The sequence below is a fragment of the Nocardia wallacei genome (genome assembly GCF_029868745.1).
Lineage (GTDB): Bacteria > Actinomycetota > Actinomycetes > Mycobacteriales > Mycobacteriaceae > Nocardia > Nocardia wallacei_B.
Map to the genome: position 1 here is coordinate 56,314 of NZ_JARWOP010000385.1, position 56,239 is coordinate 112,552.

A 56,239-nucleotide genomic window follows, 5' to 3' on the forward strand; every position below is an offset into this window, starting at 1 on the left:
CGTCGCGCACGGGCACGGCGCGATCGTGGTCGTGCGCGGCACCGACGAAGAGGACCCGGACATGTCCGCGCGGCCGGTGGTGGTCGGCGTGGACGGGAATCCGGCCGGGCAGGCGGCGACACGTGTCGCCTTCGCCGAGGCCGCCGCCCTGGGCGTGCCGCTGGTGGCCGTGCACACCTGGAGCGATCTTCCCGTCGGCGGGCTGCCGGGCGCCCCGCCGGAACTCGACCCGATGACCGAGGCCGAGGCGCAACGCACCCTCCAGGAGCAGTTGGGCCGGTGTCAGGAGCAGTATCCGGACGTCGTGATCGTCCGCAAGGTCTATCTGTCCGGCCCGCGAGATCGCCTGATCGGCTGGTCGCGCTCGGCGCAGTTGCTGGTGGTCGGCAGTCGCGGGCGCGGCGGATTCCGCGGCCTGCTGCTCGGCTCGACCAGCCAGACGCTGGTCCAGCAGTCGCACTGCCCGGTCATGGTCGTGCACCAACGCTGAGGCCGGGCTACCAGGTACCCGTCAGGTCGTAGGTGGTCAGGATCGCCTCCAAGGGCGGATTGACAGCGGGCGGCAGTACCTCGACGCCGGGATCGGCGGCGGGAATGAGTCCCTTGGTCGCGCGGCCACTTCTGGTGCGGCGCAACCAGATCGCCCAGCAGCTCCATTCGCTGCCGTGCCGGGAGCCGTACATGATGCCGTGCGCCAGGCTGTCGTCGTCGAGGGTAATCGGCCACAGCCGGGTGGCTATCGCCGTGGTGAGAGCGCGGTCGCTGCCGCGCAATTCGGCGACGGTGATCTCCGTGATGCCGCGTTCGATCAGGCTCGGCGGCGGATACTTGGCGATCGCGGACAGGCTCGACGCGGCCTCGACATCGATGAACCATCCCATGGTGGGCAACGTGATTCGGTACAGCCGGTATTCGGTCAGCCACGTCAGATCGATCTCGCGCGGCGCGCGGAAACCGGCGTTCTCCCATTCCTCCCTGATCAGGGAGTCCAATTCGGCGTCGGGGCCGACATCGTCGAAGTAGGTCGACGCGGCGACGGGCAGCCGCGGCTTGAGCGGTGCGAGCAGTTCGCCGTAGGCGCCCTCCTCGGTATCGGCGGCATAGACCGTCTGCTGCCCCGCCACGTCGTACCGATTCCAGGCCGCCGGGGAACTCTCACCGGCCAGCCCGCGCAGCAGCGGATTGAGCGGGCCGTAGGACGGTTTCGCCAGCCGGTACACCTCGCGGCTGGCCGACGGGACGAGCACCAGGCCGGTTTTCGAACAGGTCCGCCGGGCACTGGAGCGCCTGACATCCCTGATAGACACGAAGAATTCCCCTCACACCGCCGGCTCGGATCCGCATGCGAGAGTAGAGCTTAGTGGAGGGGAGGACCTCGGGGCTATTCAGTTGTCGCCGGAGCCATCGACGAAAGCGACTGCGGCAGCGATCACTTCGGGAAAACGACCCTCACGGATGGCCACCGCCGGCGACTCCTCGCCCAGCCGTGGATTGGCGCCGATGAACCAGGACCGGGCCACATCCTCACTCTCGGAGGTGGCGAGCAGGATCCAACAGCGGTGCGCGACCTGCAGCCGCGCCAGCGCCGCGTCACGCGGGCGGGGTCCGTCGGCATGAGCCCACTTGTGCGGCAGCTTGCGGTCGCGCACGCCGGCGACCAGCGCCACCATGGTGGGACCGAGGTGCTGCACCAACTGCCGGGCCAGCTCGGACGGCCGCAGCCGGGCCGTCTCCACGTGGCTGGTGATCGCTCCGTTGAGGACTGCCATGACTGTCACCACTTCCGCTGCACCGAAGAACGGATCCGTTGGAGCCGACCCGGTCAGCCTAACCAGAATGCCACCTCAATGCAACCACTGTGCTACCGTAACGCCCGCTGAATTCCGCACATCCCTCGTCGAACGGCTGTTTCCATGTGGCGATGGCTCCGCAGCGAGCAGACACCGGCGCACTCCACCGGCCTGCACAGCCCCCAGTCACCCCCGGCGGACGCCGATCCGCTCGGCGTCAGCCTGCATTACCTGCACCTTTTCCGCGACGAGTACGAACGATCGCGGTTCGTGGTGAAGACCCGCGCCAAGCACGTCGTGGTGTGGACGGCCGTGGCCAACGGCCTCATCGCCGTGCTCGGCACCGCCATCGCCGTGTCCGACGCGCCGTGGCTCGGCCTGTTCAGCACCGGCCTGGCCGCCTCGATCGGCGTCATCACCGCGTGGGACGGCCTGTACCGGCATCGCGAGATGTGGGTGCAGCGCAGCGTGATCCTGGGCCAGCTGCAAACCCTGCTCCGCACCACCGAACTGCGGCAGGCGTCCGGCGAGGACCGCGACCTGCTGGCCCGCGAGACCATGCGGGAACTGAACGAGATCCTCGAGGAGGACCTCGAGGCGTGGACATCGCTGCGCCGCACGCAATCATCTGTTCGCGAACGGGGCGAGGACCCCGGGGACGCGTCGTAACGGGCGGCGCTCGGGTCGATGTCAGTCGGGCGGGCCACTGCGGCCGGAACCGCCGTGACCATGCTGGGTTCGCAACGCGCGCAACCGATCGGCGATCGGCGGATGACCGCCGTACCAGCGCAACCGCACGGCGAGCAGGCCGGTCGGCGGCGAGTAGTCCCGTTGCCATCGGCGCAGGGCCACCGCGAGGTCGCGACCGTACCCGAGATCCGCGGCGAATCGGTCGGCGGCGAATTCCGCGCGGCGGGACCGCGCCGCGGCGGTGAGCGGCTCGACGGCGAACAGCGCGCACAGCGAGACGGCGACCGGCCTGCCCGTGGTATCGGCCAGGACGAAATATAGCGTCGTCAGTAATCCCAGGGCGAGCACGAATCTGATCACGATCGCGGCGCGCCCCAGCGCACCGAACGGTCGACCCGCCGCGGCCGCAAGACGTTTCACCACAGTGCCCGGAATCGCGCTCCAGGCGGCGAGCAATCGCAGACGCTGGTCGCCGGCGACATGATGGCCGAGTTCATGGGCGAGAACGGCTTCCAGCCGGCGCGGGCGCAGCGTCACGATCGCCCAGCTGGTCACGGCGACGATCCGGGTCGGTGCGGCGTAGGCGTTCAGCGACGCGGACTGCTGCACCCACAGCGAATACGGCCAGCCGTCCAGGCCCGGTGCGCGGGTCACGTTTTCCCAAGCGGCAGTGAGGATTTCCGACTCCCGCCCGATCGCCTTGCGGAATCCGTAGAAGGCGGCCCACGACTGCCGGTTCGGGGTGAACCACGCCGCGTCGAACAGTACGACGCCCGCGAACACCCAGATTCCGCCGAGCACGACCGCCACCCACGGCCCGGCGCACCGCTCGACGACGAACACCAGCAGCGCACTCAACGCCACCGTCGGGACCGCGAGCACGGCGGTTACCCACCGCGACAGCGCATTTCGGAAGCGGTCATCGGATGTCGCGGACATCTCTCCCCCTGATCCGTGCCCTCGGCCGCGCGCCCTGGTGTGAGCGGCGACCGGAACCGACGGCGCGGGGCGCCGCCGGTCGTCGGTCACGGTAACCGAACAGGACGCTGTCGCCATGGGCGATAAGCGTCGGGGCCGAGACTTACGGCACGAAGACCTCGGCGGAGGCCGGGATATTCGGCTTGTCGGTCCGGAGGGTGAGCTGAACTCGGCCCGGACCGGTGTCCGCCACCAGGATGGCCGCGGTCAGGCGCTGCCCGGCCGGGACGAAACGGCTCACGCTGCCCGCCGCACCGGAGTCGAGATTGCGCCAGTCGAGAATCGCCGTCACGTCGCAGGCCAGCAACTGCGGACCCCATTCCCCCACCGGCGAGAAGCCCTGGGTAATACGCAGTACCACCGAATGCTCGGCGCCCGGCGCCTCGGAATACTGGTAGAGCGGGCCGTCGAAGGCGGTGCCGCCGGCGTTCATCAGACCCGCGCACACGCCGTTTCCGAGGGTGAACACCGGGCTGAGCTGGAAGTCGGTTTTCGCGCAGGTACGCGGCCCGACATTCGACCATCCGAGCTGACACGGCTCGCCGCCATCGGCCATGGCGGGCGCGGCGACGGCGACTCCCGCACCGAGAAATGCGGCGACCGCGGCGGCCGAAACCATACGTTTCATCGTCGAAACTCCCTAGTCTGGAAAAACTCCCGTTCGGAAAGTATTGCGATCCTAGCCATATCGACGGGTTGCGCGTGGTTGTCTCGCCGGCGAATGCAGTAGAGTCCGGCAACGCCGTTTCGCGACATACGCGACAAACACGGCAGCAGTGGAACGGAGTTCGGTCATCGTGTCGCGAGTGGCGAAAATCGTCGGACTAACCACCGCGGGGCTGATCGGCCTACTTCCCGCGGCCGCACCGGCGACGGCACAGCAACCCGACTACGCGCCGACCATGCTGGTGCTCGACGCGTCCGGATCGATGCTGGCCGCAGACCCCGGCGGCGGCACGAAGATGGATGCCGCCAAGGACGCGGTGCGCGGCTTCGTCACCGCGGCGCCCGCGGCGTCGAAGGTCGGGCTGTCGGTGTACGGCACGGCGACCGGTTCCTCGGCGGCCGAGCAGGCCGCGGGCTGCCGCGATGTGCGGGTGCTGCGCGCGCCGGAGACCATCGACAAACCGGCGCTGATCGAGGCGGTCGATCGGATCGTCCCGAGCGGGTACACCCCCATCGGCGCCTCGCTCCGCGCGGCCGCGCAGGCCTTGCCCGCCTCGGGACCGCGGTCGATCGTGCTGGTCTCCGACGGCATCGACACCTGCGCGCCGCCGGATCCGTGCGAGGTCGCCCGCGAGCTGAGCCGCCAGGGCACGCGAATCGTCGTGCACGCCATCGGTTTCGGTGTCGACGAGGCCGCGCGGGCGCAGCTCGCCTGTATTGCGCAGACCACCGGCGGCACCTACACCGACGCGGCCGACGGCAAGATCCTCGAACAGGTGCTGCCTCGCGTCAGCGCCGCGGCCCTGCGCAACTACGCACCGGCGGGCGCGCGCATCACGGGCACGCCCACCTATCGCAACGCACCGGCGGCCGTGCCCGGGCAGTATCTCGACACCATCGGCCGGAAGACGCCGCGCTACTACGCGGTCGACGTGCCGCAGGGCGCCACCGCCTATTTCAGCGGCACCGTGTCGTTCCCGCGCGGGGGCGAGGGGGCGTTGTCCAACAACCGGCTCGATCTGCGCGTCTACGGCGCCGAAGGGCAGGACTGCCACGTCTACGAGAACGAGTTGGCCACCCGCTCCTCCGACGGCGTGACGCTGACCGTGGCCGAGGTGTGGAAAGGCGCGACCGACACCGCGGCGGCGGGCGGCAAGCGCAATTGCACGGGCGGCGGCCGCTACTACTTCAGCCTGGAATGGGCGCACGTCGCGGACAACGCGCCCGAAACGCTGCCACTGGAGATGAATGTCGGTGTGGAGCCGCCGGTTTCGGACGCCGGGCCCGCGGCCGCGGCGACGGAGACCGAATTCCACGACCCGGGCGGGGCGGCCGTCCCGGTGACGGGTGGCGGCTCGTTCAACGTGGCGGCCCCGCTGGCGGGTTCCGGCAGCTATTCCGATACCTTGCAGCGCGGCGAATTCGTTTTCTACCGCGTGAAATTGGAGTGGGGTCAAGGCCTGGCCTACCGCGTGCGCTACGCCGCCACGCAGGGGCACGGCGTCGAATACATCTCGAATATCAATACCACCCTGTATGCCCCGTACCGCAAGGAAATCGCCTCGGACACCACCTCCTACGGCGGCGCGGAGAATGTCCTGCCGACCGGTAGACCGGCGCTCGCGACGGCGCCGGTGCGCTATGCCAATCGCACGGCGAACGACAACAAGCTCCGGGATCAGGCCCTCGCCGGCTGGTATTACATCGCGGTCGCCGTGGGCCCGCCGATCCACGACGAGGGCAAGGCCGGTCCGGTCCCGATCCGGCTGGAGCTGAACGTCACCGGCGAGCGGGAGCCGGGACCGTCCTACGGCGGCGCCGCGCAGCAGGAGACCTTCGGCTCCGAGGACCGCGCGCCCGGCGACAGCGCCGCGCCGCTCACGGCATCCGACGACGCAATGCCGCTGGTGTGGATCCTGGCCGCGGCGCTCGGCGGCGTCGTCGTCGCGGGCGTGCTCGTCGCGGTGCTGCTGCGGAGGCGCACCCGCCGGTCCTGAGCGCAGCCCGCCGATCAGGGGTTGTGCCAGTGCGGAATTCGGCCCTCGCGCAGCGCCGCGAGTCCTTCGACCGGGTCGCGGTGGGCGATGAGCTTGTCCAGCAGCGGGGCGGGCTCCCCGATGGCGGCGAGCGGGTCGGCGGTCCGGTCGGCGTGCGCCATGAACGCCAGCGCGGCGCGGATGGCGACCGGTGAGCGGGCGGCGATATCGGCGGCGAGCTGGCGGGCCACGGTCCGGGCCTTGCCGGTCGGGGCCGTGCGCGCCACCAGTCCGGCGGCGACGGCCTCGGCCGCGTCGATGCGGCGGCCGGTGACGATCATGTCGTGCGCCAGCGCCCGGCCGACGATCCGGGGCAGACGCACCAGCACGCCGGGTCCCGGCGCCTGCCCGATCCCGGTGTCGGGCAACGCGAACGAGGCCGACTCGTCGGCGACGACGAGGTGACAGGCGAGCACGAGTTCCAGCCCGCCGCTGTCCGCGCGGCCGTTCACCGCCGCGATCACCGGCTTCGCCGACTCCCGCGCCGACAGTCCGCCGAACCCGCTGCGCGGCTGCGCCAGCAGTTGCAGCGGCGACATGAGGTCGCTCAGATCGGTTCCGGTGCAGAAGGTTTCGTCACCCGCGCCGCTGAGAACCGCGACCCACAGCTCGTCGTCGTGCTGGAACGCGGTGAAGATCTCGTCGAGTTCGCGCTGCGCCTGGGCGTTCAGCGCGTTACCCGCCTCGGGACGGTCGATCATCACCTCGAGCACATGCTCCGATCGCGTGACGACGACGTGCGTGTAGGACTCCCGCAGCACCGGCACCCGCGGCCCCAGGTGTGCGTCGAGCAGTTCGCGGGTGGACGCGACCCGGTTGCCGTCGGGGGTCGATCGGACGAAAACGTGTCTCCCGATCGGCTCGGTATCTCCGGCCAGCGCGTCGACCAGCTCCGTATCCTGTTCGAGCACATTGGCGATGAACCGGCTGCCGTCGTCGAGCCTGCCCACCACGATGGCGACGGCCGAACCCTCGCGTTCGAACCGCACGGCGCAGCTCTCCACGGTCGCCCGGCCGTCGGCGTGGTACACCGATCGCACACCCGGCACCGCGTCCAGTTCGGCCCGCGCCGCGGCGATACGCGCGGGACGCCAGGCGCTCGGTGTCGTCGTGTAGACGCCCACCGAATGCTTGCTGAGCACTCCCCCGTTGGCGGCCACCATCCCGTAGCTGCCGGGCCGATCGCGCACGCGCGCAACGATTTCCGCGATGGCATGGGTGGTGTAGTTGTTGCCGGGACCACCGAAGTACGGCAGGCCGCCGGTGACCGTGAGACCACGCGGATCGTCGGGCGCCAGGCCCAGACCGTCGCAGAGATTGAACACCGCGATCGGGAAGCAGCTGTACAGATCCAGCGCCGACACCTGGTCGAGTTCGACCCCGGCCAACTCCAGCGCGCAGCGGACGGCGGCGACGGCCGCGGGGCTGCTGCTCAGATCCGGCCGCGCGAGCAACGGCCGCTCGGTCAGGTCGGCGTGCCCCGGCATGAACACCATGCGCGACTGGGGAATACCGAGCCGCCGCGCCGCCGCCAGCGACACGATCAGGACCGCCGCGGCCTGATTCACCTGTTCGCGAGCGACCAGCAGCCGGGTGTAGGCGTCGGTGATGCGGCGATTGCGGTCGTCCACCGCGATCAGCTCCGCGGTGTCGCGCGCGCTGGGCGCCGCCGCGTGCGGGTTACCGGCGGCGACCGCGCTGAACCGGCTGAACAGCTCGCCCATGGCCCGCGCGTACTCCCGCGGCAAGAGGCCCGAGCGCGCCCGGCGGGCATTCTCCAGCACCGTGTACGACACCGCCGGCTCCACCATCCGATGCAGCACGCCCTGCGAGGGCGTCATCCCCTCGATGCCGTAACCGCGATCCTCCAGCGAACCGTCCACTCGCTCGGCGAAATCGGGGCGCTCCGCGCGCGGCCGGGTCGCGAGGTCGCGGACCGTGGAGATCGCCTCGGCGCCGAAGACCACCGCGACCTCCGAGTTGCCCGCGGCTATCTCGCCGCACAACTCGGTGACCACTTGCTGCGGCGTCTGCCCGCCGGTCGGTGCGAGGATCGCCCGGCGCGGCCGGGCGCCGATCCGACCTGCCACGGCGCGCGGCACATTGTCCGGCGCGCCCAGAGCGGCGCGGGCGAACGCGCTCGAATCGTCGAACGCGCGGATCGCGGCGACCGTATCCAGTTCCGCGACAATCCTTTCGGCCTCGCCTTCGGAATCGGCCACGGCGGCGCGCACCGCCGCGGCCGCCAGCTCGGCGGCGGACAAGCCGCGATAACCCGGCTCACCGATGCGCTCGGAGATCTGGCCGACGCCGACGATCACCGGTGTGTGCGGCGGCAAGCCCGCGTCCGACCCCATGGAAGACACCTCACTGGACACTCGTCCGAACCTAACAGGATCACTTCGCGCCGTCGACGTGCACCGGCAGGTCGTCCGCCCACGGCTGCCGGGTCACCATGTCGGCCACCCGCACCACGCCGCGCTCGAATTCGCCGGTGGCCGCGTCGACCAAGCGGTACGCCTGCTCTTGCCGATGGATCGGCTGCGCGTCGAGCAGGATGACCCGCACCTCGCCGGGCTCGAATCGGCACCGGCGCTGCAGGGCCGCGATGAGCTGCTCGTTGTGCATGTGGCCGTCGCCGAAGTTCCAGCCGACAGCCGTGCTGCAGATGCGTTCGCCGTCGGTGATCGTGTACTCGTCCTCGCGGCCCTCCGGCAGGGCGCGGTGCACCAGGGTGAACAACGCGCGGCCGTGTGTGTTCATGGCGCGGAACGCGTAGCCGAGATAGAGCGGGATCTGCGCGCGGTCCTTGCCGTAGTACCGCTCCAGCTGAGCCTGCGGCATGCTGGCGATCGCGACGACGCCGGTCCCGATCTTCGCCGCGGCCGACGGTTTCACGCACCACAGGGTGGTGTCCCAGTTGCCGGCGTAGTACCGCATGCCCGGCAGGAAGGAAACCTTGCGCGGGAACAGGTTTCCGGCGACGACGGTCCCCGCGAGCACCACGAACAACACCGCCACCGGCACCGGATTGCCCAGATCGCCGAGCCCGATATCGGCGTGCGCGACGAACAGCGATCCCATGCCGAAGATCATGAAGACGTTCCACTCCAGCGGGACGCCCATCGGGATGGCGGTCAGGATTCCCAGGTGGAACAGCAGCATGACCGCCGCGGCCACCGTCGTGGGCCAGCCGCCGCCGGAGCAGAACAGCACCAGCGGCACCAGCATCTCCACCGCCGTGCTGGTGTGCGCCACGATTCGCGACCACCGCCCCGGTCGCAGGTCGTCGGGGAAGTTCTCGAAGAACTTCCGCTTGATCCACCGCGGCCGCATCACCGGACTGTTGGACATCATCGTGGACACCACGAACGGGAAGTGGTGGTTGAGCTTCGAGGTCGCCGCACCCATCCAGATGACCAGGAACACGACCTTGGACCCGACGAGCACATCGGCCCCGGCGAACAGGAAGGTAACCGCCAGCGTGGCGTACACCTCGCCGCGCGCCGCCAGGAAGATGACCTTGTCGCGCAGCCCGAGCACGGCCAGCACACCGAGGATCGCCACGATATGCCAGACCGGCAGCAGGCCGACGGTGGTGTCCAGCTCCGGTACCGGCCCGGTGCCGTCGGCCAGCAGCGCCCACACCAGCAGCGCCAGCAGCGCCGCGTAGAGGGCGACGTCCACCGGTGTCCGGGTGTCGCCCTCGGTCAACGGGATTCGGCCCGGCCAGGGCGGTAGCCGAATCGTCTTGGGGCGCAACCAATACAGGACCGACCCCATGGGCGGGAAGAACCGGTTGTTCAGCGGTCCGAAGCCGCAGCCGAGCCCGACCACCTCGAACAGCAGCGTGTACAGCACGACCTTCTCGAAGACGATCGGCTCCGACCACCACGAGCCCACCCGGGTGAATCCGTCGATGCCGCTGGTGGTCAGCGCGAACAACCACCCGCCGAGGATGTAGAGGCAGATCTTGCCGACATAGGACAGGTGCAGCACGACCGGAGTGCCGAAGCCCACCTCGGCCCAGTGCCGGGCCATCGGCCTGATTCGTTCGCTGCGACTGCCCCGGCTCCACTGCGCCATGTCGACCACGGGCAGATCGGGCTCGACAAACCCCATCGGACCCTCCGTTCCATCCTGCGGACGGGCGGTCACGCTATCACAGCAAACTAGAACTTGTTATAGAAATGCCTCGCGCTGCTGACCGGAACCGTGCACCGCCGCCGCGCCGTCGGCCGCCCCGGTCAATTCGACCGACCGCACGCGGTCGTCGATCCCGGTGGCGCCGTGGGCCAGGATGAGTTCGTCGGCCTGGATGGACGCGGCGAACTCGCCCAGGAACTCGTGCACCTCGGCGGGCGTGCCGACGGCGGTGTACCGGGTCATCGACGCGAGCGACTGCCCGTTGGGAGAGGCGAGGAACGCATCGATCTCGGCGTCGCTGAAATCGGGGCCGGCCGCGCCGCGCCGGATCATCATGCGGGCGCGGGCACGGTAGGCGATCGTCTTCTGCTCGACGGCCGCGTCGTGGTCCTCGGCGGCGAACACGTTGGCGCCGGCCATCACGTAGGGCTCGGCCAGTTGCCGCGACGGCCGGAAGGTGTCCCGGTAGACCTCGACCGCCTGGTGCAGCGCGTCCGGGGCGAAGTGGGAGGCGAAGGCGTAGGGCAGGCCCAGATGCGCCGCGAGCTGGGCGCCGAACAGCGACGATCCCAGAATGTAGAGCGGCACAACGCCTTCGGCGCGCGGCACCGCCTGCACGCCCGGCACCCGTGTCTCGCCCGTCAGGTAGCCCTGCAGTTCCAGCACGTCCTGGGGGAATGAATCCGCCGAGGAGGGATTGCGGCGCAGCGCCAGCATCGTCTTCTGGTCGCTGCCCGGCGCCCGGCCGAGGCCCAGATCTATCCGGCCGGGGAACAGGGTCTCCAAGGTCCCGAACTGTTCCGCGATCACCAGCGGCGAATGGTTGGGCAGCATGATGCCGCCCGCGCCGAGCCGGATGGTGTCGGTATGCGCCGCGACGTAGCCGATGAGCACGCTGGTGGCACTGGACGCGATCGAGCCCATGTTGTGGTGCTCGGCGTACCAGACCCGCCGGTACCCGCTGCGCTCACCGGCGCGCGCCAGCGCCACGCTGTTGGCGAAGCTGTCGCGAGCGGTGCGGCCGGGTTCTATCGATGCCAGGTCGAGAAGGGACAGGGCGGTGGCCATCGGACGCTGCCTTTCCTGTGGTCGGGGCACGCGCGGTTCAGAGCGCGTGGTGGAGTTGCTCGGTGAAGGCCCGGATGCGGGCCTCGTCGCGGCGGTAGTAGGTCCACTGCCCACGCCGGGTGGCGGACAGGAATCCGGCGCGCTGCAGGATCGCCAGGTGCGCCGACATGGTCGACGCCGAGGTCCCCGCCTTCTGCTGGAGGAGCCCGACGCACACGCCGAGACCCGCCGTATCCGCGCCGCGCTCCGGGAAGTTCGCGTCCGGGTCCTTGAGCCACTCCAGGATGCGCAGCCGAGTCTCGTTCGACAGGGCCTTGCACTCGTCGAGCATCGTCACCACCGTTCGCTATTTCGCTAATAAACGAAATTACGCCCCCGGCGGCCATCGAGCACCATGACGATGCTCACTGCCCGACAGCTTTACCTGATGCGAAGGTCGAGGCCTGTCGACCCGGGGGGTGGCGGACTATGGTGAGGGTGTGGTACCGGAGCCAGGCGAGCGTTTCGCGGGATTTCTGCTGCGAACCCGGCTCGGCCGAGGCGGCAGCAGCGAGGTGTTCCTTGCCGAGGACATCGAACGGTCGCGCCCGGTGTCACTGAAGATTCTGGGGCCCGAGGCCAGCCGTTCCGCGGCGGCGCGGGCGCGGTTCGTGCACGAGTTCGACATCCTGTCGGCCTTGCGCCATCCCCATATCGTGCGCATGTACGACCACGGCGAAACCGCCGGGCGGCTCTGGTCGGCACACGAATACGTCGCGGGCACAACGGGTTTGGAACTCGTGCGGATGCCGCACCAGAATCCGCACCTGGCCCGGGTGCTGCCGCTGCTGACCCGGGTGGCGGCGGGTCTGGACTTCGCGCACGCCAACGGCGTGGTTCATCTCGACGTCAAACCGGCGAACGTGCTCGTCGGCACGAATCGTCGTGCGACGGTGAAGATTTCCGACTTCGACCAGTCCCGCTGGCTGGATCGGCCCGAGCCGCCGCTGGCCACCGACGGCCTCGTCGTCGTCTCGGTGCCGTATGCCGCACCGGAACTGCTGAAAGCGGGCACGATCTCGCCCGCAACCGATCAGTACGCCCTGGCCTGTTCCGCGATCGAACTGCTCACCGGGAGACCGCCGTTCCCGCGCGGGGACCTGATGACCACCGCGCAGGCCCAGCTCCACGACGCGCCGCCCGACCTGTCCGAGCGCAAGCACTGGATTCCGCCCGAGGCCGACGCCGTTCTGCACCGCGCACTCGCCAAGGACCCCGCCGACCGCTATCCCACGTGCGCCGAACCGATCCGGCTGCTCACCGAGGCCCTCCGCGACATCGACCCGCGCCCCCTCGCTCCGCTGCGAAACCGCGTGACGGCCGCGTTCAGCCGAGTGGGCTAGGAGTATTTCGAAGACTCAGCGGCGGACGCGATAGCGAATATGAGTAGCCGCAGGCGTATTGATCACCTCGACAACTTCGAGTTCGATCTCCGACGGCAACACATCGAACAAGCGATGCCCACGACCGAGCAACACCGGAATCAAATGGATCTGCACTTCATCCAGCACCCCGGCGGCCAACGCCTCCCGCACGGTGTACGCGCCGCCACGTATCTGCACATCCCGCTGCCCCGCAGCGGCTTTCGCCTGTGCCATCGCGCTTTCGATCCCGTCCCGCACGTAGGTCACCAGCGGATAGCCCCAGCGAGCCGCCGGCGAAGGCGGCCGGTGGCTGGGCACAAAGATCGGGCTACCGTTGTGATCACCACCCCAGTGGTCCATCAGTTCGGCAGTCCGCCGGCCCGACAGCACCGCACCCGCAGCGTTCCACTCCTCCTGAAAACGCCCGACCGGCCCGGACACATCGGTCTCATCGGCCCACCGGTGCAACCGCTCACCGTCCTCGCCGCCGAGGAAGTCATCGGAATCTGCGATATACCCGTCGAGCGACATCGACATATCCAGCACTGATACAGACATAGTTGGCTCTTTCGTGTTCGGACTCGCACAGTCCACGCGGACGTATTCGATATGACGACGTCGCGCAGTCGAATTCATCGCCGCGCCTGGTACTCCAGCCGTCCGGGACCGCCACGCCGGCAAGATCACGGCCTACGGCTGGAGTGCTAGGAACGGACCCGGTCCGCGGGCGTGGTCCAGCCGGTGGAGCGGATCCACTCGGGCAGGTCCCGGGTGGTTGGCTCGATCGCCTTCACTGCTGCCAGGTCCGACGGGTGTTCGGGCGCCTCGGCGAACTGACGGAACATCGCCTTGTCGAGGTCGTTGCCGAGGACGCTCAGCGGCAGGGTCTCGTAGCGTGCCGGTAGCCCGGCGCGCGCGCCGAACGCGGCGGCGATCTGGGGGCCCGTCGGCTGGTCGCCGATGAGCTCGATGGCTCCGCCGGGCACGTCCGCGGTGTCGAGCAGGATCGCGGCGGCGACCTGGCCGATGTCCTTGATCGAGATCATCTTCAGGGGGATGTCGTTCGGCAGCGGCATCCTCACCACGATCGTTCCGTTCTCCAGGCTCGGCGCCATCACGGTCGCGAAGTTCTCCATGAAGGCGGTCGGGCGAACCATCGTGGCCCTCAGGCCGGAAAGCTTCAGGTATTCCTCGATCCGGTGCTTCGAGTCGTGGTGCGGCACACCCGTTTCGCGATCCGCTCCGAAGACCGAGTTGAACACGACGTGAGGCACGCGCGCTGCGGCCGCCGCATCGACGAGGGCGGTGCCCACTCGGACCTCCTCCTCGATCTCCTCGAGGCTGTTCGCCTCCGGGGTCATGAAGTAGAACGCGTCGACCGCCTCCAGCGCGGCGACCGTTGACGCCGGATCGTCGATCCGGACGGTCGCCAGCTCGACGCCGCGGGCGGCCAGCGCCTGCGCTCGATCGGACCCGGGGGTGCGGACGAGGGCCCGCACCCGCGCTCCTCGGGCCAGGAGCGCGTCGACGACCGCCCCGCCCTGCTGTCCCGTCGCACCGAAGACCGCGATCGCACCGTTTTCCCGCGTGACCATGTCGTCACCTCTCGCTAGGGCATGGCATGAACCCAACTAGTTCATGCCATGAACAATACTTGTTCATGGCATGAACTTGTGCCAAGCATGAGGGTGCCCAGGAGGACTGCGCGGTATGTCAGGACGAGGTGGACGCCGAGACATCCGACCTGTCCACGATGGCCGTGGCCAGGCGTTCGAGGTCGCGCTGGTCGTCGGCGTCGAGGTTCTCCGCGACGTCGGGCAGGCGCTTGGCGGTCTCGGCGAACACCGCCTCGGCGAGCACCTTCCCCGCGGGCGTCACGCTGAGCATGATGACCCGCCGGTCGTGCTCCGAACTCGCTCGGCTGACCAGGTCGCGCCGCTCGGTGCGATCGACGAGCTGGCTCAGCGCGTTCTTGGTCATCCCGAGCGCGGCGGCGAGGTACGCCATCTGCCGCGGCTCGTCCTTGATCGCGCACAGCAGCGTGGCCTGTAAGGAAGTCAGGTCGTACTCGGCGCAGATCTGCGCGTACCTCCGCTGGATCAGGACCGAGAGCCAGAAGAGCTTGTCGCCGTAGTCCACTCCCGCCGCCCCTAGTCTGGTGCCGAATGGCCAGTATACCGAGGCCGACCGGCTTGCCCGACCGTCCAGCTGCCCGCGAGGCCTGGTCGATTCGGCGCCGACGCCACCAACTCCGAGCCCGCACCACCCGCTGTCGGCACCCCGCTCCCCGGCCCGGGCGGCGCGGTCGCCCGTGGATAGCTGTGCGCGCTCTGATCGCCGCCGCGGCGTCGGCTACCGTTCGCCACGCCGCCGAAATCGTAACTCTACCGGTACCTTTCGCAAGGAATTGGTCGTTGTTGTCCGGTATTCTCGATCCAGCAAAAGACACGCCGAACGACTCGCCAGAGATTTGCTGAAAGTGGTTGCGGTGGCTCTAGAGTGCGTATGCGCCGCCGTGCACGGGTGTCTCCGGGGTGGAGTCGGCGAACTGCCCACCCGGGGTCGGTGGCGCCGCGTGCGGTGGGGAGGCCCCCGAGGAAGGCGGCTTCCCCACCGGCACCGAAGCTTTCGCGAAAGTCGTTGTGCGAGGCGGTAAACAGCTGGAGGAGTGGTGGTATGGGGTCGCAATCGGGTGCATTGGATTTCGTGGAGGAGGTGACCGCCCGCTACGGGTCGGTGGAGGCATACTTCGCCCAGTTACGCGCCGAGGTAGACGAGCCGGACGAGGAGCCCACCGAACAACTCCCGGTAATCGAACGACTACCCCGATCATCGAACGCAGCGACGCAACAGCAACCCGACATCGCCGCGCAACCCACTCCCCGGCAAGCGACGCAACCCACGGACCGGACAGCGTATTCGCAGCTACAGAACGCACGAGTGCAGCAGGGGGCGCCTGCACAACAGGCAGTGGCGGATTCAGGCCGGAAACGCAACGCGGCCGCGGCGGTATGGCGGCGCTTGACCGGTCGCGGTTGAAACAACGCGCGGCCGCGCATGGGATCCGCCGCTCGCCGGCGGCCAATCGTGTGAGTCGACAGGGTGGGACGTTGGCCGGTGGAGAGTCATCGGCTCAGTCGCGGGTACGTTCTCGTTCACCGCGCTCTCGTTCCCGCCCTTCTCTGCCGCCGCGAGTCCTGCCCGCTTGCGGTGGTTCTCGGTGCGGCGATTCGATTCCGGGTGTCGGCTGACCGACCCGCATTATGTCTGCTACCTCACGGACCATCTCGCCAGGTTCTCTGTTGGTCGCCGCATCGCGTGCTCGCGTCGCGTGCTCCGCGAGCCGATCGGCCGCCTCACGCTGCTCCTGCCGCGCCTTCTCGTCGGCCCGGTCCCGTTCCCTCTGCTTCAATTTCTCGGCGGCGTCGGCTTCTTCGCGTGCCCTTGCCGGACTGTCTACGTTCGACTCCCGGCCGCGAGACAACAAAGCTCTGTACTTTTCCGCGAACTCCCGCGCCACTCGTTCGGCCACTTCCCCTTTGGACTCGTGCACGCTCCTCGCGGGCTTCTCGCTCACGCTCCGCCCTTTCCCTCTCTTCTCTCGCCTTGACTTCCCTCTGGCGTACGATCTCCCGGATATTCGCGAGTCGTTTCCGGGCGCGGTCCGCACGATCCAGCTCATAGGCTCGTACCAATTCGAGCTGCTTGGAGGCGAGCGACCGGCCTATTTCGATCGCTCGGAGTGCATCCGCGCGAGAAATTACTTCATGGCGGAATCTACCGGGGAAATCCCGCTGAATGGCGCGTAGATCCGCAAGTACCGTGGCGGGCATCCTCTCACCTGCCACAGTTTCCCAACCGCTGCGCGTAAGCTGACCAGTTTCGAGCGCTGTACGCTCTATACGGAGCTGCTTTCTGGTCTCAACTTCATTTATTCGTCCGGACTTTCGTTCGACGCTTCTCGTTCCCCGGCCCTCGGTGCGCGCCGAGTCGAGTCGTCGCCGTTCCTGGTCTGGACCGACTCGGATTTCAAACTGTCTGACCCAGCCTTTTTCGGCCGTCTCTCCGCGAATATGTGCGCGACCAAGCTCAAAATAAAGGCCGCGTTCATAATTTGATAGATCCCGTCGCGCGGCGTCGTACTCGTCCGACACAGTCCCCCCAGGCTGGGTTGAATCAGGCGGGCTTGCCGGCCGTTCGAATCTCATATTCGATCATTCGGATGCCGTCGTCATCGAATAGCCATTCGACAATGCGCTTCAATGACGCTCCGTTGTCGGTTTCGGGATAGTGCAGCGACGGGCCGAAACCGTTGTATATCGGCCAGTCGGACCCTGGCCTGTTCGTCCACGCCATACCTGCGTGGAGACGGATGCAACATTCGCCGATGAACCTGACGAACCCGTCGGCGCTCTCCCGGTTCTCCGGCGCGATAAAACCGGACCAGTCGCCGAACACCTGTTTCGATGCTTCAAGAAGACGAGTCAACAAGGGGCGTTTCCACCATTCATCCGAGTAATCCGCGATGCCCGGAACGGTCTGGGTCAGGAATGCCCGAATCTGCGACTCCATGAGCTCGGGCGTAGCCCACCCCAAGAACGCCTGTGTCTTGTCATCGAATTGGATATCGAAACCGATTTGTTCGTCGCTCATTGTTTCCCCTCGCGTCGGCTGTACCGGTGTGCGGAGCCTATCGGGTGCGGCCCGAGTCCGGTTTGATCCGTCCGGCGTCGGCCCCTTCCCTGATCAGGGTCCAGCGAGCGAAACCCATTCGCGGAGAGATAGTTTCGATCTCCGCGACGTACAGAATCCCATTCACCTCGAGCGGGCTCAGGTGCTGCGGTGACGGCGTGATCACCACGTCAGCGGCACGCACCTGGTCGGCAAGTGGGATGAACGACGCCTCGGGCCAGACGACCAGGTATCCGAGATGCCGCGCCAAACGCTGCACCTGAGCGCGGTCCCACATCAGCGCATCGGACACCTCCGTATCTACCCATCCCAGCGCGGTCGGCCGGAATCTCATGATCGGTACCCCCTCCCGTTGTCAGCGTTGGTTTGTCGGCTACAACCCTCTACGGCGCGTCTTCGAGACTCGTCGCAATCCGGCTGTAACGACAGCGTTTTCGCATCTACAAGCGTCTACAACTGACCTACGCTTGGGCTGTGGACGACATCGCCGGTAGCCGCCTACGCGCGGCGCGGGAAGCCGCAGGACTCAGCTTGTCCGCGCTTGCGGCGCGTACGCACTACTCCAGAGCGCTACTCGGCTTGCTGGAGGCCGGACAGCGACACATCACACCCGAACACGTCGCCGCGTACTCGAGGGCTCTCGGTGTCAGCGTCCGAACATTGGAATCACCCCCGGACGATCCCTTGCGCATCGCTCACGAATGGCTTGTGCTCGACACACCTTCGAAGGTTCACACCAGATCCGGACGACGGGTAGGCCACACCCTCGCAGCCGAGCTCGAGCGGCGCGTGATCGAACTTCGGCGACTGGATGATTCGATCGGCGGCCGTGACTTACACCCTGTCGTGTCCAAAGAACTGGGAGACGCGGAGGAAATAGTTCGGAACGGCAGTTACAGCACCGAGGTAGGCCGGAGGCTGCTGACTGTGGTCGGAGAGCTGGCACAACTTGCCGGGTGGGTCGCCTCCGATGCGGGTCGCTTCGAAGAAGCACGACGCATCTATCTGGACGGGCACCGGGCGGCGGCAGCGGCCGGTGCCCGCGCGCTTGCCGGACAACTGTTGTCGACGCTGGCCTATCAGGAGGCGAACGTCGGTAGCGCGGCCGACGCCGTTCTCATCGCCCGATCGGCGGTGGCAGGTGCCACGGATGCCACACCTACAGCTCGCGCTCTCCTACTGGAACGTGTGGCGTGGTCGAGTGCACGGGCACGAGACACAGACACCGTGCGGCGAACTCTGGACGCCGTGGACGACGCGTACGAAAACCGGTCGGACGGCGTTGTCGAGCCTGATTGGGTCTACTGGTTCAACCGCGACGAGATCGACGTGATGGCAGGCCGGTGCTTCGTGGAGCTCGGAGACGGCCGGAACGCACAACCGTTGTTGTCCCGCGCAATCGACGCATATCCATCCGACCATGCGCGGGAGGTAGCGCTCTACCGGACTTGGCTGGCGGAGGCGTACGCCAAAGGGGGACAGTTCGACGCCGCTGAACACACGCTAGCTCTGATAGACGGCGATGCAGGGTCCGATCGTGTCGACCGACGCGTGCGGGAAGTCACGCGCCTCATGAATCGTCGTTGATCCACCGCGAAGGTCGCCCGGTGCGGGTGGGATCGGTTCGGTCGCCGGGTACGGCTGCTGGTTGAGGTGTGGGCGGGCGGGTATTGCGGGGGTGGATATTGCGGCGATGGGGGTGATGGCATGGTTTTGGATCGGGTGGTGAGTGGTGCGTTCGGTGCTGCGGCGTGGGTGCGGCGGGGTCGGGTGTTTCATCCGGTCGGTATGCCGTTGACCGGGGCGTTGCATGCGGTGGATGCCGATTACGCCCGTCTGGTCGGGGCGGCGGAGCGGCCGGTGCTGGCTCGACTGTCCAAGGGGGTTGGTCTGCCGGGGCCGCTGCCCGATGTGCTCGGGTTGGCGGTGCGCGTGCTCGACCATCGCGAACGGCCCTGGGATCTGGCATTGGCTACGACCGGTGGCGGTCCGCTCGGTCGCCTGCTCGTCGTGCCCGCGCGCGGCTGGGCGCATGCCTGCTACGGCAGTCTCATGCCCTACCGTTTCCCGGGCCACGAAGCGGAATGGATTGTGGCCCAACCACTTCCGGGGCAGCCGGGCACCGCCTCCGTGGACGATCTGAACACCCACCTGGAACACCATCGGCTCGATTTCGTGCTACGAGCGGTTCCATGGCGGGGACCGGCTCGCACGCTGGCCGAGATCACCTTGTCGAGGTGCGAGATAGGCGAGCACGCCGGACCGGGTTTCTACGACCCGGTGACCAACCGGCCCGAGGGCGTGGAACTGCTCCCCCGCCAAGTGGCCGAGATCCGTGAGCGCGCCTACGCGGGCAGCCGCCACGGCCGCGGCGAGCCGGACGATATCGCCACGGCGGGCACCTCGGCCCTGCAAGGCGCTACCGAGCCGTAGCGGCCGCCCCGGACCGACATGCGGTGGGCCTTGCCCTACGACACGGGGATCACCCATGATTCACCAATGAGTAAGGTAACCCTAACCACCGAGCTGCCGATCGCGGCCGAGGCGGCGTGCAAGTTGGCGCGGACCCCGGAGCTGTTCGCCTATGTTGTGCGCCCGATCCTTTCGGTCCCCGGCCTGCTCGTCCCGGATCGTGTCGAGCCCGGAATGGAGACCTCCGCACGGCTCTGGTGGTTCGGCGTACTCCCCACCTGGCGCCATCACCTGCGCCTGATCCACCTCGCGCCGACGGAGATCTACACCAACGAGTGGGGCGGCCCGGTCCGCACCTGGAACCATCGACTCACCTTCACACCACTCACCGAGTCGAGCTGCCGCTACACCGACGAGGTCGAAATCGACGACGGCATAACCGGTTTCGGTACCCGCCTGTTCGTGCGCCTGATGTTCGCGCACCGTCAGCGCCGCTGGCGCGAACTCACGCGGCTGCTGGCGAGCAGCGAACTCCTCGGCCCCCGGCCGCGGTGAGCGGCGCGCCTACCCGTTGCCCGATGCCCGCCGCGGACCGATCAGCGCGATCGCCGTTTCCACTGCGACATCGACTATTTCACCGAGATCACCACCGTCCTCGAACGTCGAGGCGATCAGTTCGCGGTAGCCGCCGTAGAGGATGGTCGCCATCTGCCGTGAGGGTGGATGCAGCTCGCCGGACTGGAATTCCGGTGTCGCGGTGAGGTTCTGGATCAAGGTCACGAATGCCTCGCCGGTATCGCGATGCAACTGCCGTCCGCTGTCCCCGAGCGCCGGGGTGTCGCGAATCCAGGCGAGCGTGATCGAGCTGTCGCGCTGCGACGCCACGATCCAGGCCTCGATCGCCTGACGCACCTGCGTACGCCAGGGCGCCGCGGCATCGACCGCCGCGTAGATCTGCCGGATGGTGTCGGCGTTGCGCTCGGCCAGCAGCGCGATGAAACAGTCCTGCTTCCCGCTGAAGTGCTCGTAGAACGTCCGGCGCGAGGTGCGGGCGTGCCGCACCACGTCGGCGACGGTGAGGTCCCGATAACCCTGCCGGCGCACCGCTTCGGCCATGCCGTCGAGCAGGCGCCGCCGGAACCCCGACTCCGGCTCGGCCGTGTCGGGGCTGGATGCGGGCTCGGCACGGGTCACGAGCGTCAGCCTAGTTTCCCGTGCACACCCGGCCCACCACCGCGGGCAGGTCGTCGCGTAGCTCGCTCACCCGGGCATTTCCGCGGAACGGGCGGCACTGTCCGCGGCGGGTCGCGCGGTGCGGCGGTGCACCACGGCGCGGCCCTTACCGGCGGGCACCAAGGCGACGCCGCGAAAGTGCGTGCGCTCGTCCGGCGCGGCGGTGGGCTCCAACGTGAAATCCCTTAGCAGCGTGCGCAGCACGACGTTCATCTCCATGGTCGCGAACGCCGCACCGATGCAGCGCCGCGCCCCGCCGCCGAACGGGATCCACGTGAACGTGCCGGGCCGCGCGCCCAGGAACCGGTCCGGGTCGAACGCGCGCGCGTGGGGATACAGCTCCTCGCTGTCGTGCATCAGCCGGATATTGACCAGCACACTCTGCCCCTTCGGCAGCGTCCAGCGCCCCAGCGACAACGACTCGGCGTGCACCATGCGCCCGGTGATGTCGACGACCGGACGGACCCGCTGCACCTCCAGCAGCGTCGCCTCGCGCAGTGCGGAACCACCCGCGTCGACCTCGGAGACCAAGCGCCGCAACACCTCCGGATGCCGCCGCAACCGCTCGACGGTCCACGCGAGAGTCGCCGCGGTGGTCTCGTGCCCGGCGGTGAGCAGGGCCAGCAGTTCGTCGGCGATCTCGCCGCGCGTCATCGCCGACCCGTCGTCGTAGCGGGTCTGCAGCAGCATCGACAGCACGTCGTCCCGCTCGGCGAGGGCGTCGTCGGCCTGTGCGCGATCGATGAGCCGGCCGACGAGCGCGTCGTACTCACCGCGATAGCGCGCGAACCTGGCCCAGGGACCGAAGCGGCCCAAGAACTTTCGCGGCACCGGGACCGCGGCCAGGGCCGAGGCGACGAGTACCAGCTTGGGCAGCAGCTCGCGCAGCCGGTCGAATTCCACGCCCTCCGCGCCGAATACCGCCCGCAGGATCACGTTCAGGGTGATCCGCATCATCGAATCCATGGTCGCGAATTCCCGCCCGATCGGCCACGACGCCATCTCCCGGACGGTCTCCTCCTCGATCAGCGCCTCGTACACCGGCAGCCGCCGGCCGTGGAACGGCGGGGAGAGCAGCTTGCGGTGACGGCGGTGCGCCGAACCGGTCAGGGCGAACAGGGAATTCGGACCCAGGAAATCGCCGAGGTTCACATCTCCGTTGTCCGCCACGTCGGGCCCGGCGGTGAACAGCGCCTTCACCTCCGCCGGATCGGACAGCACCACCATCCGGCCGAATCTGGGCACGTAGACGGTGAACGCCGAACCGTAGCGGTCGTGCAGACGCCGCCACGCCCGGGTTCTCCCCGCGAGGATCTCCATGCCCTGAACGAGGACGGGCGACCTCGGCCCGTCCGGCAGCTTCACAGTGGTCATGCGCGCCTCCCGCTCGGTACGGCCATGTACCACCGTACGGTACGCCGCTGTACCGACTGTGGCAAGGGTCACTCCCGAGACCTGCCGAGAATGGCCCGGCGGTCGCGCGCGAGGGTTGAAATCATGCCGCGCACTATGGTTTTCGTGCCCGTTTCGCCCTGATTCAATGACGCCATGTTTCGCCTGCGCACGGTCAAGGTTCGGTTCGGCCGGACGACGGCGCTACTGCTCGCCGCGTCGGTTGTCGCGGGCGCGGCCCTGACCGGCTGCGCGAACAACGACACCACGGTGAGCCGCGCGCCCGACGGCCCGCTCCCCACCGAGATACCGCCGGGCACCAAACTCGTCGTCGCGGACCAGCAGGAACGCGTGCAGACCTGGCTGCGCGCCTCCGGTGAGCTGGACAAGCTGCCGTTCACCGTGGAGTTCGCCAATTTCGTCGGCGGCCCGGCCGTGCTCGAGGCGTTCCGCGCCGGTGCGGCCGACGTGGCACAGGTCGGTGACGTGCCGCCCATTCACGCCCTCGCCGCCAAGCAGGACGTGCCGATCGTCGCGGCCTATCAGAGCAATCCGCTGGCGATGAAACTCGCTGTCGCGCCGGGCCGTTCGATCACGCGGCTGGCGGATCTGAAGGGTAAGAAGATCGCGTACGCCGAGGGCACCGCGCAGCAGGCGGGGGTGTTGCGGGCGGTCGCCAAGGCCGGGCTGAAAACCTCCGATGTGCAACTGATCCGCCTGCAACTGAGCGATTTCCTCGACGCGGTACGCACCGGGCAGGTGGACGTCGCGCCCCTCATCGAACCGAATGTGACTCGGCTGCTGCGTACTCCGGGCGCGTCGGTGCTCCCCGACTCCGAAGTCACCGGGATCTACGGCGGGCTGGGGTACCTGTACGCGCGCCGGGCCGTCGTACAGGACCCGGCCAAGGCGGCGGCGACCCGCGCCCTGGTCGCCGCGTTCATCCGGGCGCAGCAGTGGTCGAACCTGCATCAGGACGAGTGGGCGCGCAAGTACTACATCGACAGCCAGAAGGTCAGCGCCGACGACGCGAAACGCATCATCGACTCACTGGGCGTGTACACCTTCCCGCACCTCGATCAGCAACTGGTGGACCGCCAGCAGGCCACCATCGACGTCATCGACGACGCCGGTGAGCTGCCCGCGAAGATTCGCGCCGCGGACGGTTTCGACCTGCGCTTCGACCAGGTTGTCACGCAGACGGTCACCGAGATCGGCGCGTCGTTCGGAACGGGAACCAACTGATGGCCGTCCTCGCCACGACCCGCCCGCACCGGGCGAAGCGCCCGAAACTCGGTCCGGGCAAACCGATTCCGTACGGCATCGCGCTCGGCCCGCTACTGCTCGTGGCCGTCTGGGTGATCGGCTCGGCCCTCGGCCGGATCGACCCGAATACGCTGCCCGCGCCGTGGACGGTCGCCGAGACCGCCGCAGACCTGCTGTCGGACGGCCGTTTGCAGTCGAACCTGCTCACCTCGCTGCGGCGCGCCGTGCTCGGCTTGGCCATCGGGGTGGTGGCCGGGCTGATCCTGGCCCTGTTCGCGGGCCTGAGCCGGATCGGGGAGGCACTGGTGGACGGGCCGATCCAGATCAAGCGCGCCATCCCCACGCTCGCGCTGATCCCGCTGTTCATCGTGTGGTTCGGCATCGGCGAACAGATGAAGATCCTCTGCATCGTCCTCAGCGTGCTGATCCCGATCTACATCAACACGCACGCGCACCTGCGCGGCGTCGACGCCCGCTACGTCGAGCTGGCGCAGACCGTGGGGCTGTCCCGCTGGGAGTTCATCCGGCGCGTGGCGCTACCCGGTTCGCTGCCCGGCTTCTTCACCGGATTGCGGCTGGCGGTGACGATCTCGTGGATCGCGCTCGTGGTGGTGGAGCAGGTCAATGCCACCAGCGGCATCGGCTACCTGATGACCCAGGCGCGCACCTACGGGCAGATCGACGTCATCGTCGTCGGCCTGGTGATCTACGGACTGCTCGGCCTGTTCGGCGACGTGGCGGTGCGACTGGTGGAACGGAGGGCCCTGACATGGCGGCAGACACTGGCGGACTGACGGTGGTGCACACCCGCGACCTGAGCCGCCGCTTCGGCGACCGGATCGTGCTGCGCGGCATAGATATCGAGATCGCCCGCGGCGAGTTCGTCGCGCTGCTGGGGCGCAGCGGTTCCGGTAAGAGCACATTGCTGCGCGCCCTCGCCGAACTCGACTACGGCGTCGAGGGCTCGGGCGAGCTGGCGGTGCCGGTGAATCGGGCTGTCGTCTTCCAGGATTCGCGGCTGCTGCCGTGGATTCGCGTGCTGGACAACGTCATTCTCGGTCTGCGCGGAAACGGAGCCCGGGACCGGGGCCGCGCCGCGCTGGCGGAGGTGGGCCTGGCCGGCCGCGAAAAGGCTTGGCCCAAGGAGCTTTCCGGCGGCGAACAGCAGCGCGTGGCATTGGCCCGCTCGCTGGTGCGGGAACCGGCGCTGCTGCTGGCCGACGAGCCCTTCGGCGCCCTGGACGCGCTGACCCGCATCCGCATGCACGGCCTGTTGCAGGACCTGTGCGCCCGGCACACGCCCGGCGTGCTGCTGGTCACCCACGACGTCGACGAGGCGGTGTTGCTGGCGGACCGGGTGCTGGTGCTCGACGACGGCCGCATCGCGGTCGATCGGCGCATCGATCTGCCGCGACCGCGCCGCCACAGCGACGCCGGGTTCGCCCGCCACCGGGAATCCCTGCTGCACGACCTCGGCGTCACCCGCTCGGCGGGAGCGGACAACCACATCGACATCACGAAGGCGGGCATACCGGCATGACCGAACGACAGCTACACCTCAACGCGTTCATCTACCCCGCCGGCCATCACGAGGCGGCCTGGCGGCACCCGGACAGCGGGCCGGACCGCATCTACGACGTCACCTATTACCAGGAGATCGGCCGGACCGCGGAGGCCGCGAAACTCGACGCCGTCTTCTTCGCCGACGGCCCGGCGTTGCGCACCAATGTGGAATACAACGCCGCGCCGGGGTTGGAGCCGATCACCCTGCTGACCGCGATCGCCTCCGCCACAACACATCTGGGCCTGATCGCCACCGCTTCCACGACCTACTACGAGCCCTACAATCTGGCCCGGCTTTTCTCCTCGCTCGACCACATCTCCGGCGGCCGTGCCGGGTGGAACATCGTGACGACCGGAACCGACCTCGCCGCAGCGAATTTCGGCCTGGACCGCCACCCCGACCACGCCGCGCGCTACGCCCGCGCCCGGGAATTCGTGGATGCCGTGGTCGCGCTGTGGGACAGCTGGGAGGACGACGCGATCCTGCTCGACCGGGCCGCCGGGCGGTACGCCGACCCGGACAAGATCCACCGCATCGACTTCGCGGGCGACCACCTGCGCGTGCGCGGCCCGTTCCAATCCGCCCGCACCCCACAGGGTTACCCCGTGCTCGTGCAGGCGGGCGCCTCCAACGACGGCCGGGCCTTCGCGGCCCGATACGCCGAGGCGATCTTCACCGCGCATCAGCGCCTCGCCGACGCCCAGGCCTTCTACTCCGATATCAAACGCCGCGCCCACGGCTTCGGGCGCAATCCCGACCACGTGCAGATCCTGCCCGGCATCAGCCCGTTCATCGGGGACACCGAGTCCGCGGCCAAGCGCCTGGAACGCGAATTCAACGAACTCACCGTGCCCGCATACGGGCTCGGGCAGCTCGAGGACCTCGCCGGGGAGAATCTGCGGCACCTGAAGCTGGACGAGCCGGTGCCGGTCGAATTGTTCGCCGGCGCGGGCGATGTCACCGACAATGCCGCCAGCCGCCGCCAGGTGGTGGCCGGGATCGTGCAGCGGGACCGGCCTACGCTGCGGGGTTTGCTGCACCGCCTGGCGGGCGCCCGCGGGCACCGGGTGTTCACAGGCACTCCCGAACAGGTCGCCGACACCATCGAGGAGTGGTTCCGTTCCGGTGCGGCCGACGGATTCAATGTCATGCCGCCCTACTACCCCGGCGGGCTCGAGGTCTTCGCCGAGACCGTGGTCCCGATCCTGCAGCAGCGCAAGCTGTTCCGCACCGAGTACACCGGCACGACCCTGCGGGACCACTTCGGCCTCCCCCGCCCGCAGAGCCGTTTCGCCCGAGAGCCCGAACCGGCGGTGTGAACTGCCCCGGACGATTGCTCAGAGCCGGCCGACCACGCGTTCGGGTGTGACGCGGACAGTCACCATCTCGACGTCGCCGTACCGCTCGGCGACGTCGGGGTTGTGCTCGGTGTAGGTCTGGCCGGTGTATTTCAGCGAGAGGCGGTCGCGTAGTTCGTGGCCGCCCTCGGCCACCAAGGTCGCGCGGCCGTGGAGGGCCGCGTAGGTGTAAGGCGCCTCGGGGGGATTGAGCAGCACGCTCACACGCGGGTCGCGCCGGAGGTTGCGTTCCTTGCGGCTCCCGGCCGCGACGGCGAACAGCACATCGTCACCGTCGCGGAGCACCCACACCACCGACTGGTGCGGGCCGCCGTCCGGCTGGACCGTCGCGACGGTGGCGAACACCGGGGTGTCGAGCACCTGCCGCAACCGGTTCGGATCGACGCCCCATGCCGCCGGCTGGAGCCGTCCGAGCAATCGCACTGTCTCCGTGTGCAATCGGTCGGCGGCCTCGGGGTCGAAGGCGGGCCCGTGCACATCCAGGGGCCGTCCCTCCACGATCGCGGTGAGCGGTTCGGCGGGCGGATGGTCGAGTACGTCCAGGATCGGGACGATCGCCTCGTCGATCGACCGGGCACCGCGACGCATGCGCTCGATGTGCTCGGCGGTCGGCGCGTCGTAGTCGCCGGACAGCGCGGTGTTCACCACCCCGGGATGCAACAGCACGTACCGGGTCCTGGCCGATACCCGGGCGCGCGCGAACCGCACCCCGAGCAGGTCGTTGAGCTGGCCGCCCTGTGCGAGCGCGTGTCCGCCGTCGTACCCCCGCTCGCCCTCGAGGTCGTCCCAGCGGATCGCCCCCGTCCCGCTCCCCGGCCCCGCCACGTTCACGATGACCGGATGCTCGGCACGGTCCAGCAGGTCGATCAGGTTGTGGCTGAACACGAATCGGCTCAGATAAAACAGCGCGAAGTTGTACTCGAACCCCTCCTCGGTAACCAGCCGCTCGGACCGGAAATGCCTGGCACACAACAGTAATGCGTCGAGCGTGTCGAACCGTTCGCGGATCTCCGCGATGGCGGCGCGCGTGGCGACGATCGAACTCAGGTCGGCCGCGACGAAATGCGCGCGTCCTTGCGCCCCGAGCCCCGCGGCGTCCGCGAGGAACGCCTGTCCCTTCGCCGGGTCCCGCCCGACGACCACCACCGCGTCACCCTCGGCCAGTCGCCGCAGCGCCACGGCGCGGCCCATTCCGTCGGTGCCACCCGCCACAACAAGGTTCTTCATGGGCTCGATTTAACCAGTCAGTTCAATCAGATTGCAATCCTGGTTAAAATTCAGCTCCGTCACCCGGACGCGCGCAGGCCGTTGAGGGCGTGGGTGAGCAGCCGGTCCGCCTGCGCGGAAGTGGCGTGTTCGCGAGTCCACGCCGCCGCGTTGACGAGGGTGAAGAGGTCGGTGGCGGTGGTGTCCGGGGCGAGTGCGCCGGCGCGGGTGGCTCCGGCGACGAGTTGTTCGCCGATCTCGTTCATGCGCAGGCAGGAGGCGTGCAGTTCGCTGTCGTCGTCGTCCAGACTCCGCACGAGTACGGCCGCGAGCCCCCGATAGGTGGCGGCGTGCTCGACGACCGCGCGCACCCATTCGGCGACGATGTCGAGCGTGGCGGGCGCGTCGAGCAACCGGTCGCCGCGCTCGAACAGGGCCTCGTTGCGGTCGGCCAGCAGCGCGGCGATCAGCGCGCGACGAGTCGGGAAGTGCCCGTACAAGGTGCCGACACCGACACCCGCCCGCCGGGCCACGTGCTCCAGCGGGGCGTCCGCGCCGCCCGTGGCGAACACCTCGTCGGCCGCCGCCAGCAGCGCTTCCCGATTGCGCCGGGCGTCGGCGCGGGGACGACGGCGGGCCGGTGTTTCGCTCTCGCCCATCACAAACCCTTCTAAGTCGAGGCACCCTCGAGATATATTTCGAGGGTGCCTCGATTTTAGAAGGAGTGGGCGATGATCCTGGTGACGGGTGCGACCGGTTCGATCGGCCGCCATCTGGTGGGTGACTTGCGGCGGCGCGATCTGCCGTTTCGGGCGCTCGTGCGCGACCCCGTGCGGGGGCGAGCGCTGGGCTGTGACCTGGCGGTCGGCGATTTCGACGATCCGGACTCGATCGCGGCCGCCGTGTCCGGTGTCGATCAAGTGTTCCTCTGTTCCCCGGGCGCGGGACCCACGCCCGGACCGCAGCCGATGATCGCGCAGCAGACCGCGGTGATCGACGCGGCCGCGCGGGCCGGAGTGCGGCGGGTGGTCAAGGTGTCGGTCTGGGGCGCGCGGCCCGGCGGTTTGCTGGCCGAGGGCGCGCACGCCGAGATCGAGGCGCACCTGGAGGCATCCGGGCTGGACTGGTCGATCCTGCGGCCGAGCGGGTTCATGCAGAACTTCCGCACCGGCGCGGGCTCGTTCAGCGCCGACGGCAACCTGCTCGGGGCCTATGGGCAGGCGCGGGTGTCCTACATCGACTGCGCCGATATCGCGGCCTGCGCCGCGGTCCTGCTCGCCACCGAGCGCGGTAGCGGCGAACGATATGTGCTGACCGGGCCGGAGGCGCTGACCCACGCCGAGATCGCCGCACGAATGTCCGCGGCGATCGGCCGCCCGATCTCGTATATCGACCTGCCGCCAGGCGAATTCGCCGACAAGCTGGTCGCGCAGGGGATCCCCGCAGCCTTCGCCGCCGATGTGGCCGCGCTCTACGCCGAGGTGGCGGGCGGCTCATTGTCCGAACCACCTCGGCGGTCAGCGATCTCACCGGCCGACCAGCGACCACGTTCGCGGAGTTCCTCACGCGCGAGCGAGACCTGTTGCGGCAGTGGCCACCTCAGCTCTACGAATGACTCCCCGCGCCTCGTGCCTCGGAGCACGCCATGTCATCCCGACATGCCTCGGCCCACATCAGCCCGACAAGCCTCGGCCCACATCAGCCCGGCATGCCTCGGCCCACATCAGCCCGGCATGCCTCGAATCAGTCATCCCGGCATGCTTTTGGCCGGGATCAGGTCCGAGGTAACCGTGGCGGAGGTGCGCCGTACGGCAGCGGCGGGCCGACCGCGATCAGACTGCCCGGGGTGCGGCCTCGGCCCCAGCCCAGCTTCTCGCGGTATCGGCCGATGTGCTCCTGCGGGATCGCGTCGTGGTCGGTCAGCGGGGTCGCTTCCGGGGCCACGTACAAGGCGTCGGCCGGGCAGTACGCCTCGCACATGAAGCACGTCTGGCAGTCGGATTGCCTTGCGATGACCGGAATTCCGTCCGGGGCGCGGTCGAAGACGTTGGTGGGGCAGACGTCGACGCACTTGTCGCAGCCGATGCAGTCGCCGGCACGCAGCAGCTCGATCACGACGCCACCGTCAGGGCGCTGTGCCGCGCGGGCGCGGTGGCCGTCCACACCTCGTCGAGCCCGCCGGACAGGATGTGATGGTGCTGGGCGGGATCCAGGTCGGGATGGTCGGCCCGCTTGCTCATACCGCGAGTCTCCGTGCGCGCCAAGGCGGATCGGTACATGAGCCGACCCACCGCCGTGATGGCGGCGGCCTCCCGGGCGCGCACCCGCTCCGCACCGCTGTCGGCACACAGAGCCTCGGAGGCCGTGTGCCACAACGTGTCCAGACTCGCCAGCGCCGGGCGGATCCGGTCACCGTGGCGCAGATAGTTCTTCTCGAACGGGATCAGTTCACGCTGCGCGGCGGCCAGCACATCGGCGGGCCGCACCCCCGCCGTGCCGTCCGGTCGCAACCCGGTGCGCCCGGCGCCCCGCAGATCGGTCACCGCGGGACGACCCGACCGCAGGGCGAAGCGAGCGGCGCCACCGCCCGCCCAGGTGCCCGACGACATCGCCCACGCCGAGTTGTGGCTGCCGCCGCCGGTGAACCCGCCGCAGATGCGTTCGCGCGTCGCGGCGTCGCCCGCGGCGTACAGCCCGGGAACCGTGGTGGCGCACTCGTCGTCGATCACGTCGATCCCGCCGGTGCCGCGCACCGTCCCCTCCGCGAGCAGGTGGACCTCGAACCGATCGGTGAACGGGTCGATGCCGCGCCGATCGAACTGGAGGAAGAAGTTCGGCTGCCCCAGTCGCATCTGCGCACGGACCGTGGCGTCCGCGCGGTCCAGCTGCGCGAAAACCTTCTCGTGCAACAGCGTTCGCGCGATTACCGAGCGGCCCTTGGTCGACCCCGCGCCCTCGAGCACGCGGCCGTCCTCGTGGAAGAAGGTGGCGTAGCCGTAATAGGCGGTCTTGGTGACGGTGGCGCCCTTCGGCACGATCGCGTAGGCGTTGGAGAATTCCATGCCGGAGAAGCTCGCACCGACCTCGGCGGCCATCAGGGCCCCGTCGCCGGTATCGACGTTGGTGCCCAATGCCCTCGACAGGAACGCGCAGCCCCCGCTGGCGAGCACCACGGCTCCGGCGGCGATGCGGTAGTCCCCGTCGGCCTGCCGCCGATACCCGGCCGCGCCGCGCACCACGCCGTCGGCGTCGACCAGCAATTCCAGTGCGGGCGAGTGGTCGAGGATCCGCACTCCGGCGCGCCGCACCCACGCGCGCATCCGGCGCATGTACTCCGGTCCCTGCACGCCGGTGCGGATCTGCCGCCCGGTGCCGGGGTCGACCGGGAAGGGGTATCTGCCCTCGGTCGCAAGGCGACTCATGTTGGCGTAGGTCTGGTCGAGGACCCGGTCCATCCAGTAGTGGTCGGCGAGATATCCGCCCAGCGCCTCGCGACCGGCCTTGGCCTGTGCGCGGGCCGCCGGGTCGGGCGCGACGTACCAGACGCCGGTACCGGCCGGTGCGGTCGCGCCGCTGGTCCCGCAGTATCCCTTGTCGACGAGGATCACCTCGGCGCCCGCCGCCCGGGCGTGGATCGCCGCCCAGCAGGCGGCCGGGCCGCCGCCGATCACCAGCACATCGGTGTCGATCTGCCACGTTTCGGTCACGTCTCTGCTCCTGACATTCTCGGAAAGCACGAATCAGGAGCCGTGGAAGGGCTCGCCCTCCACCGATTCGGACCGGCGGCCGTCCACCCCCTGCGGGACGTCGCCCTCGATGGTGACCCGGTACAGCACCCGGTCGTGCCCGAGGTGCCCGGCGTCGGGGATGGCGAGATGCGCGGTGGCCCGGTTGTCCCAGAACGCGACACTGCCCGGCTGCCAGCGGAAGCGGACGGTGTATTCGGTCCGGGTCGCCTCTTCCCACAGCGCGTCGAGCAGATACGAACTCAGCCGCGGACCCAGACCACGCAGGTTCTTGGCCGCCCGGGTGAATCCCGGGCTGACGAACAACGCGCGCTCACCGGTCTCGGGATGGACCCGGACCACCGGGTGAAAACTGCGCAGCGGCTTGCGGGCCACCGCGTTCGCTCGCGTACCGCCTTGTGCCGCACGCGATTCGAAGGTGTGCTCGGCATCGAGGGCGTCCACGAGGTCACGCACCGGGGCCGGCAGGTTCTCGTACGCGGCGACCAGATTCGTCCATGCCGTATCGCCGCCGTACGGCGGCAAGATGTCCGCGCGCAGGATGGAGAAGGCCGGCGGGTTCACCAGCGCGGTCACATCGGTGTGCCAGCTGCTGTCGTAGGAGGTGCGCTTGCGGCCGTACTGCTCGCCGTAGCGCCTGCTGTCGATCGGGAAGATCTCCGGGAAACCCGGCGGCGGATTGTCCTCGTAGGGATGAGCCGGGGTGACCTTGCCGAATCGCCGGGCGAACGCCACCTGCTCGGCGTGCCCGATGGTCTGGTCGCGGAAGAACACGACCTTCCATTTCAGCAGGGCCTGCCGGATCTCGGCGATGACCCGATCGGGCAGGTCCTGCGCCAGGTCCACGCCGGAGATCTCGGCTCCGGTGTAGCCGGACTGCGGGTGAATCGTAATCGTAGACTCGGACGAAAGAGACTGCGCTGCAACAGTTGTCATCGTGACCATCCATTCCCTCGGCACGACAATGTTCCCGTCACGGTACGTCGCGCGCCGCGGTATGCCACCGGTTGCGATCGGCAAGATTACCTGCACGATCGCTACAGCCGACCTTGATATCGAGAGAGCCGCTACGTGGAGACGCGGCTGGGTTCGGCGGGAACGGTTTCGGGTGACGATTTCAGCAGGGTGAGCAGCGGCGCCGTGAGCGCGGTGGTGATCAGGGCCATGACGACCAGCAGCGAGTACAGGTCCGGGCCGATGATGCCGGTGGACAAGCCCACGTCCAACAGGATCAGTTCGGTGAGGCCGCGCGTGTTCAGCAGGGCCGCGAGGACTCTGGCCGGGTGCTTGTCGATCCCCGCCAGCCGGGCGGAGAGGTAGGTGCCGATCACCTTGCCCGCGACCGCGACCGCGATCACGACGACGAGTTCGAGGACGCCTGCCCGATCGATGCTGGAGAGGTCCACGCGGAGCCCGGCGATCACGAAGAAGCACGGCATGAACAGCGCTCCGAGCGGCTGAACCGCGGCCGTGACCTGCTCTCGGCCACCACGCGGAAATACCACGCCGAAAAGGAACGCGCCGAAGATCAGGTGCAGCCCCGACCATTCGGTCATCGCGCCCCACAGCAGCGCGCCGCACACCGCGACCAGCGTGAGGGACCGTTCGGTCGACATACCGCCGACGACGCGACCGAGCAGCGGCCGCACGAGCCACCACGTCCCCGCCGCCAGGGGCACCAGCAGCAGCAAGCGCCACGTCTGGCCCGCCTCGGTCCGGGTGGAGGCGATGACACCCGCCAGCACCACCCATGCCAGCACGTCACCGACGGCCGCGCACCCGAGCGCCAACTGCCCGACGGGAGTGCTGAACATTCCCCGGTCGTGCAGAATCCGCGCCAGCACCGGGAACGCGGTCACCGCCAGCGAGCAGCCGATGAACAGCACGAACGCGATCCGGCTGCCGGTCTGATGGCGCGCCAGGATCGTCAGGGCGGCAACGGAACCCAGCACGAACGGCAGCACGTACGCCGACAGCGACACCACCGGCACGGCACTGCGATTCTTGGCGAACCGCCCGAGATCGGTCTCCATGCCCGCGACGAACATGAACAGCGCGATTCCCACATTCGCCAGCGCGGTCAACGCCGGCCTCGTATCCATCGGAAAGACGAGAGTCGACAGGTGATGCCCGAGCACCGTCGGCCCGGCCAGAATCCCGGCCGCGATCTCGCCGACCACGGGCGGCTGCCCCACCTTCTCGGCCAACCACCCCAGCACCCGCGCCGCGGCCAGAATCAGAACAAGATCAATAAGAAGCATGGTGACGACGTGGCTGGGCACAAGCCCACCTCCTACCTTCCCGAACCCCGGCATCGGCGACACGAACCGATCCGGCCGAATAACCCTACCGGTGTCGGTCGCCGAAGTCGCCGCTTCAAATGTTTGCTCTCGTATCGCTCGTAAATGAATGTCCATCCCGTTGTGGCAGTTGAGATCTCGGGCTTCCGCTACAGTTGAGGGGCATTTCGGGTTGCGCCGCAACGGCATCGGGTTCTACCGGCCGTTGTAAAGAACAGCAGGTGAGCAGCGGGGAGCGGCTCGATCACGGCGGATTGCGGCAGAAGAATCCGAAGTCCGCGGAGACGACCCACCACCGCCGCAGCGTCCGACCCACTTTCACAGGTTGATCCGACCCACATTTGCAGGGGGTATGCGCATGACCAATAACGGCGAACCGTCGACACTCGCCCGGCGGCAACTCGGCCGGATGCTCCGCGAGGCCCGTCAGGCGCTCGGCCTGACGATCGAAAGGGCCGCCCCGCTAGCGGCACTCAGCAAATCCGGACTGCAACGCCTCGAAGCGGGCGACGTGGTCAAGATCCGCACCCAGGACATCGAGCTGCTGTGCGAGCTGTACGAGCTGACACCCGACCAGACCGCGCGGCTGGTGGAACTCGCCAACCAAGCTCAGGAAAAGAGCTGGGTCACGGCGTTCGGCGGACTGTACAGCGACTCGACGTTCAATATGGTTGTCGGGCTGACGGAATCGGCGGCGCATCTGTTCGTCTACGCCGAGATCGTTCCGGGGCTGCTACAGACCGCGGCCTATGCGCGCACCCTCATCAGCGCCTACTTCGCCGGCGATGAGCCCGACGACATCGAACGCCGCGTAGCGCTGAGAATGCAGCGGCAGAAGATCATCACACGCAAGGCCGATCCGGTGAAGCTCGATGTCCTACTTCGCGAGTCCGCCCTCTATCGCGCCGTCGGGACGCCGCGAATCATGGCCCGCCAGCTCCACCACCTCGCGGAGATGAGCAAGCTGCCACACGTCTCCCTGCGCATCCAGCCGTTCTCATCCGGTTACCCTCAAGGCGCCTTCCTCCCGAACCTCTTCATGATCCTGGACTTCGGGACAGACGCCAAGGGACGACCGGTTGAACCACCACTCGTCTACCTGGAAGGATCAGCAGGTATCAACGATCTGTTCTTGGAGAAGACCGACGACGTCGAGCGCTACCGTTTCCTCACCGCGGCAGTCCGAGCCGTCTCGCTCGACGACACGAATTCACGAGACCTGCTTCGCCAGGTGGCGACTAGGAGATACGAAACGTGAACACTGATCTATCCGTGGCGAATTGGTTCAAGAGTAGCTACAGCAGTGGCAAGACGGACTGCGTCGAAGTCGCCTGGCTCGATGGTGGGGCGGTGGGTGTCCGGGACTCGAAGAACCCCACCGGTCCCGCGCTGATCTTCGCCCCCGGCGAGTGGGATGCGTTCACCGACAGCGTGCGTGGCGGGAGTTTCGGCCCGGTTCAGTAGGTTTCGGCCTGGGCGGACACAGATCGGGCCGGGATGGCAGTTTTCGCCGTCTCGGGCGGGATTGTGGATGCTCAGGCCGGATCCAAGACTTCACGACGCGAGCCGCTCCGGACCCGCGACCGCCCGCAGTGCTCCGATAGCCGCGGCGACGGCCGGGCGGTCCAGGGACGCCTGGCGGTAGGTCACGCCGATATGCCGGAAACCGCCCGGGACGGGCGAGGCGACCAGGTGGCGGTGGCGGTCGTCGACCGACATCTCCGGGACGACCGTCACGCCCAAGCCGTGATCCACCATTTCCGCCATCGCCGCGAAGCTGCCGCCGCGGTGCTCGATTCGCGGCGCGAATCCCGCTTCGCGGCAAGCGAATACCACCGACACGATGGACGGCGCACCGTCGCGGGCGGCGATCCAGTCGGCGTCGCGGACGACGCTCAACCCGTGCTGGCGCACCCGGTCCCGCAGCGGCGGCGGGGCGAGGAGCACGAGGGGGTCGCTCAGGAGGGATTCCGAGGCCAGACCGAGCGGCAGATCCTGGGTGCGGAACGAATACGAGTACGTCACGGCGAGATCCACGTCCTGCTGGCGCACCGCCTGGACCGAATCCACCGGCACCATGTTCACCAGCCGGACGCGCAATCCCGGATACTCCGCCCGTAACCGCGCCGCCGCGGGCAGCGCCAGCTGCGAGAGCGCGGTGCGGAAGGTGGCCACGGTGAGCACGCCGGTGACGGCCGCGTCCGTAGCGGCCACCGCGCTCTCGGCCTCCTCCAGCGCCGCGATGATCCGCACCGTGTGGTCCACGAGCACCCGGCCGGCGTGGGTCAGCCGCAGCACCCGGCCCTCCCGCCGGGTCAGCGCCGCGCCCACCTCGTCCTCGAGAATCCGCAACTGCTGGGACACGGCCGAGGTCGTGATGCCGTGCAGTTCCGATACGGCCGTCATGGTGGTGTGCTCCGCCAGGTCGCGCAGCAGGATCAGACGTCGAATGTCGTACATGCGTCCTCATTTCGACTGTCCCCGCACCGTCACCGGCGACCCACGGGCACGGTCATCGCCGAAACATTACGGCGCGGTGCGCTCAATGGTCGACCGATAAAAACTGCGTGATCGCAACAGCAGAGCCGGAGAATGCCGCCGGGCACACTCGACCACAATCCCCCCACTTCGCGAAAGATCGAATGATGTTGTCCCGCAGTAGAAGATTCATGCCGCTCCGCGTCCTCGCCGCAGCGCTCGCCCTCCCCGCCGCCGTCTCGCTGTCGGCCGGGTGCGGCAGCTCCGATCCCGGGCTCAGCGCGGATGGCAAGACCGTCCTGCGATATCAGGGACAAACCGGCCAGGTGTCGCCCTTCGAACTCGCCGCCGATCTGGGTTATTTCCAGAAGATCCAGCTGCGCTGGGAAAACGACAGCACCAGCGGCCCGGCCAATATCCAGGCCGCGGCCACCCGCCAGATCGAATTCGGCAGCGCGTTCAACGGGGCCGTCGTGAAACTGATCGCCGGTGGCGCGCCGGTGAAGTCCGTGCTGAGTTCCTATGGCGCCGACGAGTTGTCCTTCACCGGCTATTTCGTGCGCGACGATTCCGGTATCACCTCCGCGCGTGATCTGATCGGCAAGAAGGTCGGTGTCAACACCCTCGGCGCGCACCACGAATTCATCACCCGAGAATGGCTGCACCGCCAGGGGTTGAGCGAACCGGAGATCAAGCAGGTCCAGTTCGTGGTGCTGCCCCCGGTCAGCACCGAGGACGCGTTGCGCAAGGGCCAGATCGATGTGGCCGCGCTGGGTAGCGTCTTCCGCGATACCGCGGTGGCGCGGGGCGGGCTGCATCCGCTGTTCACCGACAAGGACCTCTTCGGCAAGTTCGACTACGGCACCTACGTGTTCCGTGACGACTACATCAAGCAGCATCCCGACGCCGTGCAGGATTTCGTGCAGGGCACCGCCCGCGCCATCCGCTGGTTACAGATCACACCGCGCGACCAGGTCCTGGCCAAATTCGAGGCGATCATCAACCAGCGCGGCCGCAACGAGAACACCGAACTGCTGAAGTACTGGAAGAGTTCCGGAATCCCGGTGCCGGGCGGCGTCGTCGACGAGCGCGAATTGCAGATCTGGATCGAGTGGCTCGTGCGCAACGGCGAATTGAGCGAAGGAAAGCTCACGGCCGAGGACGTCTACACGAACAAGGACAACCCTTACGCCAACGGCACCTACGCGCCGACGAGCGGACCTGCCGGAGAGGTGGTGGCGGCGAAATGACCGGCACGGCAAAGCTTTCCCTGACCGGCGTGCGCAAGCAGTTCGCCGCCCGCGGCAGCCGGGAACCGTTCACGGCACTCGCCGACGTCACCCTGGATCTGCACGACGGTGAGTTCCTGGTGCTGGTCGGCCCCAGCGGTTCGGGCAAATCCACCCTGCTCGACCTGCTCGGCGGGCTCAGCAAGCCGACCGCGGGCCGGATCCTGCTCGACGGCAACCCGATCGAGGGCCCGGGGCTGGATCGCGGCATCGTCTTCCAGCAGTACGCGCTGCTCCCGTGGCGCACCGCCCGCGCGAATATCGAATTCGGTTTGGAAGCGAAGCGAGTGCGGCGGCGCGAGCGGCGCGAGATCGCCGAGCACTATCTGAATCTGGTGGGGCTGGACGGTTTCGGCGACCGGTACCCGCACGAGCTGTCGGGCGGCATGAAGCAGCGCGTCGCCATCGCCCGCAGCCTCGCCTTCGATCCGGAGGTGCTGCTGATGGACGAGCCGTTCGCCGCACTCGACGCGCAAACCCGAGAGTCGTTGCAGGACGAGCTGTTACGCATCTGGCGGACCACCGGCAAGACCATCCTGTTCATCACCCACGGCATCGACGAGGCGGTGTACCTGGGCCAGCGCGTCGCCGTGCTCACGTCGCGGCCGGGCCGGATCAAGGCGGTGTTCGATATCGACCTCGACCGGGATTCCGGCGCCGATGTCCGTTCCAGCGAACGGTTCCGGGACTTCCGGCACCGCATCTGGGAGCAGTTGCAATCCGAGGTGAGCCGGGCTCAGGGCCTGGAACGCGCCGCGCTGACCACCCACACCGACCGGAGGCCCACCCATGTCTAGTGCCGTGCCACTCGCGGAGCAGGTGACCCGCTACCCGGCCGCGCCCGGACCGGACGCCGCCGCACCCTCGGGCGCGCCGATCCGGGCGCTGCGCGCGGCCACCGGGCTGGGCTGGCGGCTGCTCAAGCCGGTCATCGTCATCGCGCTGTTCCTGGCGGTGTGGGAAACCGCTCCCCGATTCGGGTTGGTGGACGAGGTATTCCTGCCGCCGTTCTCGGTGGTGCTCGACGCGTTCGTCGAACTGGTCCGCACCGGGGAGATGTGGAACCACGTGTCCACCAGCCTCACCCGATCACTGGCCGGTTTCGGGCTCGCCCTGATCAGCGCGGTCCCCGTCGGTATCGCCATCGCTTGGTACAAGCCCGTGGCGGACTTCCTCAATCCGATTCTCGAGCTGTTCCGCAACACCGCCGCACTGGCGCTGCTGCCGGTGTTCGTGCTCATCCTCGGTATCGGCGAGACGTCGAAGGTGGCGCTGGTGGTCTACGCCAGTTTCTTCCCGATCCTGCTGAACACCATCACCGGTGTCCGCACGGTGGAGCCGTTGTTGATCAAATCGGCTGTGTCGCTGGGCTTCTCACCGATCGGACTGTTCCAGAAGGTGATCCTGCCGGCCGCCCTGCCGTCGATCTTCACCGGCCTGCGGATGGCGGCCTCGTCGTCGATCCTGGTGCTCATCGCCGCCGAAATGGTCGGCGCCCGAGCCGGTCTCGGCTATTTGATCACCGCGGCGCAACAGAACTTCCAGATACCGAACATGTACGCCGGCATCCTCGCCATCTCGCTGGTCGGCCTGTCGTTCAACGGAGTTCTGGTCACGCTGGAGCGTCGCCTGTCTCGCTGGCGCCCTCGGACCGATCAGTGAGATAGTCCGCCACCCAGGCTTCCGCCGCGGCCTTGGCCGCCTCGATCGACATGACGGAGGCCTCCCGCAGCAGGCGGCCGTCCGGCCGTCCCACCCACCACGAGCAGGTGGTGGGTGTGGTGGCCCGGATCCGGGTGCGCACCGCACCGAAATCCTTGACCAGACGCGGTTTGCCCGGCGGGCCCGTCAGCTCCCACCCGTCGGTCGCGTGCTCGGGCAGGAGCGCCACGACTGCCCGTTCACCCCCGCCCGCGCCCTTGTCGTCCACCACCTCATCCTTCCGATCCCCCTCTGGCGCAACGAGAAAGAGCGCCGGGGACATATCGGTCGCCACGTTGCGCTCTCCGTCCCATCCTGCCCGACGCCACCGGTACCGGGCCGCGCATCGGGGATTCGAGCCGGGCCCCGCCGCCGGTGTCCGAGACACTCGCAAGTCTAGGTTACCGTTCAGCAATCTTCCACGGTTTCGCGATCGCCGTGCGACGGGAGCGGGTATCGACACCTTGGGGTGGTAACGCTCACCCCTGGGAGGCCGCCGGCCAGTACTGAGGTCGCTGTCGAGACGGGTCCGCAACCCCGACAGTTGATTCATGAGCAATTCCACCCGGCAGACCGACCCGACCACCATCGCCGTCCTCGCCGACGACTGCGAACTCACCTGGACCGACCTGGATCGCTGGTCGAATCGGTTGGCCCGGTTGCTCGTGCAGCGCGGCGCGCGGCGCGGCGTCCGGATCGTGATGGCGGTGCCCGCGCCGATCGAGGCGGCCGTGACGCGGGCGGCCATCACCAAAACCGGTGCGATCCCGGCCCTGGCGGCGGATGATGATTCCACTCCCCGGGCCGACCTCGGCGTGACCACGAGAGCGCAGCGCGGCCATCTCGGTGATGCGATCGACTGGCTGGTGCTCGACGACCGCTCGACCCTGCTGGGTTACCTGACCGGGTCCGACGCACCGCTCGGCGACGCCGGCGCCGTGAATCAGGCCGCCTGACAACTGAACACTCAGGACTCTCCATGCCTCAGCGCACAGCCACGGCGGCGGCCGACGCGATCGTCCCCGCCGGAGCCTTCCCCTTGTCGGCGGCCCAGCGCGGCATCTGGTTCGCCCAGCACTTCGCCGGCGCGACGCCGATCTCCATCGCGCAGTACGTCGAATTCGAGGGGGCGGTCGATGTCGACTTGCTCGCCACCGCGGCCCGGCGAGCCGGACGCGAGTTCGGCACCGGCTACCTGCGTCTGCTCGAGGTCGACGGCGCGCCCTTCCAGATCGTCGACACCGCGCTGGACGACCGCATCGGCACCGTCGACCTGCGCGGGGAGGCCGATCCCGAGGCGGCGGCCCTGGCGTGGATGCGCGCGGAGTACTCGGCGCCGCTGGATCCGGTGACCGACCGGCTGGTCCAGGTCGCCATGCTGCGCGTCGGCGCGGACCGCTGGTTCTGGTATTCCCGGATGCACCACATCGCACTGGACGGCGTGGGCGCGCTGACGATGATGCAGCGCACCGCCGAGATCTACAACTGCGCCGCGCGAGGCGAGGAGATACCGGCCGGGCGAGCGGAGGATCTGCGCCGGGTCGTCGCGGACGATCTGGCCTACCGGGATTCGCAGCGGCTGCACAGCGACCGCGAGTACTGGCGCGACCACCTGGCCGGCATGACGCCGCCGGTGACGCTGGCAGGGCGGGAAGCGGGGGTCGACGCCCAGCCGAATCTGGTGTCGGCCGAATTGCCCCGCGCGACAGCGGAATTGCTGGAGCGCGTCGCCGCCCGGGAGTCCTCGAGCGCGGCGCCGATCATCGTGGCGGCCTTCGGCGCGTATCTCGGCGCCATGACCGGAGCGGGCGAGGTGGTGCTCGGGCTGCCCGTGTCGGGGCGCACCACGGCGACGCTGCGGCGGTCGGGCGGGATGATCGCCAATGTCGTTCCGCTGCGGCTGCCGCTGTCACCGACCCAGACGGTCGGTGATCTCATCCGGGCGACCCAGAGCGAGCTGACCGGTGCGCTGCGGCGGCAGCGCTATCGGCAGGAGGACATCGTCCGGGATCTGGGCTGGGCGATGGACGAGGTCACCTCGTTCGGGCCCACGGTGAACCTGATGATGGTCGACAGCCGGATTCGCCTCGGCTCGGTCACCGGACGGCTGCATGTGCTCACCTCCGGCTTGATCGACGACCTGTTCGTGAACGTCTACCCGGGGATGGGCGGCGAGAGCACCCACATCGACTTCCAGGCCAATCCGAACCTCTACGACCATCGCGAATTGGCCGGTCAGCACGCACGTTTCCAGGCCTTCCTGACGCGGTTCCTCTCGGCCGGTCCGAACGCGCCGCTGGTAACGCTCGCGGTGACCTCCGAGACCGAGCGCGGCGAGCTGGCGCCCGCTCGCGGTCCGGCCGGTACGACGGTCCGCACCCTGCCCGAGATCCTGGCTACCGGGCCACGCACTCGGCCCGAGGCCGTGGCGATCCGGTCGGGGCAGACCACGATCACCTATCGCGAACTCGGCGAGCGGACCGACCGACTGGCCCGGCTGCTCCTCGCCGCGGGCGCGGGACCCGAACGCGCGGTGGCGATCTCGATTCCACGCTCAGCGGAGTCGGTGACTGCGATGTGGGCGGTCGCCAAGACCGGGGCGGCCTTCGTTCCGATCGATCCGACCTATCCGGCCGACCGCATCGACTACATGGTCTCCGACAGCGGTGTCGTCACCGGCGTGACCACGCGGGCCGCGCGGGCCGCGCTGCCGGATCGGCTCGACTGGCTCGTCCTCGACGACCCGGCCACCGAAGCGGCTGTCCGCGAACAGGATCCGAGGTCTGTGACCGATGCCGACCGCCACGCGGCCGTGCACTCCGACCAGATCGCCTACACGATCTACACCTCCGGCTCGACCGGACTGCCCAAGGGCGTGCAGGTCTCACATCGCGGACTGTCCAACCTGGTGGCAAGCTCCGGGTCCGCGTTCGGTGTCGACGCGAATTCCGTGGTGGCGCACGCGGTCTCGCCGAGCTTCGACATCTCGGTGGAGGAGTTGCTGGTGACCTTCGCGGCCGCGGCCACCGTCGCGGTGGTGCCGCCGCGGGCCTATGCGGGCGACGAGCTGGCCGAGGTACTGCGCGCGCAGCGCGTCACCCATCTGAATGTCACTCCAGCCGTGGTGGGTTCGCTGGATCCGGCCACGCTGCCCGAACTGCGCACGGTCGTGGTGGGCGGCGACGCGTGCCCGGCGGATCTGGTACCGGCGTGGGCGGGGCGCAGGGTGCTCAACGGGTACGGCCCGACCGAGACGACGGTGACGGTCACGCTCAGCGCGCCGTTGTCCCCGGACGGTCCCGTGACGATCGGTAGTCCCGTGCGCGGCGTGTCCGCGCTGGTCCTCGACCCGTGGCTGCGGCCGGTGCCGCCCGGGACGACCGGTGAGCTGTACCTGAGCGGCGATTGCCTGGCCCGCGGCTACCACGGCCGGACCGGTCTCACCGCCGCGTGTTTCGTGGCCGACCCGTACACGCCGGGCGGACGCCTGTACCGCACCGGCGACCTCGTGCGCTGGACCCGGCACGACGACCGCTGGGTGCTGGAGTACGGCGGTCGCGGAGACGCGCAGGTGAAGGTGCGCGGATTCCGGATCGAACTCGGCGAGATCGACGCGGTGCTGCAACGGCTGCCGGAGGTCGACTTCGCCCTCACCCTCGGCGCCGACTCCGGCTCGGGCACGGCCCTGGTGTCCTACGTGCGCGGCCGCGACGGTGTGCCGCTGGATCCCGAGACTGTGAGAACCGCTGCGGCACAGACCCTTCCCGCATACATGGTGCCATCGGTGATCATGGTGCTGGACCGGGTCCCGCTGACCCCGGTCGGCAAGGTGGACCGGCGGGCGCTGCCCGCCCCGGTCTTCCGGTCCCGGGCGGCGGACGGCCGCCCGCCCGAGACGGATCGCGAGCGGACGCTAGCCGCCGTGTTCGCCGACGTGCTGCGGCTGGACGCCGTCACCGCCGACGACGACTTCTTCGCGCTCGGCGGCGACAGCATCGTGGCGATCCAGCTGGTCTCGCGGGCCAGGGCGGCAGGTCTGGGCCTCACCGCCCGCGACGTGTTCGAGCGCCGCACCGTCGCCGGCCTCGCGGCCGTCGCCGCCGACGCGACGGTCCCGGCCGTCTCCGAACTGCCGGGCGGCGGAATCGGGCCTCTCGCACCGACACCGATCGTGCACGCCATGCTCGACGCCGGCGCCTGGCATCGGTTCGCGCAAGCGGCCCTGATCGGACTGCCCGCCGAGGTGGACCGGGACCGGCTGACGGCGGCGGTACGGGCGCTCCTCGACCACCACGACGTGCTCCGCGGTGCGCTGCGGCAGGCCGACGGCGGCTGGGAATGGACTGTGGGCGAACGCGGCTCGGTCGATGCCGCCGCACTCGTGGACGTGGTGCGCGCCGACACGGACGAGGATCGGGAACGCGAACTGCACAGTGCCGCAGACCGTCTCGATCCGGCTGCCGGTGTGATGGCGCGCTTCGTTCTCATGGAATCCGGCGACGCCGCGCCGACGCTGTGGGTGGTGGTGCACCATCTCGCCGTCGACGGTGTGTCGTGGCGGATCCTGCTGCCCGATCTCGCCACCGCCTGTGCCGGTGGCGAACTCGCTCCGGTCGGCACGTCGTTCCGCCGGTGGGCGCACGTGCAGCGCGAGCAGGCGGATCGCCGGGCGGTCGAACTGCCACTGTGGCAAAGCATTCTCGGCACCGCGGATCCGGCGCTCGGGTCCCGCGAGTTCGCCCCGGCGGTGGATGTCGTGGCCACCGAGGCGCAGCTGCGTACCCGCGTGGATGCCGCCGTCGCCGAATCGGCGCTGACCACGGTGCCACACCGATTCCATTGCGGCCCCGACGAAGTCCTGCTCACCGCACTCGCGCTGGCCGTGGGCCGGTGGCGGCAACGCGGAACGACGCTGATCACCCTCGAAGGCCACGGCCGGGAGGAGGCGATCCTGCCCGGCGCGGACGTGGCGCGCACGGTGGGCTGGTTCACCGCCGCGTACCCGGTCGGGCTGGATCTCGCCGATCTCGACATCGACGACGCGTTCACCGGCGGCGCCGCGGCGGGCGCGGCGCTCAAGACGGTCAAGGACCAACTTCGCCGCATTCCGGACCGCGGGGTCGGCTACGGAATGCTCCGCTACCTGAATCCTGTAACCGCCCAGCGGCTTTCGCAGGCCCCGGCTCCGCAGCTCAGCTTCAACTATCTCGGCCGGACCGCCATCGGCGCGGACGCCGCGGGCTCGGCCTGGCTGCCGCGCCGGTTCGACGCCACCCGCGACGAGCGGGCTCCGCTGGCCGCCGTCGTGGACATCAACGCGATGATGGACGGCGACGGACTCGACGTGACGTGGTCCTACGCCGCGCGGATCCTCGGTGCGGCCGAGGTGCGGGAACTGTCGGAGCTGTGGGCCGCGGCGCTGAGTGCCCTTGTGGCGCACGCGGAGTCCGATAGCGCGGGCGGTCATTCTCCGTCGGATTTCGGCCTCGTCGAGGTCTCCCAGGACCAGGTCGACGCCTGGGAGCGCACCTATCCGACATTGACCGATGTGTGGCCGCTGTCGCCGCTGCAACAAGGGCTGCTGTTCCACGCCCGCTACGACACCGATACCGCCGACGACTACACCGTGCAGACCCGGCTGACGCTGACCGGCCGCGTCCACGCCGACCTGCTGCGCGCGGCGGCCCAGGCATTGGTGGACCGGCATGAGAACCTCCGGGTGGCCTTCGTCGAAACCGCCGACGGGCCAAGGCAATTGGTGGCGGGAACGGCCGAGGTGGCATGGCACGAGGTCGATCTCACCGGCACGGCGGACCCCGCCCGCGAACTCGACCGGGTGATCGGCGTCGACGCGCGTACCCGATTCGATGTGGCGCGTCCCCCGCTGGTGCGTTTCGCGCTGATCCGCACCGCCGCCGCGGAGTACACGCTCCTGATCACCAATCACCATCTGGTGCTGGACGGCTGGTCGACGCCGCTGCTGGTGCAGGAATTGCTCGGCGACTACGCCGGACTGGCCGCCGGGCACACCCCGGACCGGCCCGAACCGCCGTCATATCGGGAGTTCCTGGCCTGGCTCGCCGAGCAGGATGCCGCGACTTCCGTTGCCGCCTGGGCCGATTCGCTGGCGGGCGTGGACTCCCCCACTCGCGCGGTGCCGTCGCTGGCGGGCATCGCGTCGGCCGAATCGGGCACGGTGACAGTGGATCTGCCCGCCGACACCGTGACGCGCCTCGAGGCCACCACCCTGGCGGCGGGCGCGACCGTCAACACCGCGGTGCAGGCGGCCTGGGCGCTGGTGCTGGCCATGCTCACCGGGCGTACCGATGTCGTCTTCGGCGGCACCGTTTCCGGACGGCCGCCACAGCTGCCGGGTATCGAACAGATGGTGGGCCTGTTCATCAATACGGTGCCGGTGCGGGTGCGGCTGGATCCCGCCGAACGGGTGACCGATCTGCTCGGCCGCATCCAGTCGGAGCAGGCCCGGCTGCTCGACCAGCAACATGTGGGGCTGGCGGCCATTCACCAGGCCGTCGGGTTGCCCGAATTGTTCGACACCCTCACGGTTTTCGAGTCGTATCCGATCGATCGGGAAACGTTGTCGCAGTCCCCGGACATCGCGGGTATGCGCATCCTCGATATCGCCGGAACCGACGCGACGCCGTATCCGCTGAATCTCATGGTGATTCCGCAGCCCGGCGGCTTGCGGATCAGCGTCAAATATCTGGCCGACCACCTCGGCGCGTCCGCCGCACAGCGACTGCTCGACCGGTTCGTGCTGCTGCTCGGCCGAATCGCCGAGCGGCCGCAGCAGCGGCTCGCCCAAGTGCAGCACTGTGACCCCGAGGAATATCGCGAGCTGCTGCCGGTGCGCGGTGCGGAACCGGCTGCGCCACGGGCGCTTCCGGACATCCTGGCGGCCGGGGCGAGCGTGAATCCCGACGCGATCGCCGTCAGTTCCGATCATCTCACCATGACCTACGGCGAACTCGACGCGTGGTCCAACCGGTTCGCCCGGGTACTGCTGCGGCGCGGCGTCGGCCGGGAGGTCTTCGTCGTGCTGGCGCTGACCCGGTCGGTGGAGTCGGTCGTCGCCGTGTGGGCCGTTGCCAAGGCCGGCGCGGCCTTCCTGCCGCTGGACCCGAACCATCCGGTCGAGCGCATCGAGCACATTCTCACCGACTCGCGGGCGCCGATCGGGATCACGGTGTGCGCGACCGGGGAAACGCTGCCCGGCAGCATCGACTGGCTGCTGCTGGACGACCTCAACACCATCCGCCGGGTGATGACGGTCTCCGACGCACCCGTCACCGACGCCGAGCGCGGCGGCCCGATCGCGCTGGACCAGACCGCGTACCTGATCTATACCTCCGGCTCCACGGGCAAGCCGAAAGCGGTGCTGCTCAGCCACCACGGCCTGGCCAATCTGACCGCCACCCAGGCGGAGTCGCTCGCCCTCGACGCCGATTCCGTTGTCCTGCAAGTGGCTTCGCCGAGCTTCGACGCGTCGGTGCACGAGTTGCTGAAGGCGCACTCCACCGGCGCGCGCCTGGTGCTGTCTCCGCCGGAGGTGTACGGCGGCGACGCTCTCGAACGGCTGCTGCGCACCGAACGGGTCACCCACGCCGTGATCACCCCGTCGGTGCTGGCGACGATGGATCCGCGCGGTCTCGAGGATCTGCGAGTGCTCTCGGTGGCCGGAGAGGCCGCCGGGCCGGAGCTGGTCGCCGACTGGTCGGCGGGGCGGCGCATGCTGAACCTGTACGGCCCCACCGAGTTCAGCATCTGGGCGACCGGGCCGGGCGAGTTGCGGCCGGGCGAGCAGATCACCATCGGCCGCCCGATCCGCGGCGCGGCCGCCACGGTGCTCGACACCTGGCTGCGGCCGGTTCCGGTCGGCGCCACCGGTGAGCTGTACCTGTCCGGGCCCGCGCTGGCGCGCGGCTACTTCAACCGATTCGCCCTCACCGCAACGCGTTTCGTCGCCGACCCGTACGGACCGCCCGGAGCGCGAATGTACCGCACCGGCGACATGGTGCGGTGGGTGCCCGTCGATCGGCCCGGCGGCACCGTCGTGGAGCTGGAGTACCTGGGACGCAGCGATTTCCAGGTCAAGATCCGCGGTCTGCGTATCGAACTCGGCGAGATCGACGCGGTGCTGGGCCGGGCGGAGGGCGTCGACTATGCCGTCACCGTCGGCCGCCCCGGGCCGGGCGGCGCGACGGTGCTGGTGTCCTATGTCGTTCCCGCGGCCGGGCACGATCTCCATCCCGAGGAACTGCGGACCCGCGTCGCGGCCGCGCTGCCGGGATACATGGTGCCCGCCTATCTCATTGTGCTGGAGGGTGTTCCGCTGACTCCCGTGGGGAAGCTGGATCGCGCCGCGCTGCCCGAGCCCGACTACGCCGCGGCGGAGCAGCAGTACCTGGCGCCGCGGACCGCCGTGGAACACGCGGTCGCCGACGTGTTCGCCGAGGTGCTCGGGCGTGACCGGGTGAGTATCGACCGATCGTTCTTCGAGCTGGGCGGCAATTCGCTCAGCGCGACGCGGGTGGTCGCGCGGGTCAACGCGACGCTCGGATCGACGGTCGCGCTGCGCGACCTGTTCGACGCGCCCACGGTCGCGCTGCTGGCCGGTCGCGTCGTGCCCACCGCCGACGGCCACGGAAAGGCCGCGCTCGCACCGCGAATCCGGCCCGACCGCGTCCCCCTGTCGCCCGCGCAGCAACGCATGTGGGTGCTCAACCGGATGGATCCGGCGTCGGCCGCCTACAACATCGCCGCCGCGCTGCGGCTGACCGGTGACCTCGACGCGGCCGCGCTCGGGCGCGCGCTCGCCGCGGTCGTCGCCCGGCACGAGAGCCTGCGCACCGTGTACCCGGCCGACGACCAGGGGCCGCGGCAGGTGGTGCTGACCGCCGACACGGCGACGCCGGATCTGGTCGTCGCCGATGTGGACGACGGCGCGCCCCTGCGGGCCCGGATCGCCGAACTCGCCGGGATCGGCTTCGATCTGGCCGAACAGCCGCCGCTGCGGGTCGGGGTGTTCCGCGTGGCGGGACGGCACGTGCACGTCGTCGTGCTGGTGGTGCATCACATCAGCGCGGACGGTGTCTCGATGGCGCCGCTGGCCGCGGACCTCATGGCGGCCTACTCCGCGCAGGTGCACGGGACGGCCGCGGCGCTGCCGCCGCTGCCGGTGCAGTACGCCGACTTCGCGCTCTGGCATCGCGAACTGCTCGGCGCGGCGGCGGACCAGGAATCCTTGGCGGCCCGGCAGATTCGATACTGGACCGAGACGCTCGCCGATCTGCCCGACGTGCTGGAGTTGCCGTCCGACCGGCCGCGCCCGGCCGTGCAGTCGATGCGCAGCGCCGCCCGGCCCTTCGGCATCGACGCCGAGTTGCATCGCGCGCTGACCGAGCTGGCCGCGGGATCGGGTGTCAGCCTGTTCATGGTCGTACACGCCGCCCTCGCCGTGCTGCTCGCGCGGCTCGGCGGGACCGGGGACGTGGTGGTCGGGACGGCCGTCGCCGGGCGCGGCGCGCAGGCCCTGGACGGGCTGGTCGGCATGTTCGTCAACACGCTGGCCCTGCGGACGACGGTCGATCCGGCGCTCCCCTTCCGCCGATTCCTGGCGCAGGTGCGCGAGACCGACGTGGACGCGTTCGGCCACACCGACGTGCCGTTCGAACAGCTGGTGCAGATCCTGAATCCGGCCCGGTCCACCGCACACCATCCGGTGTTCCAGGTGTCACTGTCGTTGCAGAACTTCCAGGAGCCGGTGCTGGAGCTGCCGGGACTGCGAGTCGAGGTGGAGCCGTTCGACCGCGACTCCTCGCCGTTCGATCTCACACTGGATCTGCGCGAACGCTTCTCGGAGTCGGCGCCGGCCGGAGTGGACGCGGTGCTGACCTTCGCCACCGACCTGTTCGACGACGCCACCGCGGCGGCGTTCGCGCACCGGTGGGAACGGATTCTGCGGGCCGTCACCGCCGATCCGGATCGGCCGATCGCCGATATCGACCTGCTCGGCGCGGCCGAGCGAGCCGCGCTGGTCCCGCGCCGACGTCCGGGTGGAGCCGCGGCCGTGACGCTCGCGGACCTGTTCGCGGCGTCGGCGCTGGCGCATCCCGACCGACCGGCCGTGATCAGTGGCGGGACCACGCTCACCTATCGCGAACTCGACGGGCGGTCCAATCGCCTGGCTCGCGTCCTGCTGGACGCCGGGGCCGGTCCGGAAACCGTTGTGGCGCTGGCGCTTACCCGCGGGGTCGAGCTGCTTACCGCGGTGTGGGCGGCGGCGAAGGCGGGTACGGCGTTCCTGCCCGTCGACCCGGCCCACCCGATCGATCGGATCGAGCACCTGATCGGCGACTCGGGCGCGGTGCTCGGGCTCACCGTCTCCGCGCATCGCGCACTGCTTCCCGGCGGCACCCGCTGGCTGACCCTCGACGAACCGGGGCTGGTGAGATCCCTGCGCGAGACCGCGGATCACGCGGTGCGAGTGGATGTCCGGGCCGACCATCCGGCGTGGCTCATCTACACCTCGGGGTCCACGGGGACACCGAAGGGTGTCTCGGTGACTCATCGCGGGATCGCCGAACTCGCTGCGGCACAGCGGGATTCCCTGGGCTTGGATTCTTCGGCGCGGGTCCTGCAAGTGGCATCGCCCAGCTTCGACGCGTCGGTCTTCGAAACGCTCATGGCGTTCGGCTGCGGCGGGGCCGCCGTGGTCGCGCCGCCGGAGGTGTTCGGCGGCGTCGCGCTCGCCGAGCTGATCGCCGCCGAGCGCGTCACCCACGCGGTCATCACCCCGTCCGCGCTGGCCACCGTCGCGCCCGACGCCGTACCCGGGCTCCGGGTGCTCGCCGTGGCCGGTGAGGCGGTAAGTGCCGAGCTGGTGCAGCGCTGGTCGCCGTGCCGGACGCTGGTGAATCTATACGGGCCGACCGAATTCACCATCTGGGCAACCGGTTCCGGGCCGTTGCGGGACGCGGCCCGGATCACCATCGGGGCGCCGATTCCCGGCGCGGGCACCGTCGTGCTGGACGACCGGCTCCGCCCGGTGCCGTTCGGGGTCGCGGGAGAGCTGTATCTGTCCGGTCCTGCGCTGGCGCGCGGGTACCACGGAAGGCCGGATCTGACGGCCGCACGGTTCGTCGCCGACCCGTTCGGCCGTCCCGGCGACCGCATGTACCGCACCGGCGACTTGGTGCGCTGGACCGGGCCGGTCGCCGCACCGGAGCTGGAGTACCTCGGCCGCACCGACTTCCAGGTCAAGGTCCGCGGCCGCCGGATCGAACTCGGCGAGATCGACGCCGTGCTGAACCGCGCGCCCGGGGTCGAATTCGCCGTCACGGTAGGCGTTTCCACGCCCGCGGGGTCGATGGCCCTCGCGGCCTATGTGGTTCCAGGCATGGTAGACAGACGCGCCGCAGGCGCATCGGCCACACCCGCGCCGGTGTCGGCCGGGGCCGAGGCCGCCGAGAGCGTCTCGAACGGCAGCTCAGCGGTGGCTCCCGCGTTCGACGTGAGTGCGCTGCGCGACTGGGCAGCCGAACTCCTGCCCAGTTATATGGTGCCGTCCGCCTTCGTGGTCCTCGACGCCATTCCGCTCAACGCGGTCGGCAAACTCGATCGAAAAGCACTGCCGCAGCCGGTATTCGACGATGCGGGGACCGAGTACCAGGCACCCTCCACACCGACCGAGAGCGTTCTCGCCACGCTCGTCGCCGAACTGCTGGGCCGCGAGCGGGTGGGCACGCGCGACTCGTTCTTCGCGCTCGGCGGCGACAGCATCCTCGCGATCCAGCTGGTGTCGCGCGCCCGGCTGCACGGCCTCACACTCACGCCGCTGCAGGTGTTCGAGCACCGCACCGTGGCGGCGCTGGCCGCGCTCGCGGACGCGGCCGGGACCGTCGTCACGCTGGACGAGCTGCCCGGCGGCGGGGTCGGCGAGCTGCCGCTCACGCCGATCGTCCGGTACATGATCGAACGCGGCGGAAATTTCGACCGCTTCGCCCAGACCGCGGTGCTGGAACTGCCCGTCGGCATCGAGCGCGCTCAGCTGGTGGCGACCGTATCCGCCGTGGTCGATCGGCACGACATGCTGCGCGCGCGGCTGACCCGCGACGACGACGGCGAGTGGCGACTGCGCACCGCCGAACCGGGCACGGTCGACGTCGACGCGCTGCTGCACCAGATCGAATACGCGGATACCACCGATGCCATCGAGTTGCGCGAATTCGCCCGCAGCGCGGTGGATTCCGCGATGAAGCGGCTACATCCCGCGGACGGCACGGTGCTGCAACTGATCTGGCTGGACCCCGTCGGGGATTCCGGCGCGCACCGCCGGGCCGGACGGCTGATCATCGTCGCCCACCACCTCGCGGTGGACGGGGTGTCCTGGCGCATCCTGGTGCCCGACCTGATGACCGCCTGGGCACAGGTGTCGAGCGGCGCCGCGCCGGTACTGGAGGCATCGGGCACGTCGATGCGCCGCTGGGCGCACGCGCTCGCGGAGGAGGCCCAGCGCGAGGACCGAGTGACCGAACTCGACTACTGGCGCACGGTCGTCGACGGGCCCGATCCGCTGCTGGGCGATCGAGAACTGGACCCCGCCGTCGACCGCGCGGGCACCCTCCGCACCGTCGAATTCGAACTCCCCCAACAGGTCACGGCCGACCTGCTCACCACCCTGCCCGGTCTCTTCGACGGCACCGTCGAGGATGCCCTGTTCGCCACGCTCGCCCTCGCGGTGGCACGGTGGCGCGGCGCCGCGGGTCCGGACAGCGTGCTGCTGCGGCTGGAAGGCCATGGCAGGCAGGAGGAAATCGTTCCGGGCGCCGATCTGTCGCACACCGTCGGCTGGTTCACCAGCATCTATCCGGTCCGGGTCGACCTCGCCGGAATCGACGTGGACGACGCTGTAGCGGGCGGCCCGGCCATGGGTGAGGCGATCCGCGCGACACGGCGACAGCTCTCCGCGACGCCGGACAAGGGCATCGGGTTCGCGCTGCTGCGATACCTGAACGAGGCTGCGGCACAGCGGCTTCCGGCACGCCTGCCCGGCCGGATCGCCGTCAACTACCTCGGCAGGTACGCGCAGTCGGATATCCCCGCCGGATTCGAGGGGCTGGGTTGGCTGCCCACCGACGAACTCGGCGACCTGCACGCCGACGAGGACCCGCAGGTTCCGGTGACCGCCGAGATCGACATCAACGCCGTCGTCCTCGGCGATCGACTGCACGTCGGTATCCGCTATCCCGCGCAGTTGCTGGACCGCCGCGAGGTCACCGCGCTGAGCGCGCACTGGCACGAAACCCTCTCGGCCGCCTCGCACTTCGCCCACACACCCGCGGCGCGTGAGGTGGCGGCGCGGAAACCGACGTCGACCGCGGCCCCGACGGGCCTGGGGCTGGACGTGGTCCTGCCGATCCGCACCGACGGCGACGCACCGGCGCTGTTCTGCATCCATCCCTCGTCCGGAATCGCCTGGACCTACCTCGGATTCGCCGAACAGCTGCGTCCCGGACGGCCCGTCTACGGCTTGCAGGCACCGGACCTCAGCGGCGAGCCCTCGGTGCGGTCCATCGACGAATTCGCCGAACGCTACGCCCGCGAGATCCGGCGGCTCCAGCCCGAGGGCCCGTACCACCTGCTCGGCTGGTCGTTCGGCGGCCTCATCGCGCACGCCGTCGCGGCCCGGCTGGAGCGGTCGGGCGCGCGGGTCGGCGTGGTCGCCCTGCTGGACGCCGACACCGCCGACCTCGACGGCGACAGCATCGAGAAGCTCACGCCCGGCGCGTTCGTCAACGCCTTCGGCGCGGTGTTCGGCATCGAGGACGTCCCGGCGACGGCCACCGCACACGAAGCGGCCGAGCTGATCCGCGAGCGGATGGGCGGCCTGTCCCTCGTGGACGCGGCGACGCTGGAGCGAATGGCCGCCTCCTACAACGCTTCCGCGCGCACCCGCACCGGATACCGGCGGCCGGTCCATCACGGCGACATCCTGTATTTCGCCGCCACCGTGGGCACCTCCGACATCTTCGGCGCGGCCGGTTGGCGGCCCTATGTCACCGGGGCCGTCACCACCCACGAGCTCGAGGTCACCCACGACGAGATGACCGCACCGCACGTGCTCCCGACCATCGCGCGGGTGCTCGACGAACACCTGGAAGGCTGGCAGTGAACAACTCTGGCGGAGTCCTCGTCGAGGGCATCGAGAAATCATTCGGCTCCGTGGCCGCGCTGCGCGGCATCCATTTCGAGGCCGTGCCGGGCGAGGTGCTCGGCGTGCTCGGCCCCAACGGCGCGGGCAAGACCACGACGGTGAACATCCTGTCCACCCTCATCGCCCCCGACCGCGGCCGCGCGCTGGTCGCCGGGCACGACGTGGTCGCCGATCCGGCCGCGGTCCGCCGATCCGTCATGCTCACCGGTCAATTCGCCGCCCTGGACGACATGCTCACCGGCGCAGAGAATCTCGTGTTGTTCGGCAGGTTGATGGGGTTGCGCAAACGCGCGGCGCGCGCCCGTGCGGAGGAACTGCTCACGGAATTCGATCTCGCCGCGGCCGCGGGCCGGAAGGTCGGCACCTATTCCGGCGGCATGCGGCGGCGCATCGACATCGCCTGCGGGCTGGTGGTCCGCCCGGATGTGGTCTTTCTCGACGAGCCGACGACCGGCCTGGACCCGCGCAGCCGCCAGGGCGTGTGGGACCTGGTCGGGAGCTTCCGGAAGGAGGGCATCACCACGCTGCTCACCACGCAGTATCTGGAGGAGGCGGACGCGCTGTGCGACCGCATCATCGTGATCGATCACGGCGTGGTCATCGCCGAGGGCACCGCCGACGAGCTGAAGTCGCGCACCGGCGGCAGCTACTGCGAGGTGGTGCCGCTGGACCTGAACGATCTCCCGGCGATCGCGGCCGCGCTCGGCACCCTGCTGCCCGAGCCCCATCGCACTGCGCTGTCGGGTGATTCGGACCGCATCACGATTCCGGCGCCCGACGGGCACAAGACCCTGGCCGAGGCACTGCGCCGCCTCGACGGCGCGGGCGTGGAACTGGTCGACATCGCGCTGCGCAGGCCCTCGCTCGACGACGTCTTCCTGCAACTCACGGGCCACCTCGCGGACGGCGGAGGCGAGCAATGACCGTGTGGCACACCGCGACCCGGCCCGCACCGGTGACCGTTCAGCAGTGGTGGGTGCTGACCACCCGGCTGATCGCGCCCTCGATGCGGACCGGTGAGGTGCTCGGCTCGATCCTCGCGCCCGCGGCGTTCACCGCCAGCTTCTATCTGCCGCTGGATCGGGTGATGTCGTTCTCGGGCACCGGTTTCAGCAGTTACGCCCAGTTCATGATGCCGATCGTGATCCTGCAGGCCGCCGCGTTCACCGCCATCGGGGCCGCCTTCCGGGCCGCCACCGACGCGGTGTCCGGACTCGACCGCCGCTTCGGCACCATGCCGATCGGACCGCTGGTTCCGGTCGCGGCGCGCATGGCGGGCAACATCTTCCGGCTGTCGATCGCGCTCGCCGCCGCGCTGGCCTGCGGCCATGTCATCGGCTTCCGCTTCCACCTCGACGCCGCGCACACCGCCGGATTCGTGCTGCTCGCCCTGTCCATCGGCGTCGCCTTCACGCTCGGCGCCGATGTGATCGGCACGGTGTCGAGGAGTCCGGAGGGCACCTCCCAGGCACTGGTGCTGCCGCCGCTGATCTTCGGCATGCTGTCCACCGGACTCGCTCCGGCACAGCAGTTCCCGCACTGGGTACAGCCTTTCGTGCGTAATCAACCCGTCTCGCAGTTCGCGATCGCGCTGCGCACCCTGGCCGGGGACACCACCGCCACCGCCGCGGTGTCCTGGGCCACGCTGGGCCCGGCGCTGCTGTGGGTCGGCGGAATGCTGGTGGCGGGCCTGTTCTTCAGCGGCCGAGTCGATCGGAGCAGAGCATGACGATCTCGATGGCGGCCGCCCGCCGCGCACCGGCCGGACCGGAGAACGCACCCGCGGCGTTCCTGCGGCACACCGCGATCCAGACCCAGCGGCTGCTGCTGCGCTGGACCCGCAGCCCCATCACGCTGCTGGAGACGCTGATCATCCCCTGCCTGCTGCTGTTCATGCTCGACACCGTGATCGGCGGGCAGATCGAACGATTCTCCGGGACCAGCGCGCTGTACGGTTCGGTGCCCATGGTCGCGATCGTCGGGGCGCTGTCGGGCGCGGTCGCGGGCGGGGTGATGCTCGGCCGCGAACGCGATTCCGGTCTGCTCGCCCGCTTCTGGGTGCTGCCGGTGCACCGCGCCTCCGGGCTGGCGGCCCGCATCCTGGCCGAAGGCTGCCGGATTCTCGTGGGCACCTGCGTGGTCGTCGCGCTCGGGTTCGTCCTCGGATTCCGTTTCCAGCAGGGCTTTTTCGCGGCGCTGGGGTTCGTGCTGATCCCCGTGCTGTTCGGTCTGGCCTTCGCGACCATCGTCACCGCCATCGCCGTGTTTACCGCGAAAGCGACTCTGGTGGAAGGGATTACGATCCTGTCTTCGCTGCTGATGTTCTTCGGCACCGGGTTCGTGCCGCTGGCGGCCTACCCCCGTTGGATTCAGCCGGTGGTGCGCAATCAGCCGATGTCGGTGGCGGTGGACGCGATGAAGGCGCTGTCGCTGGGCGGGCCGCTGGCCCACCCGCTCACCCTGACCGTGCTGTGGTGCGCCGGTGCGATCGCCGTCTTCGCGGTGCCCGCGGCGATCGGGTACCGGCGCACCAGCCGGCCGGGGCCCCGCAGCCCGCCGGGGGGGGGGCCCCCCCCCGCGCGGGGGGGG

General features: G+C 69.2%; 45 protein-coding genes and 1 pseudogene (1 of these 46 cut by a window edge). 23 read left to right on the forward strand and 23 right to left on the reverse strand.

What is annotated here, in order from left to right; genetic code table 11:
- Positions 1-490 carry the 3' portion of a universal stress protein gene (locus QH470_RS37025; RefSeq protein ID WP_280277052.1) on the forward strand. Its footprint begins 425 nt before the window's first position, so only the last 490 of its 915 coding nucleotides appear in the window; its start codon lies off the left edge, out of view; the stop codon is at positions 488-490.
- 7 nt (positions 491-497) lie between these two features.
- Here QH470_RS37025 and QH470_RS37030 read toward each other — a convergent pair whose 3' ends face one another.
- Complete coding sequence (locus QH470_RS37030) at positions 498-1,307, reverse strand: RES domain-containing protein (protein ID WP_280277053.1); 810 nt, start codon at positions 1,305-1,307, stop codon at positions 498-500.
- A 78-nt stretch (positions 1,308-1,385) separates the two neighbouring features.
- Entirely contained in the window at positions 1,386-1,769 is a 384-nt protein-coding gene (locus QH470_RS37035; protein ID WP_280277054.1) for a hypothetical protein, read from the reverse strand.
- 144 nt (positions 1,770-1,913) lie between these two features.
- Between QH470_RS37035 and QH470_RS37040 the strand changes: the two genes are divergently transcribed.
- Positions 1,914-2,459 (forward strand): SLATT domain-containing protein, encoded by a 546-nt coding sequence (locus QH470_RS37040; protein ID WP_280277055.1) that lies wholly within the window; start codon positions 1,914-1,916, stop codon positions 2,457-2,459.
- Positions 2,460-2,480: 21 nt separating this feature from the next.
- Here the strand turns inward: QH470_RS37040 and QH470_RS37045 are convergent, their stop codons facing one another.
- Complete coding sequence (locus tag QH470_RS37045; RefSeq protein WP_280277056.1) at positions 2,481-3,419, reverse strand: M48 family metalloprotease; 939 nt, start codon at positions 3,417-3,419, stop codon at positions 2,481-2,483.
- Positions 3,420-3,561: 142 nt separating this feature from the next.
- Positions 3,562-4,086 carry a hypothetical protein gene (locus QH470_RS37050; RefSeq protein WP_280277057.1) on the reverse strand — a complete coding sequence of 175 codons (525 nt, stop codon included), beginning with the start codon at positions 4,084-4,086 and terminating at the stop codon, positions 3,562-3,564.
- Positions 4,087-4,264: 178 nt separating this feature from the next.
- Between QH470_RS37050 and QH470_RS37055 the strand changes: the two genes are divergently transcribed.
- Positions 4,265-6,121 (forward strand): vWA domain-containing protein, encoded by a 1,857-nt coding sequence (locus QH470_RS37055; protein WP_280277058.1) that lies wholly within the window; start codon positions 4,265-4,267, stop codon positions 6,119-6,121.
- A 14-nt stretch (positions 6,122-6,135) separates the two neighbouring features.
- Here QH470_RS37055 and QH470_RS37060 read toward each other — a convergent pair whose 3' ends face one another.
- From QH470_RS37060 to QH470_RS37075, 4 genes are read right to left on the reverse strand one after another with little or no spacing between them, the layout of a single operon-like run.
- Complete coding sequence (locus QH470_RS37060) at positions 6,136-8,517, reverse strand: acetyl-CoA acetyltransferase (RefSeq protein WP_280277059.1); 2,382 nt, start codon at positions 8,515-8,517, stop codon at positions 6,136-6,138.
- Positions 8,518-8,557: 40 nt separating this feature from the next.
- On the reverse strand, positions 8,558-10,282 hold the full coding sequence (locus QH470_RS37065; RefSeq protein ID WP_280277060.1) for a DUF3556 domain-containing protein: 1,725 nt from the start codon (positions 10,280-10,282) through the stop codon (positions 8,558-8,560).
- Positions 10,283-10,342: 60 nt separating this feature from the next.
- Positions 10,343-11,374, reverse strand: a complete 1,032-nt coding sequence (locus QH470_RS37070; protein ID WP_280277061.1) for an LLM class flavin-dependent oxidoreductase — start codon at positions 11,372-11,374, stop codon at positions 10,343-10,345.
- Positions 11,375-11,411: 37 nt separating this feature from the next.
- Positions 11,412-11,705, reverse strand: coding sequence for an ArsR/SmtB family transcription factor (locus QH470_RS37075; protein ID WP_280277100.1), 294 nt, complete (start codon positions 11,703-11,705; stop codon positions 11,412-11,414).
- 148 nt (positions 11,706-11,853) lie between these two features.
- On the opposite strand from QH470_RS37075, the gene QH470_RS37080 reads away from it, so the two are divergent.
- Positions 11,854-12,756 (forward strand): serine/threonine-protein kinase, encoded by a 903-nt coding sequence (locus QH470_RS37080; RefSeq protein WP_280277062.1) that lies wholly within the window; start codon positions 11,854-11,856, stop codon positions 12,754-12,756.
- A gap of 15 nt (positions 12,757-12,771) precedes the next feature.
- On the opposite strand, the gene QH470_RS37085 is transcribed toward QH470_RS37080, so the two are convergent.
- The 3 genes from QH470_RS37085 to QH470_RS37095 form a co-directional block, all read right to left on the reverse strand.
- Positions 12,772-13,314: a dihydrofolate reductase family protein gene (locus QH470_RS37085; RefSeq protein ID WP_280277101.1), complete on the reverse strand. Its 543-nt coding sequence runs from the start codon at positions 13,312-13,314 to the stop codon at positions 12,772-12,774.
- 167 nt (positions 13,315-13,481) lie between these two features.
- Positions 13,482-14,372, reverse strand: a complete 891-nt coding sequence (locus tag QH470_RS37090) for an NmrA/HSCARG family protein (protein WP_280277063.1) — start codon at positions 14,370-14,372, stop codon at positions 13,482-13,484.
- A gap of 118 nt (positions 14,373-14,490) precedes the next feature.
- Positions 14,491-14,916 carry a MarR family winged helix-turn-helix transcriptional regulator gene (locus tag QH470_RS37095; protein ID WP_280277064.1) on the reverse strand — a complete coding sequence of 142 codons (426 nt, stop codon included), beginning with the start codon at positions 14,914-14,916 and terminating at the stop codon, positions 14,491-14,493.
- A gap of 537 nt (positions 14,917-15,453) precedes the next feature.
- On the opposite strand from QH470_RS37095, the gene QH470_RS37100 reads away from it, so the two are divergent.
- On the forward strand, positions 15,454-15,816 hold the full coding sequence (locus QH470_RS37100; RefSeq protein WP_280277065.1) for a hypothetical protein: 363 nt from the start codon (positions 15,454-15,456) through the stop codon (positions 15,814-15,816).
- 1,137 nt (positions 15,817-16,953) lie between these two features.
- Here the strand turns inward: QH470_RS37100 and QH470_RS37105 are convergent.
- Positions 16,954-17,430 carry a hypothetical protein gene (locus QH470_RS37105; RefSeq protein WP_280277066.1) on the reverse strand — a complete coding sequence of 159 codons (477 nt, stop codon included), beginning with the start codon at positions 17,428-17,430 and terminating at the stop codon, positions 16,954-16,956.
- Between the two features lie 37 nt (positions 17,431-17,467).
- On the reverse strand, positions 17,468-17,803 hold the full coding sequence (locus tag QH470_RS37110; RefSeq protein WP_280277067.1) for a hypothetical protein: 336 nt from the start codon (positions 17,801-17,803) through the stop codon (positions 17,468-17,470).
- A gap of 140 nt (positions 17,804-17,943) precedes the next feature.
- On the opposite strand from QH470_RS37110, the gene QH470_RS37115 reads away from it, so the two are divergent.
- The 3 genes from QH470_RS37115 (at position 17,944) to QH470_RS37125 (ending at position 20,436) form a co-directional block, all read left to right on the forward strand.
- On the forward strand, positions 17,944-19,056 hold the full coding sequence (locus QH470_RS37115) for a helix-turn-helix transcriptional regulator (protein ID WP_280277068.1): 1,113 nt from the start codon (positions 17,944-17,946) through the stop codon (positions 19,054-19,056).
- A 120-nt stretch (positions 19,057-19,176) separates the two neighbouring features.
- Positions 19,177-19,902: a phosphodiesterase gene (locus tag QH470_RS37120; protein ID WP_280277069.1), complete on the forward strand. Its 726-nt coding sequence runs from the start codon at positions 19,177-19,179 to the stop codon at positions 19,900-19,902.
- A gap of 66 nt (positions 19,903-19,968) precedes the next feature.
- Positions 19,969-20,436: a hypothetical protein gene (locus QH470_RS37125; protein WP_280277070.1), complete on the forward strand. Its 468-nt coding sequence runs from the start codon at positions 19,969-19,971 to the stop codon at positions 20,434-20,436.
- Positions 20,437-20,445: 9 nt separating this feature from the next.
- Here QH470_RS37125 and QH470_RS37130 read toward each other — a convergent pair whose 3' ends face one another.
- Entirely contained in the window at positions 20,446-21,075 is a 630-nt protein-coding gene (locus tag QH470_RS37130) for a TetR/AcrR family transcriptional regulator (protein WP_280277071.1), read from the reverse strand.
- Between the two features lie 66 nt (positions 21,076-21,141).
- Positions 21,142-22,488, reverse strand: a complete 1,347-nt coding sequence (locus QH470_RS37135; protein WP_280277072.1) for a cytochrome P450 — start codon at positions 22,486-22,488, stop codon at positions 21,142-21,144.
- Between the two features lie 174 nt (positions 22,489-22,662).
- Between QH470_RS37135 and QH470_RS37140 the strand changes: the two genes are divergently transcribed.
- From QH470_RS37140 to QH470_RS37155, 4 genes are read left to right on the forward strand one after another with little or no spacing between them, the layout of a single operon-like run.
- Complete coding sequence (locus QH470_RS37140; protein WP_280277073.1) at positions 22,663-23,751, forward strand: ABC transporter substrate-binding protein; 1,089 nt, start codon at positions 22,663-22,665, stop codon at positions 23,749-23,751.
- Positions 23,751-24,566 carry an ABC transporter permease gene (locus tag QH470_RS37145; protein WP_280277074.1) on the forward strand — a complete coding sequence of 272 codons (816 nt, stop codon included), beginning with the start codon at positions 23,751-23,753 and terminating at the stop codon, positions 24,564-24,566. Before QH470_RS37140 ends, QH470_RS37145 begins: the two co-directional genes overlap by 1 nt.
- Positions 24,542-25,312, forward strand: a complete 771-nt coding sequence (locus tag QH470_RS37150; RefSeq protein ID WP_280277075.1) for an ABC transporter ATP-binding protein — start codon at positions 24,542-24,544, stop codon at positions 25,310-25,312. Before QH470_RS37145 ends, QH470_RS37150 begins: the two co-directional genes overlap by 25 nt.
- Entirely contained in the window at positions 25,309-26,655 is a 1,347-nt protein-coding gene (locus tag QH470_RS37155) for an LLM class flavin-dependent oxidoreductase (protein ID WP_280277076.1), read from the forward strand. The genes QH470_RS37150 and QH470_RS37155 overlap by 4 nt, the downstream gene beginning before the upstream one ends.
- A gap of 18 nt (positions 26,656-26,673) precedes the next feature.
- On the opposite strand, the gene QH470_RS37160 is transcribed toward QH470_RS37155, so the two are convergent.
- Both QH470_RS37160 and QH470_RS37165 read right to left on the reverse strand, forming a co-directional pair.
- Positions 26,674-27,921: a TIGR03618 family F420-dependent PPOX class oxidoreductase gene (locus QH470_RS37160; protein ID WP_280277077.1), complete on the reverse strand. Its 1,248-nt coding sequence runs from the start codon at positions 27,919-27,921 to the stop codon at positions 26,674-26,676.
- Positions 27,922-27,980: 59 nt separating this feature from the next.
- Positions 27,981-28,559: a TetR/AcrR family transcriptional regulator gene (locus tag QH470_RS37165; RefSeq protein ID WP_280277078.1), complete on the reverse strand. Its 579-nt coding sequence runs from the start codon at positions 28,557-28,559 to the stop codon at positions 27,981-27,983.
- A gap of 72 nt (positions 28,560-28,631) precedes the next feature.
- Between QH470_RS37165 and QH470_RS37170 the strand changes: the two are divergent.
- A pseudogene (locus tag QH470_RS37170) lies at positions 28,632-29,312 on the forward strand (NAD(P)H-binding protein); the annotation flags it as partial.
- A gap of 361 nt (positions 29,313-29,673) precedes the next feature.
- Here QH470_RS37170 and QH470_RS37175 read toward each other — a convergent pair.
- The 4 genes from QH470_RS37175 to QH470_RS37190 form a co-directional block, all read right to left on the reverse strand.
- Positions 29,674-30,015 carry a ferredoxin family protein gene (locus QH470_RS37175; RefSeq protein ID WP_280277079.1) on the reverse strand — a complete coding sequence of 114 codons (342 nt, stop codon included), beginning with the start codon at positions 30,013-30,015 and terminating at the stop codon, positions 29,674-29,676.
- Complete coding sequence (locus QH470_RS37180) at positions 30,012-31,607, reverse strand: FAD-binding protein (RefSeq protein ID WP_280277080.1); 1,596 nt, start codon at positions 31,605-31,607, stop codon at positions 30,012-30,014. Before QH470_RS37180 ends, QH470_RS37175 begins: the two co-directional genes overlap by 4 nt.
- Positions 31,608-31,640: 33 nt before the next feature.
- Positions 31,641-32,582, reverse strand: a complete 942-nt coding sequence (locus QH470_RS37185) for a TauD/TfdA dioxygenase family protein (RefSeq protein WP_280277081.1) — start codon at positions 32,580-32,582, stop codon at positions 31,641-31,643.
- A gap of 131 nt (positions 32,583-32,713) precedes the next feature.
- Complete coding sequence (locus tag QH470_RS37190; RefSeq protein WP_280277082.1) at positions 32,714-33,928, reverse strand: cation:proton antiporter; 1,215 nt, start codon at positions 33,926-33,928, stop codon at positions 32,714-32,716.
- 376 nt (positions 33,929-34,304) lie between these two features.
- On the opposite strand from QH470_RS37190, the gene QH470_RS37195 reads away from it, so the two are divergent.
- A complete protein-coding gene (locus QH470_RS37195) occupies positions 34,305-35,204 on the forward strand; it encodes a helix-turn-helix domain-containing protein (RefSeq protein WP_280277083.1) in 900 nt (299 codons plus the stop codon).
- Entirely contained in the window at positions 35,201-35,410 is a 210-nt protein-coding gene (locus QH470_RS37200; RefSeq protein ID WP_280277084.1) for a DUF397 domain-containing protein, read from the forward strand. Before QH470_RS37195 ends, QH470_RS37200 begins: the two co-directional genes overlap by 4 nt.
- A 90-nt stretch (positions 35,411-35,500) precedes the next feature.
- Here the strand turns inward: QH470_RS37200 and QH470_RS37205 are convergent, their stop codons facing one another.
- Entirely contained in the window at positions 35,501-36,406 is a 906-nt protein-coding gene (locus tag QH470_RS37205) for a LysR family transcriptional regulator (RefSeq protein ID WP_280277085.1), read from the reverse strand.
- Between the two features lie 209 nt (positions 36,407-36,615).
- On the opposite strand from QH470_RS37205, the gene QH470_RS37210 reads away from it, so the two are divergent.
- The 3 genes from QH470_RS37210 to QH470_RS37220 are packed head-to-tail and all read left to right on the forward strand — an operon-like array spanning position 36,616 to position 39,375.
- Positions 36,616-37,674 carry an ABC transporter substrate-binding protein gene (locus QH470_RS37210; RefSeq protein WP_280277086.1) on the forward strand — a complete coding sequence of 353 codons (1,059 nt, stop codon included), beginning with the start codon at positions 36,616-36,618 and terminating at the stop codon, positions 37,672-37,674.
- Positions 37,671-38,510: an ABC transporter ATP-binding protein gene (locus QH470_RS37215; protein ID WP_280277087.1), complete on the forward strand. Its 840-nt coding sequence runs from the start codon at positions 37,671-37,673 to the stop codon at positions 38,508-38,510. Before QH470_RS37210 ends, QH470_RS37215 begins: the two co-directional genes overlap by 4 nt.
- Positions 38,503-39,375, forward strand: coding sequence for an ABC transporter permease (locus QH470_RS37220; protein WP_280277088.1), 873 nt, complete (start codon positions 38,503-38,505; stop codon positions 39,373-39,375). The genes QH470_RS37215 and QH470_RS37220 overlap by 8 nt, the downstream gene beginning before the upstream one ends.
- Here QH470_RS37220 and QH470_RS37225 read toward each other — a convergent pair.
- Complete coding sequence (locus QH470_RS37225; RefSeq protein WP_280277089.1) at positions 39,326-39,643, reverse strand: hypothetical protein; 318 nt, start codon at positions 39,641-39,643, stop codon at positions 39,326-39,328. The genes QH470_RS37220 and QH470_RS37225 overlap by 50 nt on opposite strands.
- A gap of 322 nt (positions 39,644-39,965) precedes the next feature.
- Here QH470_RS37225 and QH470_RS37230 point away from each other — a divergent pair, with 322 nt between their 5' ends.
- The 5 genes from QH470_RS37230 to QH470_RS37250 form a co-directional block, all read left to right on the forward strand.
- The gene (locus QH470_RS37230; RefSeq protein WP_280277090.1) at positions 39,966-40,370 is read left to right on the forward strand and encodes an AMP-binding protein; all 405 of its coding nucleotides are present in this window, start codon (positions 39,966-39,968) and stop codon (positions 40,368-40,370) included.
- Positions 40,371-40,393: 23 nt separating this feature from the next.
- The gene (locus tag QH470_RS37235) at positions 40,394-53,608 is read left to right on the forward strand and encodes a non-ribosomal peptide synthetase (RefSeq protein WP_280277091.1); all 13,215 of its coding nucleotides are present in this window, start codon (positions 40,394-40,396) and stop codon (positions 53,606-53,608) included.
- A complete protein-coding gene (locus tag QH470_RS37240; protein WP_280277092.1) occupies positions 53,605-54,573 on the forward strand; it encodes an ATP-binding cassette domain-containing protein in 969 nt (322 codons plus the stop codon). The genes QH470_RS37235 and QH470_RS37240 overlap by 4 nt, the downstream gene beginning before the upstream one ends.
- Positions 54,570-55,379 (forward strand): ABC-2 transporter permease, encoded by an 810-nt coding sequence (locus tag QH470_RS37245; protein WP_280277093.1) that lies wholly within the window; start codon positions 54,570-54,572, stop codon positions 55,377-55,379. The genes QH470_RS37240 and QH470_RS37245 overlap by 4 nt, the downstream gene beginning before the upstream one ends.
- Positions 55,376-56,239, forward strand: an 864-nt coding sequence (locus QH470_RS37250; RefSeq protein ID WP_280277094.1) for an ABC transporter permease, incomplete at its 3' end; no start/stop codon positions are given. The genes QH470_RS37245 and QH470_RS37250, both read left to right, overlap by 4 nt.

Coding starts and splice junctions, on each gene's coding strand:
- QH470_RS37035 (WP_280277054.1), bottom strand. CDS start 1,769: ATGGCAGTCCTCAACGGAGCGATCACCAGCCACGTGGAGACGGCCCGG.
- QH470_RS37040 (WP_280277055.1), top strand. CDS start 1,914: ATGTGGCGATGGCTCCGCAGCGAGCAGACACCGGCGCACTCCACCGGC.
- QH470_RS37045 (WP_280277056.1), bottom strand. CDS start 3,419: ATGTCCGCGACATCCGATGACCGCTTCCGAAATGCGCTGTCGCGGTGG.
- QH470_RS37050 (WP_280277057.1), bottom strand. CDS start 4,086: ATGAAACGTATGGTTTCGGCCGCCGCGGTCGCCGCATTTCTCGGTGCG.
- QH470_RS37060 (WP_280277059.1), bottom strand. CDS start 8,517: ATGGGGTCGGACGCGGGCTTGCCGCCGCACACACCGGTGATCGTCGGC.
- QH470_RS37065 (WP_280277060.1), bottom strand. CDS start 10,282: ATGGGGTTTGTCGAGCCCGATCTGCCCGTGGTCGACATGGCGCAGTGG.
- QH470_RS37070 (WP_280277061.1), bottom strand. CDS start 11,374: ATGGCCACCGCCCTGTCCCTTCTCGACCTGGCATCGATAGAACCCGGC.
- QH470_RS37075 (WP_280277100.1), bottom strand. CDS start 11,705: ATGCTCGACGAGTGCAAGGCCCTGTCGAACGAGACTCGGCTGCGCATC.
- QH470_RS37085 (WP_280277101.1), bottom strand. CDS start 13,314: ATGTCGATGTCGCTCGACGGGTATATCGCAGATTCCGATGACTTCCTC.
- QH470_RS37090 (WP_280277063.1), bottom strand. CDS start 14,372: ATGGTCACGCGGGAAAACGGTGCGATCGCGGTCTTCGGTGCGACGGGA.
- QH470_RS37100 (WP_280277065.1), top strand. CDS start 15,454: ATGGGGTCGCAATCGGGTGCATTGGATTTCGTGGAGGAGGTGACCGCC.
- QH470_RS37105 (WP_280277066.1), bottom strand. CDS start 17,430: ATGAGCGACGAACAAATCGGTTTCGATATCCAATTCGATGACAAGACA.
- QH470_RS37110 (WP_280277067.1), bottom strand. CDS start 17,803: ATGAGATTCCGGCCGACCGCGCTGGGATGGGTAGATACGGAGGTGTCC.
- QH470_RS37120 (WP_280277069.1), top strand. CDS start 19,177: ATGGTTTTGGATCGGGTGGTGAGTGGTGCGTTCGGTGCTGCGGCGTGG.
- QH470_RS37125 (WP_280277070.1), top strand. CDS start 19,969: ATGAGTAAGGTAACCCTAACCACCGAGCTGCCGATCGCGGCCGAGGCG.
- QH470_RS37135 (WP_280277072.1), bottom strand. CDS start 22,488: ATGACCACTGTGAAGCTGCCGGACGGGCCGAGGTCGCCCGTCCTCGTT.
- QH470_RS37140 (WP_280277073.1), top strand. CDS start 22,663: ATGTTTCGCCTGCGCACGGTCAAGGTTCGGTTCGGCCGGACGACGGCG.
- QH470_RS37145 (WP_280277074.1), top strand. CDS start 23,751: ATGGCCGTCCTCGCCACGACCCGCCCGCACCGGGCGAAGCGCCCGAAA.
- QH470_RS37150 (WP_280277075.1), top strand. CDS start 24,542: ATGGCGGCAGACACTGGCGGACTGACGGTGGTGCACACCCGCGACCTG.
- QH470_RS37155 (WP_280277076.1), top strand. CDS start 25,309: ATGACCGAACGACAGCTACACCTCAACGCGTTCATCTACCCCGCCGGC.
- QH470_RS37160 (WP_280277077.1), bottom strand. CDS start 27,921: ATGAAGAACCTTGTTGTGGCGGGTGGCACCGACGGAATGGGCCGCGCC.
- QH470_RS37165 (WP_280277078.1), bottom strand. CDS start 28,559: ATGGGCGAGAGCGAAACACCGGCCCGCCGTCGTCCCCGCGCCGACGCC.
- QH470_RS37185 (WP_280277081.1), bottom strand. CDS start 32,582: ATGACAACTGTTGCAGCGCAGTCTCTTTCGTCCGAGTCTACGATTACG.
- QH470_RS37195 (WP_280277083.1), top strand. CDS start 34,305: ATGACCAATAACGGCGAACCGTCGACACTCGCCCGGCGGCAACTCGGC.
- QH470_RS37205 (WP_280277085.1), bottom strand. CDS start 36,406: ATGTACGACATTCGACGTCTGATCCTGCTGCGCGACCTGGCGGAGCAC.
- QH470_RS37210 (WP_280277086.1), top strand. CDS start 36,616: ATGCCGCTCCGCGTCCTCGCCGCAGCGCTCGCCCTCCCCGCCGCCGTC.
- QH470_RS37215 (WP_280277087.1), top strand. CDS start 37,671: ATGACCGGCACGGCAAAGCTTTCCCTGACCGGCGTGCGCAAGCAGTTC.
- QH470_RS37220 (WP_280277088.1), top strand. CDS start 38,503: ATGTCTAGTGCCGTGCCACTCGCGGAGCAGGTGACCCGCTACCCGGCC.
- QH470_RS37230 (WP_280277090.1), top strand. CDS start 39,966: ATGAGCAATTCCACCCGGCAGACCGACCCGACCACCATCGCCGTCCTC.
- QH470_RS37235 (WP_280277091.1), top strand. CDS start 40,394: ATGCCTCAGCGCACAGCCACGGCGGCGGCCGACGCGATCGTCCCCGCC.
- QH470_RS37245 (WP_280277093.1), top strand. CDS start 54,570: ATGACCGTGTGGCACACCGCGACCCGGCCCGCACCGGTGACCGTTCAG.